The following is a 56,632-nucleotide window of genomic DNA, read 5'->3' on the forward strand; positions in this document are numbered from 1 at the left end:
GGGTCTGCTTACGTTTGCCGGCGTACTCAGCATCGGCGAAGGACATCTGTTTCATCGGGACTCAACCGTTCGATTCCTGTGAGGCGGGTATTTCACCAATTCTGGAAGCCTTTTTCAGAGTTTCCCTAACGGTATTGCTGCTCGGTCAGAGTACGCCGTTCTGCTTGGCGACGTGAGTTGCCAAGGCATCCATCAGTGCTGGAGACAGGCAATCATAGGTCGGCAGGCCGATGTCGCTGAAACGAGCCCGGATACCGTCCATCTCGGCCGGCGGGGTGCCTGTTTCAATGACAGACGACACGAATGCAGCAAAGCCAGGCGCGGCCCAACCGGTTTGTGGCGACAGTTCGGTGTGTACGAAATCCAGGCCGTGGAACGCATGGCCAGTGTTTTCGATGCGACCGTACAGGTGCGCGCCGCAGTCTTTGCACGCGTGACGCTGGATGGTGGCGCTTTCATCGACGATGGCCAGTTTGGCTGCGTTTGCAGTCACGCTGACTTTTTCCCGTGGAACGACCGCGATTACCGCGAATTTCGCGCCTTCAGGCTTCCAGCATTTGCTGCAACCGCATGCGTGATTGTGCAGGGTTTGAGCGTCAATCTTGACCTCAACCTTGTTGGTCGCGCACAAACACTGCAAGGTGCCACCAGCGAAATCGGCAGCGGCTGGCTTGATACCAGCGTCCAGCGAAGGATGCAGTTTTACATTGCTCATGTGTATCTCCGGAATTGCTCAGGGTTGATACGAAAAGCTCCCCGGGGCTCGCGCCCCGGGCAACCTGTCAGTATTTGATGACCGTACGGATGGATTTGCCTTCGTGCATCAGGTCGAACGCTTCGTTGATGCGTTCCAGCGGCATAGTATGGGTCACGAACGGAGCGAGTTCGATTTCGCCTTTCATCGAGTCTTCAACCATCTTCGGCAACTGGCTGCGGCCTTTGACGCCACCGAATGCCGAGCCTTTCCAGGTACGACCGGTAACCAGCTGGAATGGCCGAGTGGAGATTTCCTGACCGGCACCGGCGACGCCGATGACGATGGATTGCCCCCAGCCACGGTGTGCGCATTCGAGCGCCGCACGCATGACATGAACGTTACCGATGCATTCGAAGGAGTGGTCGACGCCCCAGCCGGTCATTTCAATGATCACTTGCTGAATCGGCTGCTCGTGATCTTTTGGGTTGATGCAATCGGTAGCGCCGAACTGGCGTGCCAGGTCAAACTTGGTCGGATTGGTGTCGATGGCGATGATGCGACCGGCCTTGGCCTGACGAGCACCTTGAATGGCAGCCAGACCGATGCCGCCCAGACCGAAAATGGCCACGGTGTCGCCCGGCTGGACTTTAGCGGTGTTATGCACTGCGCCGATGCCGGTGGTTACGCCACAGCCCAACAGGCAGACGTGTTCAGGGTTGGCGTCGGGGTTGATCTTGGCGACCGAAACTTCTGCGACCACGGTGTATTCGCTGAAGGTCGAGCAGCCCATGTAGTGATACAGCGGTTGGCCGTTGTAAGAAAAGCGGCTGGTGCCGTCGGGCATCACGCCTTTGCCCTGGGTCGCGCGCACGGCGGTACACAGGTTGGTTTTACCCGACTTGCAGAACAGGCACTCGCCGCATTCCGCGGTATACAGGGGGATGACGTGATCGCCAGGCTTGAGGCTGGTCACGCCTTCGCCGACTTCAACCACGATACCGGCGCCTTCATGGCCGAGTACGACAGGAAACAGGCCTTCAGGATCATCACCGGACAGAGTGAAGGCGTCTGTGTGGCATACCCCGGTATCGGTGATCTTGATCAGCACTTCACCTGCACGAGGGGGTGCTACGTCGATCTCAACAATCTGAAGCGGCTTACCCGCTTCAAAGGCAACGGCTGCACGAGATTTCATAAGGTCTTCTCCAAAGGGTAGTGCTCATTGAGATGGGTACCGCCATCGGCATGGGCCAATGACGGCTACTTCAGGTACGTGCGCACCAGAGAAATCACTTCATCGATCGAAGCCCGCTGGGCGTCTGTTGTGTTGACTAAGGTCGTGAACTCTTCCCTAAGATGGCTTTCCAGTACCCCGGCCATCAGTCCGTTTACGGCGCCTCTCATGGCGGCGATCTGCTGCAGCACCGGACCGCACCCGGCTCCTGCCTGGAGTGCTGATTCAAGAGCATCCAATTGCCCCCGAACTCGCCGGACTCTGGCCAGGACGCGTTTTTTCTCTTCAGGTGAATGTGGCATCGGAGTAATCCTAGTCAAGCCTCACAAGCTGTCTATGCGGGTACTGGTAGGGAGTATGTCTGGTACTGGTAGGGAGTATATCTAGGTACTGGCGGGGAGTATACCGGGTAGGGTGCTTCAATCTGCCACACCATGAGCTCGGCTAGTCAACGTCGAATGACTGTAGCCCCATGACAGCGCAAGCATCGGCAAGATTTTGTTACAGAACTTGTGCACTCGCACATTAAAAAACCCGGTTGAGGAAAGGGGAGCGGAGCGTTCAACCGGGTAGTAATGTGATGGGCTGGACGCGCTTTGGCGACCAGCGATTGCCTTTCCAGATTTAGGCTTTGCGGGCAGCCTTCAGAGCCAATGGCCCGTCACCAAGCAGTGCTACAACCAACGCAGTCACGCTGAGGTAAATGGGATATTCCCATCCGCCGTTCGCGTTGGTGAAGCTCCAGCCATTGCTGAAGTGCACGGTCGAAGCGACGAAGAGCTGTACGACCGCAATTGCGGCGACCCACCGGGCGTAAACACCTAATACCAACATCAGGCCACCTACCACTTCAAATGCCATGACTGGATAGGCAAGGAAACCCGGAAACCCTATGGACTCAAAAAATCCGGCGGTGCCAGCAGGGTTGAATACCAGGACCTTTGTCACGCCATGGGCAATAAACATAATGCCAAGTGCCAGGCGCATGACCAGTGCGGCGTAGGGGGCGGTGCGTGAGTCGATCATAGTGTTGTTTCCTTCTGTTTAATAAGCGTACTGGGTTGGGATGTGGCTATCTTATAGATCCTGAATTGGAGATAAATAAGCCTGAATGTGATTAATAGTTCCTATAATCGGGACAATCGCCGATTTTGCTTCAGTACCGGCGGTGATATCTGTAGTGCAAACCACGGCGAGACGTTGGGCCAGCCAAAACGCGAAGAGGGGCTGCAATCGTGGATTGCAGCCCCTCTTTTGATGTAAGTGCGGCGTTTCCTTTGGACCGCTCCCGGCCGGCGTGCCTGGCTTAGGTTCAATCCTTTTAGATCGCTATTGGATCGTGGAGGTTGATCCCGCTACGTTCCGACATTCGCACTCGATAAGCTTCTACAGCAGGCGGATAAATGATGCCCTGCACGATCGACATGCTCCGCAGAGTAGCAAACAGATGAATGTCGTCTTCTGACAGCTCGCCGTTAACGGCGTCGGGGGACTGGATCAGCGGCTCAAGCTCCAGCAAATGGCGGTTCAGCGACGCAATGTAATCGGGACTGGCTGCCAGATGAGCTTCGAAGCTACCGAGCATGCGCTCTTTGTTCCGGGTGAAATAAGCTCGCGCTGCAGGCGCAGAAAACTCCTCGAAATCCGACGTCGCCCAGCGTGGAATTGCCAGCGAATAAAGTGGGGCCGTCACGTCTTGGTTCCACTTTGCCAACCTCGAATTGCTCGGGCCGAACAGGCTCCGCGCGCCAGACATGCCATCGATATGCGCAACGATGTCCATGCTCTCGGCCAAGTATTGGTCACCGTCTTGGAGGATCGGCGCCATCTTCTTGCCAATCATACGGATGGGGGTGGCCTCATCGTCGTTCGCAAGAATGACGAGTTCGACAGCGATTTGCTTGAGCCCGAAAATCATGCGGGCTTTCACGCAGAAGGGGCAGTGATCGTAAACGAAGAGTTTCATGATTGTTGAGTTCCAAAGTTTGAGTGTGGCGGCCGAGCTTGGTGTTCGGCGTCCGCTTGAGTGGGCACCAAAAAAGGTGATCTCCGGTTTGCCGTCCATTAGGTGTTGGGCGTCGAGCTCGAAAGTACGAAAGTACGAAAGTACGAAAGTGTGGCTGGGTAAGAGGGTGGTCAAACGCCGCGCGGTCGCGATAGATTTCCATATTCCAAACAGAGGCGCCACTTTAGGCATCTCAGCGTTGAAAGAGAATGCCCGCTAGTGAGATCATTGCTTTCATAAATGAGAGGGTTGTCAATGGATCTCAACGCAGTTCAGATGCTGGTGGCGATCGTACAAGCGGGGAGTATGACGGCGGGCGCGGAGCGTTCAGGAGTGCCGCTGCCCACTATCAGTCGCAGAATTCGTGCGCTCGAGCGAGAACTTGAAGTCGAATTGCTCGAGCGATCAGCCAGGGGAGTGAAGCTGACCGAGGCTGGCGCGCGCCTCTTTGAGCACGCTAGCCGGGGTTTGGATATCGTGCAAGAAGGGCGAGACGCACTCGTCAGCGACCAGGCCCACGTCAAAGGCAAGTTGCGGCTTTCAGTGCCTCCATCGTTCTCCCCCTGGTGGCAGCTGATTTCGGACTTTCAGAAAGATCATCCCGACATCCGCGTGCATCTGCTTTCAACGGAGCGCCGCGTTCACACCGTTGAGGATGGGATAGACGTGGCACTTCGCGTCGGTCGGGTAGAGCACGAGGCTATGATCGCAAGGCATTTGCTCGATTATCGGCACGTTGTAGTCGCCAGCCCGCAGTTCGTTGCAACGTATGGGCGGCCGAACAGCCCGGAGGATCTGGGCAGGTTTCCTTGTGCGACTTGGAGCCTCGGCACGAATACAAGCGCGACTTGGCGTTTCCCAGGCCTGACGGTGGAGCCAAACGCGGTGCTCTCAACGAATGACAGCATGCATCTGCTCCACAGCGCGATGGCAGGCGAGGTCATCACCGAACTGCCCCCTTTTATCGTCAAGGAGGCTATTGAACGTGGACAACTGGTGCCACTGCTTTCAGCGTATCCATTACCAGAGTCCTCGTTGAACCTTCTCTATCCTGCGCATCGTCATCCTTCTGCCGTTGTTCGCACCTACTTGGAATACTGTCTCAATCGTATTCCCTGGCTAGAACATGCATGCTGCACGAGAACATAGTTCGGGAAAGTACTGTTCTGGGCTTGCAGGGTTGCTTCGTGCTTTGGCGTCTTGAGCGTGGTGTGCAAAACTGGACGGCGATACCTTTGGCTTTGGCAACGAGGGTATCCCGACTGAATGTGCGCGGTTACGCGACTCAATGGTTTTGGAGATGCCAGCGCTCCGACAGTTCCAAGCGCCTGTGAGGGTGCCAGATAGCGGTCAATAGAAGTTTTTTAGCGTGCGTGTTGACAACCCTTCGAAACCAGTCCAGAATTGCGTCCATTCCTGAGGCAGGAATGAGAAAAACTCTAAGTTAATCAAATGGTTAGCGATCGGATGTTGGTCTCGTTTCCCGCTCCAAATTTAAGCGGTGTTGCCCTCGGGTGGCACTGAGTGAAACCAGGGCATGATCTTCGGATCTAATCTCTGGACACTGAAATACACACCATGTATTTCAGTTGTGTGTCCCCTTCGTCTAGTGGCCTAGGACACCGCCCTTTCACGGCGGTAACAGGGGTTCGAGTCCCCTAGGGGACGCCATTTTGCGGGAATAGCTCAGTTGGTAGAGCACGACCTTGCCAAGGTCGGGGTCGCGAGTTCGAGTCTCGTTTCCCGCTCCAATTTAAGCAGTGTTGCCTTCGGGCGGCACTGAGTGAAACCAGGGCATGATCTTCGGATCTAACCTCTGGGCACTGGAATACACACCATGTGTTCCAGTAGCGTGTCCCCTTCGTCTAGTGGCCTAGGACACCGCCCTTTCACGGCGGTAACAGGGGTTCGAGTCCCCTAGGGGACGCCATTTGCGGGAATAGCTCAGTTGGTAGAGCACGACCTTGCCAAGGTCGGGGTCGCGAGTTCGAGTCTCGTTTCCCGCTCCATATTCAACAAAAACGCCGATCAGAGATGATCGGCGTTTTTGTTTGTGCGCGATTGATCGTTCCCACGCTCTGCGTGGGAGCGCCTCTTGGGACGCTCCGCGTCCCGCGTGACGCAGAGCGTCACCAGGAGCATTCCCACGCAGAGCGTGGGAACGATCTAGCCCATCAGGCTCAGAGCTTCGGCAACTGCCCCACGCGCCCCATCATTTCAGTGACGATCTGCAGGTCCAGCAGGAACTGGTCCACTGTCTTGAACTCGTTATCGGTGTGCCCGGTGTACTTCACTTCGGGCCGCGCCAGGCCGAATTGCACGCCATTGGGCAGTTCATGCACGGACGTCGCCCCGGCCGACGTACCGAATTTGTGCTCCATGCCCAGGTTTTCGCTGGCCACCGCCAACAGCGCCTTGACCCATTCGCCTTCCGGGTTGCGGTACATCGGCTCGGCCACCGAGTAGGTGAAGCCCACCTTGACCTTGGTTTGCTTGTCCCACGCACTCAGCTTGTCGGCAATTTCCTTTTTCAGTGTCTCTGGGGATTTGCCCTTCGGCACGCGCAGGTTCACAGCCAGCTTGAACGCCTTGTCATCCAGGCCGACAAAAGTCAGCGAGGTGGTCAGCGGGCCCATGAAGTCGTCAGCGAACCCTACGCCCAACTTGCCGCCCAGGTAATCCAGGCCCCAGTTGTCGGACGCATACCGTGCGGCGTCGGTGATGTGGTTGTGCTTGAGGGCGATCTTGCCATCGACGCTATGGATCAGCTCCAACATGCGCGCCACCGGGTTGATGCCGGACTCAGGCTCGGACGAGTGCGCCGAAACCCCGGTTACCGTCAGCTTGACCTCTTTGCCGACCACCTTGGCCGTCACCTCGAAGTCGCCGCCGTTGTTCTTGGCATACTCGGCACCGGCTTTTTGCAGGCTGGCTGCGAGTTCGGCGGGTTTGTCGCTGACCAGGGTCGCCACCGAGGCCGACGGAATCTGGTTGGTGGCCATGCCGCCGGTCATTGCGATGATTTCCGCGCCTTTGCCTTCGCCTTTGCGGCGCGGGAACGTGGCCATCACGGTGCCGTAGCCCTTCTCGGCGATCACCACCGGGTAGCCGCCGTCCAGCGCCAGGTTGTACTGCGGTGTCGGGTTGTGTTCGAAGTAATAGGGAATCGCGTCGCCGGACGTTTCCTCGGTGGTGTCCACCAACAGCTTGAACGTGCGCGCCAGCGGTAGTTTCTCTTCCTTGATCACCTTCATCGCGTACATGGCCACGACGATGCCGTTCTTGTCATCCTCGGTGCCGCGGCCGTACATGCGGTCGCCGATCAGCGTGACCTTGAACGGATCGAGCTTGGTGCCATCCTTGAGCACCCAGTTTTCCGGCGTGACCGGCACCACGTCGGCGTGGGCATGAATGCCGACCACTTCATCGCTGGCGCCTTCCAGGGAAATTTCATACACACGGTTGTCGACGTTGCGGAAGTTCAGGTTGAAGGCTTTGGCCAGGTCCTGGATCTTCGCGGCGATCTTGAGGAATTCCGGGTTTTTGTACTGCGGCAGGCCGTCGATATTGAAGGTGGGGATTTCCACCAGCTCGCGCAGGGTCTCGGTGGCGGCCTTGCCGTATTTCACTCGTGTGTAGATGCCCAGCAGTCGATTGATTTCGTTCTGCTGGTCGGCGCTCAGGGTTTTATTGTCGAGAAAGGCGCTGATCGCCGGGCCCACATCGGCGGTTTTGCCCAGGTCGCCCTTGGCCAGGGTGCCGAGGAAACCACGGAAATCAGTGACGGAGGTTTCGTTGAAACTCTTCAGAATCGCCGTGCTTTGCTCGACGGTGATGTTGGCGAAGGCGGGGGTGGCGATGGCCGCGAGGCTGGCTGCGAACAGGGTTGCAGCCGCCAGTTGCTTGAGTGGGAAGTGCATTGTTGGAGCATTCCTTGGCAGGTAGTGAGTAAGAGGTTTCTGACCAGAGTGTCAGAAACATTTCCACACACTACCACTGCAAAGGAGAGGGCGGGAGACCCGGGCCAGGGAAATTTCCTGCTTCGGTATGCAACCACTATGCGTTTAGACGCGACGACTTTTACGGTAGATGGCTAACCAAATGCAGGGTTTGGGTGAATGTTCCATCAGGGTTGGGCTCGGAGGTCATTTCGCCGGTAAAACCGGCATATTTTCCCGTGCTGCCGATGACGGCGACTGTGGATTTACCCGCTTCAAGCTCCTGCCCGCCTACGACAATGGTGCCTGTGACGGTTTTATCGGGGCCGACGAACAGCAGTGTCCATTGGCATTGGCTGTGTACCCCCGGTAGGGTGGTGACGCAGTAGCCACTGTTGCTGCCGATGTCTTTGCGGTCCTGGTCCATCAAGGGTTGATCGAATACAAAAAGGTCGCCTTGGGAGGGGCCCGCAGGGCCGATATCGACTCCATTTTTGAGGCCGCGCGTACCGTCGGCGAGGGTGACGAGGGTCAGTGTTTGCACGTTGTTAACGCAGGCGCTCAGAGGGATAAGCAACAGCAGTATGCAAGAAAGGCGAAAGGAGGCGGTTTTCATGGTGGTGCTCTCATGTGAGTGACCTGAACGCGCAGCACCGCTAAAGCTGCGCCCAGAGAGTGGAAGGCTAGCAAGCGAACGACATTTTACAAGGTGCCTGGGTGCGGGGCTGGATAGTCGGCTGTCACCTCCAGCGCTTTGGCGTAAGGCCCATCCCACAACTGCTCATGCAGTTGCCCTACACGCTTGGCCATCGCTTCATTGCGCATCACCACCTCCAGGTTGCGCGAATTATCCAGGTAGCCGCCCAGCCAATTGCTGGTGCCAATCCAGGCCACTTGCCCGTCGATCTCCATGGTTTTGCTGTGGATCACCCGCGCGTAGGGAATAAAACCTCGCTTGGCTTGCGGCAGGGTGACGATCTTGACTTGTACGTTGGGCAGCACTGCCAGGCTCTTGAGGTAGGGCAGTTCCAACTTGTCGGTGTTCCAGTTGGACACCATCAGCTTGATCGACACACCCCGTGCAGCTGCTGCACGGATGGCGTTGTCGATGACCGCGTAGTACGGACGGGTGCGGTCGGGTCCGTAGGACAGCGGTGCGTAGTCCAGCAGTTGTACGCGCACTTCGTGTTTCGCTTCGCCCAGCAGGCGCGGCAGTTCCAGCTGTGAATCGCCGACGCCGGGCGGGTTGTAGCGTTGCGGGCTGGCTACCAGGTAATTACCGGTGCGCGGCGGCTCTTTACCTGCGACGGGCAGCGGCGCTGGTTGGTTGTCGGCCAGCGCCGCCTGGGCTTGCCAGTCCTGGTCGAAGATCGCCTGCACTTGGCCCACCACCGCGGTATCGCTGATGCGCAGCCCGGTTTCGTGGATATGTTCGAGGGAGCGCCAGTCGAAATTCTGGCTACCGACAAACGCCTGCTTGCCGTCCACCACCAGGTATTTGGCGTGGATGATTCCGCCGCTCAATTGGCCGTAGGCCAGCACGCGGAAGGACAGGTTGGGTATCGCGCGCAAGCGTTCCAGCGTGGAAGCCTCCGACAACTTCAGGCCTTTTTCTTCGAGCAGGAAGCGAATCTTCACACCGCGTTTGCCGGCCGCTTCCAAGTGTTCGATGACAGTGTCCATCACCGACCCGGGATGGTCGGCGGCGTAGAACTGGCCGATATCAATGCTGCTCTTGGCGCCGTCGAACAGTTCGATCCACACCGGGCCGGGCTGGCGCAAATCGTCGGTGCCGAGGGCGGTGTCCACCGGCACGGTGTGCACCAGTTCAAACCCCGCAATTGAAAAGTCCGCCTGGGCCAGCGGACTGAGGAGCAAGCCGGCGAGGCCTGCGATGCGCAATTTCAAGGAGATGGGCATAGGTCTTCCTACCAGGAAAAAAGCGGGCGCATTGCGCGCCCGCTCAAACGATCATGCAGTGCGGCTGTGCAGCGGCGTAGGCACCAGGTGCGGTACTTCGTTCTGCACGCGGGCACCGGTGGCGGCGCGGATCAGCAGGATTTTCAGCTGGTCGTTGATGCGCTCCAGGCTGTCCTGGAAGAAGTTGTGGAACACCACGCAGAACAGCGCGATGGCGATCCCCAGACCGGTCGCAAACAGCGCCGTCCCGATACCACCGGAAATCTGCCCTGGGTCGGACACACCGGCCGAAGCCAGCGCCTTGAACGTGTCGATAATGCCGAGGATGGTCCCCAGCAGGCCCAACAGCGGCGCGGCGGTGGTGATGGTCTCGATGATCCACAGGCTGCGGGCCAATGGCGCGCGTGTCGTCAGGTACTGGGTTTCAATGACGTCATCCAGGTCCTTGCGTGAGCCGTGGCTGGCCTTTTGTGCCAGTACCGGCAGCACCATGCTCAACGGCAGGCTGTCGCGACGGGTCAGGCTTTCCGGCAAGTCGCGCTCGCTGTGCACGTTGGCGCCGAGCACCTCGGTCAACGCGCGGGCCTGGCGGCGCACATAGGCGAAGTAAAGACCACGCTCGATGGCGATAAAGATGGCAATGGCCATCGCGGCGTACATCACATAGAAGGTGATGTCGTGGAGCACATTCATGTCCATGTTCCGTTACCTCGCTGTTAGAAATTGGCTTCCAGGGAAACCGTCACGGTGCGTTCCAGGCCAACGATGTAGGCCGGGTCGCCGTCGCGGAAACCGCTGTAGCTGGCGGCGTTGGTCTTGGTGGTGTACACGCCATCCAGGTACTTCTTGTCGAACAGGTTGTCGACGTTCAGGCGCAGGGTCGCGTCCTTGACCACCTTCTTGTCCACCGGCAGGTAGATACCGGCGCCGGCGTTGAACACGGTGCGCCCGGAGATGGCTTCGTCGTTGGTCAGGTCGCCGTAGAGCTTGCTGGTGTACTTGCCGCCGAAGGTGCCGTAGAAGCGCCCGTCGTCGTAGCCGATGTTGGCGGCCAGCATGTTTTTCGGCACGTTGGCGAACTGCTTGCCGCTAGTGGGCAACACGATGGCCTTGCCGGCGTTGTAGACGGTCAGGTCATCCTGCTGCTCGGCCTTGGTGTAGGTGTAGGAGGTGTAGTAGTTGAAGTGATTGGGCAGCAGGCCGCTCCACTCCAGTTCCAGGCCGCTGTTGTTGACGGAGCCGGCGTTGATGTCGGCGAAGTCGCCGTTGATGTCTTTGGACGAGACCTGGCGATCCTTGAACTGCATGTAGAACAAGGTGGCGGCCACGGTCATGTCATCACCGGTGAAGCGCCAGCCCAACTCGTGGTTCCAGCTGGTTTCCGGCTTGGAGTTGATCGAGTCCAGGCCCTTGTCGTACAGCACGTAGTTCTGTGGGATACGCATGTTGCGCGACAGGCTGTAGAACAATTGGTCCTGCTCATCCAACTGGTACTTGAGGCCGACGTTGGGCAGCAGTTTGTTGTAGGTCTGGTTACGTTTTTCCGCCTGCTCGGTGAGGCTGCCGTGGTTGGTGCCGTCACGCTTGACGTTCATGTAGGCGAGGCCTGCGACCAGGGTCCAGTCCGGGTTGATGTACCAGGTGTCCTGGGCCCAGACCTTCTGCGCCGGGGTCACGGTGAAGCGGTCGCGACCTTGCACGGTGTTGCCGTTGGCATCGACCACCGAATCGGCGTCGGGCCAGGTGTCGGTGGGCTTGCCGCTGTTTTTCAGGGCAATGAACGGCTGGGTCTGGCTTTGGCGTGCGCGCTCATACCAGTAGCCGAATTGCAGGCTGTGTTCGCCCAGGTCCCAGTTCAGCTTGGTGGTGATACCCGGGCGCCAGGTCTGGGTGCGCGAAGGGCGGTAGTACACGCCGGTGGTGGAGGAACCGTCGGCGTTGTATTGCGCGGCGGTCGGCAGGTTGCTCAGGTCGAACACGCCGCCGGCATTGGAGCCACGGTTGAGCGCATAGCTGGAGGAACCGACGCCGCTGCCGTTGCCCCAGTAGTAATACGGGATCACCGACAGGGCCAGGTTGTCGGCCAGCTTGAACTGGGTGTTGAGCACGCCGGTAAAGGTCTGGAACGGGTTCTGCGCCAGTGCGTAATAGCTGTTGAGCTTACCGTTGCTGCCCACGGTCGGCGTGGCCGGGTAGGGGTCGTACTTGCGGCCGTTCTGCTGGTACTGGGCCTTGGTCAGCTGGCTGTAACTGTTGTTGTCCTGCTCGTGGTACTTGAGGATCAGGTTGGCGGTGTTGCCGTTACCGGCGTCGAAGAAGCTGTTCCACTCCACCTTGTCGGCGCGCACCGCGCCCGAACCGCGCCACATCTGGCCTTCGGTGTGGGACGCCGACAGCCAGTTGCTCAGGCCGTTGATCTCGCCGGTGTTGAGCCGGGCGAAGGTCTTGCGCGTGGCGTTGCTGCCCATGACCTGTTTGACGAACGCCCCGGTTTCCTTGGTCGGGCGTATGGTCACGATGCCGATGTTGCCGCCGCTGGAACCGATATGCGGGCCGTCGGCTTCTGCCGAGCCCTGGGTGACGAAGATCTGGTCGATGTTTTCCGGGTCGCCCAGCAGGTTGGAATACAGCGCGTAGTTGCCCGAGTCGTTGATCGGCATGCCGTCCACCGACATGCCCACCTGGTCGGAGTTGAGCCCGCGCATGGTGAAGCGGAAACCGGACAGGCCGGTGTTGTCTTCGCTGGAGATATTCAAACCCGGGGTGTACTTGAGCTTGTCCACGGCGTTACCGGTGGCGCTCTGTTTATCCAGCGCCTCCTTGGTCACCGTGGAGCGGCCCTTGATGCTTTCTTCCTGCACCATATAGCCGCCACCTGCCGTGGCCTTGCCCTGTACGCCGATAGTGCCGACGTCGCTGCCGCTGGTGTCGGCCATGGCCATGCCGTGGCCCATGCTTGCGGCAACGAGTGCCAGATGAATCCGTGTGAACCTCATCAGTGTCGTCCTGGTGTCGGGTGCTTATTGCACGCTGTAGTTGAAGGTGGCGGTGAAGCGATGCTCATTGCTCCCCCCGAACGCTTGCTCGGGGAACGGTTTGACTTGCTTGATGCGACGCAAGCTGTTGGCGGCGGCCCGGTTGAGCAACATGCTCGAGGCCTGGGTCTGCACACCGGAGTCGAGAACCCGACCCTGGCGATCAACCAGCAGCCACACCACCACCTCGCCGGTCGGGCGTTCGAGGGACGCCTGGCGACCGGTGGGGTACTGCTTGTAGCTGTCCAACTCGTTGCGCAAACCCTTGAGGTAACCGCCTTCCAGGGCCTGGCCATCGACCTTCGGCGGCGCGGGTGGAGCCGGTGTCGGCGCGACCTGGGCCACGGCGGCGGGTGCCGGTTTGGTGGCCACCGGTGGCGGGGTTGGGGTCGGCGTGGGTGTTGGCTTGGCGACCACGGGCTTGGGCACCGGCTTGGGCTTGGGCTCAGGTTTTGGCAGCGGTTTGGGCGGTGGCGGTGGCGGGGCCGGTGCGGCCTCTTCGTCCTCGATCACCGGCGGTGGCGGCTCTTGTTCCACCACTGGCTCCGGGACCACTTCCGGCTCCGGCTCGACCAAGGCCAGCTCGACCGCCGACTCGTCATACACCGGCTCGACCTTCAAGGTTTGCGACTGGATACCCATCGCAATCAGCACCAGGGCGATCACGGCCGGGACACTGCCCAGCAACTGACGTGCACGAAACAGGACGTACATGATCAGGACTTACGCGTGGCAATGGACACGGAGGTAAAGCCACCCAGGCGCAGGGTGTCCATCACTTCCACCAGGCGTGAAACCTCCACGCCTTTGTCGCTGTTGACGATGATCGTCGACTTGGTATCGGGCTTTTCTGCGGCCTTCAACGCCGGCACCAAGGCCTCGACGGTGAGGTCCTTGCCGTCCAGTTGCAGTTGGCCCGCCAAACCCAACGTCAGGATGAATTTGTTCTGTGGCTTGAGCTGCTGCGAACTGCTGGCGCTGGGCAATTGGGTCTTCATGCCGAGGGCCGGAATCACGTTCAGGCTCACGAGTACGAAAAACACCAGGAGGAACATCATCACGTCGATCATCGGGATCAATTCGATGTGCGCCTTGCGTTTTTTCGGTTCGTCCCAGGTTCTCATTCCGCTACCCCGTTATTGAATTAGGGGCGACACGCTAACAACCAAAAATGACCGATTGGTTAACTTTAATTGACGTTTTGAGGGCTCTAGGACAGGTCTTACGGACGACTCTGTAGTCATTTTTACGACGTAACAGAATTGAAATCCAGCAGGGGCATTCTCAGAAACTTTACATCGAGGGCCCTGAGGAATGAGTAGCGAATTGCCACACCTGTCCACCCCGCGCCTGCTATTGCGCGGCCTGGAAACACACCAGGCCGAGACCCTGTCGACGCTCGCCAACGGGCCGAAAATCGCCGACAACACGGCCAATATTCCGTCGCCCTATACCCTGGAAACGGCACACACCTTTATCGACAACATGGCCGCGAAATATCGTGCGGGCGATTTACTCAGCCTGGGCATGCATGTAGTCGAAACGGGTGAATTGGTCGGCATCGTCAGCTTGCGACTCAACGCGCGACACCGTTACGGGCACCTCGGCGGTTGGGTGGCGGCGCACTGTCGCAACATGGGCTATGGCGCCGAGGCGGCGCGGGCGGTGATGGATTTTGGCTTCGCTGAATTGGGTTTGCAGCGGGTCGGCAGCCAATGCTTTGGCCGCAACAAAGAGTCGGCGCGGGTGATGGAGAAAATCGGCCTGCGCTTTGAGGGTTGCATGCGCGACGCGTTTCTCAAGAACGGAGTGTTCGAGGACTTGCTCGGCTTTGCCGTGGTGCGTGAGGACTGGGAGCGTCCCTCGTGAGCGGTGCCGTGGACCATGACCGCCGCCGGATATTGACCGGGCTGGCGGTGGGCTCGGCGTTTGCGATCCTCAGCCCGTTTGCGCGCAGTGCCGGGGTGGATTATCCGTTCACCCTCGGCGTTGCCAGCGGCGATCCACTGCCGGATGGCTTTGTGATCTGGACGCGGCTGGCGCCGTTATTCAACGCTGCCGATGGCCGTGGTGGCTTGAGCCGTGCGGTGCCGGTGCGTTGGCGGGTGGCCAGCGATGCGGCGATGACACGCATCGTACGCCAGGGCGAGGTGATGGCCGGCCCACGGTTTGCCCACTCGGTACATGTTGAAGTCGCGGGGCTGGAGGCGGGGCGACCGTATTGGTATCAGTTCGATGGCCTTGGCGCGCAGAGCCCGGTGGGGCAGGCCCGTACGGCGCCGCCGTTGCATGCCAGTGTGGCGGCGCGGGTGGGGTTTGTGTCGTGCTCGCATTGGGAGCGCGGATATTTCAGCGCCTATCGCCACCTTGCCGCCGAGCAGCCGGACCTGGTGTTTTTTCTCGGTGACTATATCTACGACAGTTCCTACGCGCCGTCGTCGGGCAAAGTCATTCGCTCCCATGGCAGTGGCAACGCGGTAAGCCTCAGCGATTACCGTAACCGCTATGCCCTGTACAAGACTGACCCAGACTTGCAGGCCTTGCACGCTGCGGCCCCCAGCGTCGCGACCTGGGATGATCATGAAGTGCAGAATGACTACGCCAACCAATGGTCCCAGGACCCGAAGATCCCGGTGGCGCAGTTTCTCCTCCAGCGCGCAGCGGCTTATCAGGCCTATTACGAACATATGCCGCTACGGGCCAGCAGCCTGCCTAAAGGTCCGGACATGCGCATCTACCGGCGCCTGGACTACGGCCAACTGGCGCGTTTCCATGTGCTTGACGGCCGCCAGTACCGTTCCGAGCAACCGTGCATTCCGGCCAATGGCAGCCATCAAGGGCACATTGCGACCAATCTCTGCCATGACTTGCGCGACCCCGGTCGCACCATGCTCGGCTGGCAGCAAGAGGCCTGGCTGGATCAGGGTTTTGCGCAGTCGCAGGCGCAGTGGAACGTGATCGCCCAGGATTTGCTGGTAGCGCCGCTGATCCAGCGTGACCTGACTGACCATAAACCCGGACGTTGGACCGATGGCTGGGACGGCTACATGGCCAACCGGGCGCGGATGCTCACGTCCATCCAGCGTAATCGGGTCAAGAACCCGGTGTTCTGGGGCGGGGATATTCATTCGTTCTGGGTCACGGACCTGCACGCAGATGGCAACAACCCTGACTCGCCGATTGTCGCGACGGAGTTTGTCGGCACGTCGGTGACCTCGGATGGGCCGCCCTTTGATGCGTTCAGCAAACTGCTGCCGCTCAACCCTCATGTGAAGTTTTTCGACAGCCGCCAACGTGGGTATGTGTCGGTGCAGATCGCGCCGGACAAGATGCTGACGAACTTGCGCGTGATCACCGATCCGCGCGACCCGACGGCCACGGTGGCGACGCTCAAGTCGTTTGTGGTGGAGTCGGGGCGGGCGGGGGCGATTGCCATGTAAAAAGAATAGAACCCAACTGTGGCGAGGGAGCTTGCTCCCGTTGGGCCGCGAAGCGGCCCCAGCTCTTTGGTTAAACGGCTGGGACTGCTGCGCAGTCCAACGGGAGCAAGCTCCCTCGCCACAGGGTTGGTGCTTTGTCGCAGGATTAGTGTTTACCTTGGGCGCTACGCAATCTCGTAGCGCACCGACAACGTGCCCTTTTTCTCCGACAGGGCCAGGATTGTCACCTGGCCCAGCTCGCCCAAGACCTGGACGTGTGTGCCACCGCAGGCGTAGGCCGGCAACTCGCCGAAGCCGACTTCGCGGGTGCCGTCTTCCAGGTTCATGTGACGTGGGTAGTCCGCTGCGATCCATTGGTTGATCTGCTGTTGGATCGCGTCGGCGTCCATGTCTTGCGCCGCTTCGCCACGGATAAAACTGATCTTGCCTTCGCCCGGCCAGTGATGGGCCTTGATCGGCATCCAACCCAGTTGTTCGCCGGCGTTGCCGATCAAGTGGCCGGCGGAATGCAGGCGGGTGTGCAGGGCGCGGCGTTGCGCGTCGACGCGCGCGGTAATCGGGCCCAATGCTACGGGTCGATCGACGTAGTGGACTACGCGGTCGGGCTCCTGGGTGACGCGCACTACTTGGCTTTCGCCGAGCCAGCCGGTGTCGAAAGGCTGGCCGCCGCCCTGGGGGTGGAAAATTGTCGATTGCAAGGTCACCGCGAACTGCTCTTCGTGGGGCGTGCAGGCCAGCACTTCGAGTTCAGCGGTCAGGTGGTCATGGGTGAAAAACAGGCGCTCGGTCATTCTCTACATCCGCATCAGGGTTCTGCGCTCAGTATAAATAGTGCGCGGATGGGTGATAATCCGCTCAATTATCAATGGACCTGTGCGTCATGAGCATCAATCTTCCTTTGCCTCTGCTGGGCGAAATGGCGATTTTCGTCAAAGTGGTGGAAACCGGCAGCTTCTCCGAAGCCGCGCGGCAGATGGGCGTTTCACCGTCGTCGGTGAGCCGCAGCATTTCCCATCTGGAAAAGGCCCTGGCCACCCGTTTGCTGCAACGCACGACGCGCAAGTTGCGCTTGAGCGAAGGCGGCGAAGAGGTGTTCAAGCGTTGCCAGGACATGGTCAACTCGGCGCGTGCGGTGATGGAGATCAGCGGCCAATTCACCCATGAAGCCGAAGGCCGGGTGCGCGTCAGCGTGCCCAAGGCGGTGGGGCGGTTTGTGATACACCCGCATATGCCGGAGTTCTTGCGGCGCTATCCCAAGGTGGATGTGCAGTTGATCCTGGAGGATCGGCCGGTGGACTTGATCGACGACAACCTCGACCTGATCCTGCGCATCTCCGAAAGCCCGCCATCGGGGTTGGTGGGGCGGCCGTTGTTTCCCATCGAGCACCTGTTGTGCGCCACGCCGCAGTACCTGGCCGAACACGGCACGCCGCAACACCCCCATGATTTGCTCGAACACAGTTGCATCTATCTGGGGGAAACACCGGCGGATGCACGCTGGAAGTTTCGCCAGGCCGGCAAGACGGTGACGGTCGGGGTGCGCGGGCGTTATGCGGCGAACCATACCGGGGTGCGTTTGGACGCGGTGTTGCAGCATGTGGGGATTGGCAGCCTGCCGTACTTTACGGCGCGCCATGATCTGGAGGCGGGGAGGGTGGTGCAGGTGTTGGCGCAGTGGGATTTTATTGCGTCGTATCACGGTGAGGTGTGGTTGCTGCATTCACCGACGCGGTATCTGCCGCCGAAGGTGCGGGTGTTTATTGATTATCTGGTGGAGTGCATGGCGCGAGAGCCAACACTACGCCAGCGGTAGTACTGGGCGCTGGCTTCTGTGGGAGCAGGACTTACTGTGGGAGCTGGCTTTTCTGTGGGAGCTGGCTTGCCTGCGATGCAGACAACTCGGTCTGTCAGTAGTACCGAGGTGATGCTATCGCAGGCAAGCCAGCTCCCACAGGAAAGCAGGTTTTGCGGTGTGCTGGGGATCAGTGCTTGCTCTGGTCCACCGGCATGGCCAGCAGCTGCTTTTCCTGGTTCCAGTCGAACGGTTCGTCGTTCTGCTCGGCTTCGAAGCGACGCTCTTCCAGGGCCTGGTACATGTCCAGTTCTTCATCGGGCATGAAGTGCAGGCAGTCACCGCCGAAGAACCACAGCAGGTCGCGCGGCACCAGGTGGGCAATTTGTGGGTAGCGCAGGATGACCTGGCTCATCAGGTCCTGGCCCAGGTACTGGCTTTCGATCGGGTCGATGGGCAGCAGGGCGCGCAGTTCGTCGAAGCGCTCCAGGAACAAGGTATGGCTTTCCTCGGGCACCTGTTCGGCTTCGCCGACGGCAACCAGGATGCTGCGCAGGTGGTCGAGCAAGACGAGATGATCGGCAACGACGTTGGACACGAGATAAGTCCTCTAAAGCAAAAACGGGCGCGAGAGTATATAGCTCTCGCGCCCGTTTTTATATGACCGCCGAGATCAGCGGACTTTACCCTCAGCCTGCGTCAGCTCTTCCTTGCTGAAATCATCCACGTCGATCACCTTGCGCCGCGCCGCTTCGGCGTCACGCAGGGTTTGCGCTTCGACCGGTTGAAGCACGCCAGCCTCCAGCGCCGCGTCGATGGCATGCTCGCCAGCGGCCGGTTTGACCTGGCCACTCTTGAGCGCGGTGTGCAGTTTTTTCTGCAATGGATGGCTGGCGCCGAGCAGGTCGTAGGCCTGTTGCAGGGCGCCTACCGGATCGTCCGCCGATTGTGGGCGGTAGCAGCCGGCGAGCAGTTCCTCCAGGGTCGGGTCGCCTTTGGCCCGGCCAAGCACTGCCGCGACTTCGGCATCCAGCGCATCCGATGGCCCGGTGTGGCGGCGGCCAAACGGAAACACGATCACCCGCAGCAGGCAACCAAGCACCTTGTTCGGGAAGTTGCTCAACAGTTCATCCAAGGCGCGCTCCGATTCACCCAGGCTTTCTTCCATGGCCCAGGTGAACAGCGGTTCCAGATGGTCCGGTGAATCCAGGTCGTGGTAACGCTTGAGCGCCGCCGAGGCGAGGTACAGGTGGCTGAGTACATCACCGAGGCGCGCCGACAGGCGTTCGCGGCGTTTCAATTCGCCACCGAGCAACATCATGCTCAGGTCGGCGAGCAGGGCAAAGGCAGCGGCCTGGCGGTTCAGCGCGCGGAAGTAACCCTGGCTCAAGCGGTTGCCCGGAGCCTTCTCGAAGTGGCCCACGCCGAGGTTCAGCACCAGGGTGCTGGCGGCGTTGCTCACGGCAAAACCGATGTGTTGCATCAGCAGGCCGTCGAACTCCTTGAGTGCCTGGTCGTGGTCTTCACGGCCGGCCAGGGCCATTTCCTTGAGGACGAACGGGTGGCAGCGGATCGCGCCCTGGCCAAAGATCATCAGGTTGCGCGAGAGGATGTTCGCGCCTTCGACGGTGATGAAGATCGGCGCACCCTGCCAGCTGCGGCCCAGGTAGTTGTTCGGGCCCATGATGATGCCCTTGCCGCCGTGCACGTCCATGGCGTGGCTGATGCACTCGCGGCCGCGTTCGGTGAGGTGGTACTTGAGGATCGCCGACAACACCGAGGGTTTTTCCCCGAGGTCTACCGCGTTGGCGGTGAGCATGCGCGCGCTGTCCATCAGCCAGGCGTTGCCGCCGATACGCGCGAGGGCTTCCTGGATACCTTCGAAGGCGGACAGCGGGACGTTGAATTGTTCGCGCACCTGGGCGTATTGGCCGGTCACCAGGCTGGTGAACTTGGCCGCACCAGTGCCCACCGCAGGCAGGGAGATCGAACGGCCTACGGACAGGCAGTTCATCAACATCATCCAGCCCTTGCCGAGCATTTCCTGGCCGCCAATCAGGAATTCCAGGGGGATGAACACATCCTTGCCGGAGTTGGGGCCGTTCATGAAGGCGGCGCCGAGGGGCAGATGGCGACGGCCGATGTCCACGCCAGGCGTATCCGTAGGAATCAGCGCCAGGCTGATGCCCAGGTCTTCCTCGTCACCCAGCAGATGGTCCGGGTCGTGGGCCTTGAAGGCCAGGCCCAACAGGGTCGCGACCGGGCCAAGGGTGATGTAGCGTTTTTCCCAGTTCAGGCGCAGGCCGAGGGTTTCCTTGCCTTCCCATTCACCTTTGCAAATGATCCCGGTGTCGGGCATCGCGCCGGCGTCGGAGCCGGCCAGCGGGCCGGTGAGGGCGAAGCAGGGGATGTCATCGCCGCGGGCCAGGCGTGGCAGGTAATGGTTGCGTTGTTCATCGGTGCCGTAGTGCAGCAGCAATTCGGCCGGGCCGAGGGAGTTGGGCACCATCACGGTGGACGCCAGGTCGCCGCTGCGTGTGGCGAGTTTCATCGCGACCTGGGAGTGGGCATAGGCGGAAAACCCCTTGCCGCCGTATTCCTTGGGAATGATCAGGGCGAAGAAACCGTGGGTCTTGATGTGTTCCCAGGCGGCGGGCGGCAGGTCCATGGCCTGGCCGATATCCCAGTCGCTGACCATGGCGCAGAGTTCTTCGGTGGGGCCATCGATGAACGCCTGTTCCTCTGCGGTCAGTTGGACCTTGGGGTAGGCCAGCAACTTGTCCCAGTCGGGGCGGCCGCTGAACAGTTCGCCGTCCCACCACACCGTGCCGGCATCAATGGCATCGCGCTCGGTCTCGGACATCGGCGGCAGGACTTTCTGGAACCAGCTGAACAGCGGTTTGGTGAAGTATTGGCGGCGCAGGTCGGGCAGCAGCAAGGGCGCCGCGACGGCGGCCAGCAACACCCAGAAGATCAGCAGCAACCATCCTGGCGCGTGACTCCACACCCCCATCGCCAGCAGGTAGACGGCAACGACGCCCAGGGCAGGCAAGGGCGCGGTGCGACGGTGTGCCAGGTAGGCAATGCCAGCGACCAGAACCAGTATCCACAACAACAGCATATTCAATCCTCCGTGAAACCAGGGGCGAAACCACCCTGGAGCTTAGTCGGCATCCGAACAAGCGGGGTGATAGGGGTGTTACGAGATTTGGCCGATTCGTCGTTATCGCTCGGGCAGGCCTGTCGTTAGACTCCAGGCTTCCTTCGGAGATAACGCTCATGGATACGTACCTGAGTCCCAGCCGCTTCATCGATAGTGACCACCCTGCGGTGGTGGAGTTCGCCGAAAAACATCGCGGTACCCGTGCGGATTTAAATGACCAGGCAGTCAGTCTTTATTACGCCGTGCGTGAGGCGATTCGCTACAACCCCTACACCTTCAGCCGTGACCCCGACACCCTGAGCGCCAGCTTCGCCCTGGCCGCCGGCGAAAGCTATTGCGTGCCCAAGGCCACCTTGCTCGCCGCTTGCGCCCGCCACTGCGGCATCCCAGCGCGCATCGGCCTGGCGGATGTGCGCAATCACCTGTCCACGCCACGCCTGCTCGCACTGCTTAAAAGCGATGTGTTCGCCATGCATGGCTACACCGAGCTGTTCCTGCATGGGCGTTGGGTCAAGGCCACCCCGGCGTTCAATCAACAGCTGTGTGATGTGTTCGATGTGCCAGCGCTGGATTTCGATGGGGTCAACGACAGCGTCTTCCACGCGTTCAATCGTCAGGGGCAGCGCTCGATGGAGTACGTGGTGGATCACGGGCAATTTCCTGACGTGCCCGAGGCATTTTTCTTTGAGCATATCCGCACCTGTTACCCGCACCTGTTCAGCGAAGACAGTCCGCCCTTGCTCGGTGATATGCAGACCGATTTAAGCCGTGCGTGAACCGGCGTATGCTGCTGCGCTCACCACACAATAAGGCACGGTCATGCTGAAGATCTGGGGTCGTAAAAACTCATCAAACGTCAGGAAAGCACTGTGGTGCGCCGAAGAACTCGGCCTGGACTACGAGGCCATCGACGCGGGCGGCGCGTTTGGTGTGGTCGATACGCCGCAGTACCGCGCGTTGAACCCCAACGGTCGGGTGCCGATGATTGAAGACGGCGACTTTGTGTTGTGGGAATCCAACACCATCGTGCGTTATCTCTGCGCCAAGCAGGCGTCCAGTTGGTACCCGACTGACCTGAAAGCCCGGGCCAGCGCGGAAAAATGGATGGACTGGACCACTTCCACCCTCGCCGAACCGTTCAAGGCCGTGTTCTGGGGCATCCTGCGCACCCCTGCGGAAAAACAGAACTGGGACAGCATCCACGCCGGGCGCCAAGCCTGCATCGATGCACTCGCCACTGTGGACAAAGCCCTCGCCGAACAGCCGTATCTGTCGGGCAACGAGATCGGCATGGGCGATATCCCCCTGGGCTGTTTTGCCTACGCCTGGTTCGAAATGCCCATCGAACGCCCTGCAATGCCCCATCTAGAGGCCTGGTACCAACGCCTGCAACAACGCCCGGCCTACCGCAAAGCGGTCATGACCGCGTTGACTTAATACTGACTATTAATACAGGTGACTGTACTTGTGCGGCGCGGGCAGCCACCATGGCTGTCATGCGCCGTCGTTGAACTTCGTGGCGTGCGCCTTCATCTATTCTTCCTATTTCCTTCTTTGGTGCGTATTCCGATATGAGTTCCGCTCTGTCCATCCGGCAGCTAACCAAAACCTACGGCAACGGTTTCCAGGCCCTGAGTGGTATCGATCTGGACGTTGCCGAAGGTGACTTCTTCGCCTTGCTCGGCCCCAACGGTGCCGGCAAATCCACCACCATCGGTATCCTCTCGACCCTGGTCAACAAGACCAGCGGCACGGTGAATATCTTCGGGCATGATCTGGACAAATCCCCGGCAGCGCTCAAGCGCTCCATCGGCGTGGTGCCCCAGGAATTCAACTTCAACCAGTTCGAAAAGACCTTCGATATTGTCGTGACCCAGGCCGGTTACTACGGCATCCCGGCGAAGATCGCCAAGGAACGCGCCGAGCAATACCTGACCCAACTGGGCCTGTGGGACAAGCGCGATGTGCCGTCCCGTTCGCTGTCCGGTGGCATGAAGCGGCGCTTGATGATCGCCCGCGCGCTGGTGCACGAGCCGCGCCTGCTGATCCTCGATGAGCCCACCGCAGGCGTGGATATCGAACTGCGTCGCTCGATGTGGACCTTCCTCACCGAGCTGAACGAGAAGGGCATCACCATCATCCTCACCACCCATTACCTGGAAGAGGCTGAGCAACTGTGTCGCAATATCGGCATCATCGACCACGGCACCATCGTCGAGAACACCAGCATGCGTAACCTGCTGGGCCAGTTGCATGTGGAAACCTTCCTGCTCGACTTGAAGAACAATCTGTCGGCGCCGCCGCAATTGCTCGGCTACCCGAGCCGCCTGGTGGACAGCCACACGCTGGAAGTACAAGTGGACAAAGCCATGGGCATCACCGCGCTGTTCACCCAGTTGGCGACGCAGAACATCGAAGTGCTGAGCCTGCGTAATAAAACCAATCGCCTTGAGGAGTTGTTCGTGTCCCTGGTGGAGAAAAATCTGGCGAAGGTGGCGGTATGAGTTCCGAACTGCAACCCAACCTCGTCGCGCTGCAAACCATCATCTATCGCGAAGTGAAGCGTTTTACCCGGATCTGGCCGCAAACCCTGCTGCCGCCGGCGATCACCATGGTCTTGTACTTCGTGATCTTCGGTAACCTGATCGGCCGGCAGATCGGCGACATGGGTGGCTTCACCTACATGGAGTACATCGTGCCGGGCCTGATCATGATGTCGGTGATCACCAACGCGTACGGCAACGTGGTGTCGAGTTTCTTCGGCAGCAAGTTCCAGCGTTCGATTGAAGAACTGATGGTCTCGCCGGTATCGCCGCACACCATCCTGATCGGCTACACCGTGGGCGGCGTGCTGCGCGGCTTGATGGTCGGGGTGATCGTGACGTTGCTGTCGCTGTTCTTCACCCACCTGCAGGTGCATCACCTCGGGGTCACCATTCTGGTGGTGGTGCTGACGGCGACGATCTTCTCGCTGCTGGGGTTTATCAACGCCGTGTTTGCACGCAACTTCGATGACATCTCGATCATCCCGACCTTCGTGCTGACGCCGCTGACCTACCTGGGCGGGGTGTTCTACTCCATCACGCTGTTGCCGCCGTTCTGGCAGACCGTGTCGCTGGCCAACCCGGTGTTGCACATGGTCAACGCGTTCCGCTACGGCATTTTGGGTGTGTCGGATATCAAGATCAGCGTGGCGATTACCTTCATGCTGGTGGCGACGGTGGTGCTGTATATCGGTTGCGCGAAGCTGCTGGTGAGTGGGCGTGGGATGCGTACCTGATCCACTGACCGGATGGGGTTAAAAAATGTGGGAGCGGGCTTGCTCGCGAAGACGGTGTATCAGTCAAGGTATCTGGTGACTGACACGGCGCATTCGCGAGCAAGCCCGCTCCCACATTTTGTTTTGTGCAAGAGCTTACGACTTCAGCGCCAGTTCGATCAGCGCATGCAATTCTTCCACCTGCAACGGCGCATTCGCAAAAAGAATCCTGAACACCGTCGGCGCCGCCAGCAGGTTGATCAGCCGTTCCACACTGGGCGCCGGGCTGTCGGGATAACGATCCACAATCACCTGCAACTGCCCACCAATCAGCGCCACGCAATACCCCGGCGTCTGGCTGCATTGCACGTCGCGCATCATGTTGCGTCCCGGCTCTGAGCTCATCTCATCCAGATACTGCTCGGCCCAGGCTTGCAGGTCGCCGCGCAGGCTGCCGGTATCGGCCGGCTCGCTGTCGGGGCGCATACGCGCGAGGGCTACGTCGGCCAGCAGTGCGGACAGGTCGCCCCAGCGCCGGTAAATGGTGGACGGCGTGACGCCTGCGCGCGCGGCAATCATGGGCACGGTCACGCTGGAGCGCTCGTGGGCTTCCAGCAGTTCGCGCACCGCCGAATGGACGGATTCCTGGACCCGGGCACTACGGCCCCCCGGGCGGAGGCCTTCTTTTATCGCCATGTTTGCGACCTTAACACAAAGAATTTGCTTTAAGCGCTGGCCAGTAGCACACTCCGCAAAAGCAAAATATTAGCTTTAGCGGAGCGTGCCCATGTCCAGCCACACTACTCATCGTTCCAGCCTGGTGTTCCTGGCGTTCACCTTGCTGACGTTTCTCGCCGCTTCCAGCGCGCCGACGCCGTTGTATCACCTGTATCAGGAAGGCCTGCATTTTTCCGCAGGCATGCTCACGCTGATCTTCGGTGTCTACGCCATCAGCCTGCTGGCAGCGCTGTTGACCGTGGGTTCGCTGTCGGACCACCTGGGGCGCAAGCCGGTGATTTTTGCCGCGCTGGTCCTGGATATGCTGGCGATGTTGCTGTTTATCAATGAAGGCAGCGTGGCCTGGCTGATCGCTGCGCGCACCTTGCAAGGCTTCGCCACCGGCATGGCCACTGCGGTCCTCGGCGCGGCATTGCTCGACACCGACCGCCAGCAGGGTCCGCTGGTCAACAGCGTGGCGCCTTTGCTGGGCATGGCGTGTGGGGCGATGGGCAGCAGCCTGCTGGTGGAGTTCGCACCGCTGCCGACGCAGTTGATCTACTGGACGCTGTTCGCGTTGATGTTGGTACAGGCGATATACGTGTGGCGTTTGCCGGAAACCGTCAGCCGCATTCCCGGCGCGCTGGCTTCGTTGCGCCCGACCTTGCATGTGCCGCCTCAAGCGCGGCGGGCGTTATGGCTATCGTTGCCGGTGGACGTGGCGGTGTGGGCCATGGGCGGGTTCTATCTGTCGCTGGCGCCGTCGCTGGTGCGGGCGGCGACGGGTTCCACGTCCAATCTGATCGGTGGCGGGCTGGTGGCGGTGCTGACGTTGAGTGGCGCGCTGATGATTTTCAGCCTGCGCAATCGCCCGGCCGACAAGGTCTTGCGCTTAGGTGCAGGCCTGCTGGCTGTCGGCGTGGCGTTGATCCTCACGGCGGTGCACAGCGCCAGCCTGCCGTTGTTTTTCATCGCCACGTTGATTGCGGGCAGTGGATTTGGCGCAGGCTTCCTCGGCGCCTTGCGCAGCGTGGTGCCCCTGGCGCTGCCCCATGAACGGGCCGGTTTGATGTCGGCGTTTTATGTGTTGAGTTACCTGGCGTTCTGCCTGCCGTCGCTGCTGGCGGGCAATCTGATCCGCAGTTTCGGCCTGATCGCCACCACCGACGGCTACGGCGTTGTGCTGATCTTGCTGGCCCTGAGTGCCCTGGTCGGTTTGCTGATGCAGGGATCGCGTGGTTCGCTTATAGGTAAAACAGATAACAGTTAGAGAAATTACCCGTTATATAGATATTCGATTCGGTTCTACCATGGCCTCAACCTCATGCGAGGAGGAGGATTGCCATCATGACTTGCTCGAATACCATCAGTTACAAACCCTTCAGTCACCTGACCCGGCCCCGGGAAGTGATTCGCCAGTTCACCCCCAACTGGTTTGCCGCGACCATGGGCACCGGCGTGCTGGCGCTGGCCCTGGCGCAATTGCCGGTCAATCTGCCGGGTGTGCAGGCCATCGCTGAAGCGCTGTGGTTTTTCACCATTGGCCTGTTTGTACTGTTCAGCGTGTTGTACGCCGCCCGTTGGGTGATGTTCTTCCACGAGGCGCGGCGGATTTTCGGGCACTCCACGGTGTCGATGTTCTTCGGCACCATCCCCATGGGGCTGGCGACCATCCTCAATGGCTTGTTGCTGTTCGGCTTGCCGCGCTGGGGCAGCGATGTGATCCCGCTGGCTGAAGCCCTGTGGTGGCTCGACGTGGCGATGGCCCTGGCCTGCGGCGTGCTGATCCCGTTCATGATGTTTACCCGCCAGGAACACAGCATCGACCAGATGACCGCCGTGTGGCTGTTGCCGGTGGTGGCCGCCGAAGTCGCCGCTGCCAGTGGCGGCTTGCTGGCGCCGCATCTGGCGGATGCCCACGCGCAATTGATCATGCTGGTGACCAGCTACGTGCTGTGGGCGTTTTCCCTGCCGGTGGCGTTCAGCATCCTGACCATCCTGATGCTGCGCATGGCCTTGCATAAACTGCCCCACGCCAATATGGCCGCGTCGAGCTGGCTGGCCCTTGGCCCCATCGGCACCGGTGCCCTGGGCATGTTGCTGCTCGGCGGCGATGCACCCGCAATCTTTGCCGCCAATGGCCTGCCCGGCGTCGGCGAAATGGCCAACGGCCTGGGCCTGGTGGCCGGCATTACCCTGTGGGGCTTCGGCTTGTGGTGGATGCTGATCGCGGTGCTGATCACCCTGCGTTACCTGCGTGCCGGAATCCCGTTCAACCTTGGCTGGTGGGGGTTTACCTTTCCGCTGGGGGTGTATGCCCTGGCCACGTTGAAGCTGGCGAGCCTGTTGCACCTGGGGTTCTTCAGTGTGTTTGGCAGCGTGCTGGTGCTGGCATTGGCGCTGATGTGGGTGATCGTCGCCAAGCGCACCGTGCAGGGGGCCTATAAAGGTGAGCTTTTTGTTTCGCCGTGTATTGCAGGACTAGCGAATAAGTAAGCCGGATTAGGTAAAGTCGTGGCCTGAATGCTTTTACAAAAAAACAGGCCACGCAGGAACACGGACGATGAGCCACCCCTCGCAATTCACCTTGCTGCGCACACGGCGCTTCCTGCCGTTTTTCATTACCCAGTTGCTGGGCGCCTTCAACGACAACATCTTCAAGCAATCGCTGATCCTTGCCATTCTCTATAAGTTGACCATCGACGGTGACCGCTCGATCTGGGTCAACCTGTGCGCATTGCTGTTTATCCTGCCGTTCTTCCTGTTCTCGGCGCTGGCCGGGCAGTTTGGCGAGAAATTCAACAAGGACGCGCTGATCCGCGCGATCAAGATCGGCGAGATCGTGATCATGGCCGTGGGCGCCACGGGTTTCCTCACCAACCACCTGGAGCTGATGCTGCTGGCACTGTTTGCCATGGGCACCCACTCGGCGCTGTTCGGCCCGGTGAAGTACTCGATCATGCCCCAGGCCTTGCACGAAGATGAGCTGGTGGGCGGCAACGGCCTGGTGGAAATGGGCACGTTCCTGGCGATCCTCGCCGGTACGATTGGCGCTGGGATCATGATGTCGTCGACCCATTACGCGCCGGTGGTGGCGGTGGCGATTGTCGGCGTGGCCGTGCTGGGTTACCTCGCCAGCCGCAGTATTCCGCGGGCGGCGGCGTCTACCCCGGGGCTGCGTTTGAACTGGAATATCTTCAGCGAATCCTGGGCCACCTTGCGCCTGGGCCTGGGGCAGACGCCAGCCGTTTCGCGTTCCATTGTCGGCAACTCGTGGTTCTGGTTTGTGGGTGCGATTTATCTGACGCAGATCCCGGCCTACGCCAAGGAGTGGTTGTACGGCGACGAAACCGTGGTGACGCTGATTCTCACCGTATTTTCGGTGGGCATCGCCCTTGGCTCGATGCTCTGCGAGAAACTCTCCGGGCGTAAGGTGGAAATCGGCTTGGTGCCGTTCGGTTCATTCGGCCTGACGGTGTTTGGCCTGCTGCTGTGGTGGCACTCCGGTGGTTTCCCGCAGAACGTGCAGGCCAACGATTGGCTGGCCGTGCTCAGCTACGGCCAGGCCTGGTGGGTGTTGTTCGATATCCTCGGGCTGGGGGTGTTCGGCGGCTTCTATATCGTGCCGCTGTATGCGCTGATCCAGTCGCGTACCGCCGAGAACGAGCGCGCGCGGGTAATCGCGGCCAATAACATCCTCAACGCGCTGTTCATGGTGGTGTCGGCCGTCGTCTCGATCCTGCTGCTCAGCGTGGCCAAGCTGTCGATCCCCGAGTTGTTCCTGGTGGTGTCGCTGCTCAATATCGCGGTGAATACCTACATCTTCAGGATCGTCCCCGAGTTCACCATGCGCTTCATGATCTGGCTGCTCAGCCATTCCATGTACCGCGTGGAGCATCGCAACCTGGAAGCGATTCCTGATGAAGGCGCGGCGTTGCTGGTGTGCAACCACGTGTCGTTTGTCGATGCACTGCTGATTGGCGGTGCGGTGCGTCGGCCGATTCGCTTTGTCATGTACTACAAGATCTACCGCTTGCCGGTGCTGAATTTTATCTTCCGCACAGCCGGGGCTATTCCGATTGCCGGGCGTCATGAAGATATTCAGATCTACGAAAAGGCCTTCACCCGTATTGCGCAGTATCTGAAGGACGGCGAACTGGTGTGCATCTTTCCGGAGGGCAAGTTGACGGCCGATGGCGAGATGAACGAGTTTCGCGGTGGGGTGACGCGGATTCTGGAAGAGACACCGGTGCCGGTGATTCCCATGGCGTTGCAGGGGTTGTGGGGGAGTTTTTTCAGTCGCGATCCGAAGAAAGGGTTGTTTCACCGGATCTGGTCGCGGGTGGTGTTGGTGGCGGGGGAAGCGGTACCCTTCGAGACGGCGACGCCCCAGTTGTTGCAAGGGGTTGTTGGTCGTTTGCGCGGAAGCATTCGTTAATCTGCGCGGGAAGTGAGAGTAGGGGCGGCGTTTAACTCATCCTGTGTTGTGGGATAGTTCTCGGTAGCACTCACTTCCTGTAGGTTTTCATTCAGCCTGCGGAACCAAATTCTTGCAGCCTCCACACACTCATCGCGGTTATCTCTTTCTTAAGGATTTCTCGGATGAACAGGCAAATATCAAATAGCCAGCTTCAGGCGTCCTCGTCGACGCCGTTGGCACCTTTTTCCAATGATCCCAAAACGTCAGTCGTAAATGGCGGCGCCCCAATCAAGATTTCTGCCAATCAGCCATTCAAGGATGGACAGGTTGAAATAGAACTTCAGGTCACGGGTGGAGGCCCGAGATCGCAGCAGCCGCGGGAGGAAGTGCTCTTTATCAAGACGGGCAACGGTGCGGACAAAGTCGACTTGAAGCGGTCAGCTGACGGAGGGCTAAGTGTCGAGATCAACGGTAAATGCTATGACGTTCCGATCTCCAGTGATGGCGGGGCTGGGAAAAAGTTAGTGATGGAGACCCAGGAAGGTGCCGACACTGTGGTTGTCGCAGATAACGTCAAGCTGGAAACAATTGTCGATTTGGGGAATGGCAACAATTTCTTCCGCGCGGGGAGTGGCAGCTCCCGTGTATTTTCTGGCACAGGCAATGACGATATCCAACTGGGCTCTGGCGTAGGTTACGTGGAGGATCATGGCGGCAATAACAAATTCAAGGGCGGCAGCGGCTACAGCGTCATGTACGGGATAGGCAAAGAGAGCAATGATTTTCAAGCCGGTGATGGCGGTAGTTATATGCTCGGGGCGGGTGACCGAAACCGGTTTCGTGGCGGAAATGGCCATAACACTATGGTTGCCTTGCGTGGGGAGAGTGCCATGGAGGGTGGAAGCGGGCCCAATGTGTTTTACACGGGCAAGAGCCAGGCTACTGTCACCTCGAAAAGCGATCTGGATATCACATACGGGAAAAAGGAAGACCATATAACCCGTACCGAAAAATCCACGTATGTTGAGGTTAAGCCCAGTGATGCGGGGCGCAAGGGCTTTGTCATTGACGGTACGCCGCAGTTCAAGGCGCGTGTCGAAGCCGATCTGGAAATGCTTAGAGGCTCTCCGGTAGGCCAGCAGATGCTAGAGGAAATGGACAAGGCGGCCGCACCGGTCACGATTATCGAAGGCCACCAGGGTAACTTTTATGAGTACCGGCGCCGGGAATTGGAGTTCGAGAGCCCTGAATCCCGCGAGCGCCAGGATGCTGCTCATGGCTTTGTGACGGATAACCAGCCTGGGAAGCCGGCTGAAAACTCGGTGCTGACTTACGATCGCTCGTTCATTCAGGAAGACTACAAACGTCCCCCGATCAACACGCTCTACCACGAGATGGCGCATGCCTACAATGGTGCCAGTGGTACGTTTATTCCGGGCAAGACCTACGTTGGTCCGGACCCCAGCGATCCTGACCGACCTCACTACGAAGACAATCTGGAGCGGCAGGCTGTCGGCTTGCCCACCGACGGTAAGCCATATGATTTCGACGGTGACCCCAAGACTCCGCCGACTAGCACCAACCCTTCACCGGTCAACGAAAACGCGCTGCACAAGGAGATGGGGCGGCCATTACGTACGCGGTATTTCGACGTGGACCAGCGCTGAAAACAGCACGGCATCGAGTTGATGCCGTGCTCGCGGGGAAGGTGGTTGCTTTCAATTGACCTTCCCGCGTTATTCGGTTGGGCGCTAGGTGCTGACCTTAAGCCCAACCAGCCCGCAGATGATCAGGGCCACACTGGCCAACCGAAACAGCGCCATGGATTCCCCAAACAGGATAATCCCGGCAATCACCGTGCCCACGGCACCCACTCCAGTCCAGATCGCATAGGCAGTGCCCAGCGGCAGTTCCTTCATGGCCAGCCCCAGCAGGCCCAGGCTGACCGCCATGGCGGCAATCGTCAGCGCGGTGGGCAGCGGCTTGCTGAACCCGTCGGTGTATTTCAGGCCGACGGCCCAGCCTACTTCAAACAATCCGGCAAAAAACAGAATGATCCAGGACATGCTGACCCTCTCTATAGACGTGGGGTCGTCCCCGGATTAGGCGCTTGAGAGCGTCGCGGGGTCGTCCCCGCGAAGCTCGCTAGAGTGCCGAACAATCATCCGGCGATCAAGTTTGCGGGGTATTTTCCAATAGGCGACGGTCTTCCTTTTCGCTCATGCGGCGGAAGTAAGTCGACAGCAACGCCCCGGAAATGTTGTGCCACACGCTGAACAGCGCACTCGGCACCGCCGCCAACGGCGAGAAGTGCGCACTGGCCAATGCGGCGCCCAGGCCGGAGTTCTGCATGCCGACTTCCAGCGCCAGCGACTTGCGCTGTGCCAATGGCAGCTTGAACACGCGGCCGGTGAAGTAGCCCAGCAGGTAGCCGAAGCTATTGTGCAACATGACCACGGCCATGATCAGCAGGCCCGACTCGGCGATTTTCGCCTGGCTCGCGGCAACCACCGCCGCGACGATGATCACGATGCTGACCACCGACACCAGCGGCAGCACGTCCACCGCATGGCGTACGCGCTCGCCGAGCACACGCTGGGCCACTACGCCGAGCACGATCGGCAGCAGCACCACTTGCAGGATCGACCAGAACAGCTCCATGAACGATACCGGCAACCAGGCCGAGGCCAGCAGCCAGATCAGCGCCGGCGTGAGCAGAGGGGCGAGGAGGGTGGTGACGGCGGCGATGGCCACCGACAGCGCCAGGTCGCCACGGGCCAGCCAGGTCATGACGTTGGACGAAGTGCCGCTTGGGCAGCAACCGACCAGGATCACGCCGACGGCAATTTCCGGCGGCAGGTGGAAGGCCTGGCACAGCAACCAGGCCACGCCGGGCATGATCACGAAGTGCGCGACCACGCCCAATGCCACGCGCCACGGATGGCGGGCGACTTCGGCGAAGTCATCAATCTTGAGGGTCAGCCCCATGCCGAACATCACCAGGCCCAGCAGCGGCACGATGGCGGTTTTCAGGCCGATGAACCAGCTGGGTTCTAAGAAGGCGAGCACCGCGAAAATCAGCACCCAGTAGGCGAAAGTGTTGCCGACGAAGCGGCTCAGGGCGGCGAGTGCGCGCATGGGGTGTCCTTGTTATTAGTTAAAGTCGGTAGTGCTGATGTTGCTTGGAAACCCAATCGAATGTGGGAGCGGGCTTGCTCGCGAATGCGGTGGTTCAGTAACAGATTCAGTGACTGACACTCCGCTTTCGCGAGCAAGCCCGCTCCCACACTTTTTAATCTTCACATGGCTTAGATGCCCTGCGGGGTCTCTTCACCGCCCAATGCTTCAACCAGCGCCGGAATGAACTCGCAAAACGTCAGCATCATCAGGGTGAAGCTCGCATCCAGTTGGCCCAGGGCCTCGTCGCCGCCGTCCTGTTCGGCCTGGTCTTGCAGCAGGTCTTCGAACTTCAGGCGCTTGACGGTCATCTTGTCGTCGAGCATGAAGGACAGTTTGTCCTGCCAGGCCAGGGACAGTTGGGTGACGACTTTGCCGGTGGTCAGGTGCAGCTGGATCTCTTCGCCGGTCAGGTCCTGGCGCTTGCAGCGCACGATGCCGCCGTCTTCGTGGGTGTCGCGCAGCTCGCATTCGTCGAGGACGAAGAAGTCATCGGCCGGTTTCTGGGTGGTGACCCAGTCGGTCATGATCGCGGTTGGCGCGGTTTTCACGGTGAGCGGGCGCACCGGCAGGGTGCCGATCACTTCGCGCAGGGTGGAGAGCAGGTCTTCGGCGCGTTTCGGGCTGGCCGAGTTCACCAGGATCAGGCCCTGTTTTGGCGCGATGGCAGCGAAGGTCGACGAGCGACGAATAAAGGCACGTGGCAGGAAGGCCTGGATGATTTCATCCTTGAGCTGGTCGCGTTCCTTCTTGTAGACCTTGCGCATTTGCTCGGCCTCGATCTCTTCGACCTTCTCTTTCAGTGCATCACGCACCACGCTGCCCGGCAGGATGCGTTCTTCCTTGCGCGCGGCGATCAGCAGGAAGTCACCGCTGACATGGACCAGGGGAGCGTCTTCACCTTTACCAAAAGGCGCGACGAAACCGTAAGTGGTCAACTCCTGGCTTGCACAAGGGCGCGCCAGTTTGGTGGCCATTGCAGTTTCCAACGCCTCGGCATCAACAGGCAGATCTTGGGTCAGGCGATAGATAAGCAGGTTCTTGAACCACATGGGGTGAGTCTCTCCTTTATACAAAGGCGGGCATTATTGTCTTGATAGCGTCTGAGGCCAACCCTGCCTAAGCCATTGGAAGGCCTCAAAAAAAAGATTTAAGAAAGTGCTTGCCAGACCTTGGGTCGCTCCGTAGAATGCGCGCCACACCGAGACGAAGGGTGATTAGCTCAGCTGGGAGAGCATCTGCCTTACAAGCAGAGGGTCGGCGGTTCGATCCCGTCATCACCCACCATTCGCCTCATGTGTTACGCGCAGCGGTAGTTCAGTCGGTTAGAATACCGGCCTGTCACGCCGGGGGTCGCGGGTTCGAGTCCCGTCCGCTGCGCCATATTCGGTAACCTGGAACACTGAACGCCAGGTCACCACAGAAAGCCCGCTCATTGAGCGGGTTTTTTTTCGTCTGCGATTTATGATCGTTCCCACGCTCTGCGTGGGAATGCCCCTTGTGACGCTCTGCGTCACCATTGTGCAGGGCTTGCGTGTGGCGCTGTCGGGCGGGACGCGGAGCGTCCATAGATGCGTTCCCACGCAGAGCGTGGGAACGATCAGGCACCGGGGAGCTGTTGGTGTTTAGAAATCCCAGCGGGTGGTGACCATGACGTTGCGTGGCTCACCGTAGGCAGCGGAGTTATAGAAGCCGATATTGGTGTAGTAGCTCTTGTCGAAGATATTGTTGACGTTCAACGTCGCCGACAGGTTCTTGCTGATCTGATATTTGCTCATCAGATCCACCAGCCAATACGCCTCTTGGGAAAACTCTTCATAGCCGCCACGCGGGCTGTTGTAGATGTCCTGCCAACCCACGCTCTGCCAGCGCACGCCGCCGCCGACGGTCAGCTTGTCCAGGTCGCCCTTGAGTTTGTAGGTGGTGTACAGCTTGACCTGGTCTTCCGGCTCGAAGGTGGAGATCTTCACGCCCTTGTCGTCGCGCACAATCTTGTGGGTGTAGCCGGCCTGCAGCTGCCAGCCAGGCGCGATCTCGCCGGACATCTCCACTTCATAACCTTTGGTCACCGCCTTGCTGCTCTTATAGGCATAGTTGTTCGGTGTGGGCTTGAGGTTGTTGTACTCATCGTCTGACAGCGCGCGGTTGGACTCGTGGATCTCAAAGTAGGCGGCGCTGGCATTCACTCGACCGTCGAGATAGTCGGCCTTGACCCCCAGCTCCCAGTTCTGGCCTTCATCCGGTTCCAGCAGCTTGTTGTCGCGGTCGCGGTTGTAGTTTTCCTGCGGCATGAAGATATCGGTGTAGCTGGCGTACAGCGCGTAGGTCTCGTTCAGGTCGTAGACCGCGCCGACATACGGCACCACGCGCCCGGACTCGCGATAGCTGGGGTTGTAGCCGGTGACCTGATAGTTGACCAGGCGCGCGCCGAGCAACACCTTGAGGTCGTCGGCGAGGTTCAGGCGCGTGGTCGCGTACGCGCCGGTCTGGCGCACGGTGTCGTCGATCAGTGATTGCGCCTTGCCCCAGTCCGGCATCGTTGCGTGGCCGTGCCAGTTGTTGAAGTCGACGATATTGGGGGCCAGGTTCCAATAGCCTTTGCCTTTCCATTCCGAAGCGCTGATCGAGCCGCCCAGCACCAGTTCATGTTCACGCCCGCCGAGGCTGAACGGGCCGCTGACATACAGGTCGGCGGAGTCGCTGACGGTTTCCCCGGTGTATTTGCCCGAGGTCAATTGCGCGGTGCCATCCGGCTGCGGCTGGTCGCCCTGGATCGAGCCCATCAAGGCGTGGTAGCCGTTGATCTTGTGGTCCAGTTGCAGCTTGCTTACCCAGCCATTGCCCAGATCATGTTCGAGCATGGCAAACACGGTGCGGGTGTATTGCTCCCAACTGCTCCACTCGGCGGCGTCGTTGAACGAGCGCTTGACGCTGTTGCGATTGCCTTGGGAGTTGATCAGCGGAAAGCTGCCTGACCAGGACGAGCCTTTTGGCAACGTGTCCTGGTAATCGCCGCCTACGGTCAGCAGGGTGTCAGGCGACAGGTCGAACTCCATGATGCCGTAGTACGTCGGGCTCTTGCGTGAGTAGTGGTCCATGAACGAATGCTTGTCCTGGTAGGCCGCTACGGCCCGGCCGCGCACGTTGCCGCTGTCGGTCAGCGGGCCGCTGACGTCCAGTTCACTGCGGTAGTTGTCCCACGAGCCGGCGCCAAGGGTGGCGTGGCCCTGGAAGTCGGCGGTGGGTTTCTTGCGCACCAGGTTGATCGTCGCGCCGAGGGAACCGGCGCCGGTGAGCAGGCCGGTGGCGCCCTTGAGCACTTCGACGCGGTCGTAGATCGCCATGTCGCTCAGGGTGTTGCCCGCCGAATAGGCGACGTTGCGCGCGGTGGAAGGGATGCCGTCGTATTGGAAGTTATTGATCGAAAAGCCGCGTGCATAGTAGTTGCTGCGCTCGGTATCGAAGGCCGATACGGTGATGCCGGGCGTATGGCGCATCACGTCGTCCACATTGGTCAGGCCGAAATCATCCATGTGCTGGCGGGTGACCACGGAGACCGACTGCGGGGTTTCCTTGGGGGTCAGTACCAGGCGGGTGGAGGTCGCGAGCGTGCCAGGGGTGTAGGAACCCGTGCCTTCGGTGATATTGCCCAGTTGGGTGGCGCTGACTTGGGTCGGGCTCAGTTCCATGCTGCCATCGCTGGCGATGGGCGCCGGTTGCAGGGCGTAGACCTGGTCACCCTTTACCGCGCGATACCCGCTGCCCAGCAACAGCCGGTCGAAACCATCCTGGATGCCGTAGCTGCCCTTGAGGCCAGGGCCGTTGAGACCTTCCAGTTCGTGGGACTGGAACACGATGGCTACGCCGGCTTGTTGCGCAAAGCGATTGAGCGAGCTGCCCAGCGGCCCGGCCGGGATGTCGTAGGCCTGGGCGGCGACGTTGACGCTGTCCGCGTACGCCGGGCTGATGCTCAGCGCCGTGGCGGTGAGCATGGCCAGGGACAGTGGCGCGAGTTTCAGTAGGCCAAAGCGCCCACGCGGGTAGGAAGGGGTGTGCATGGTGAAGGCAATCCTTTACGTGTCGAATTACCTCTCTTGACGGGCAACTGCGAGAAAACCGGAAGCAAATGCGAATAATTATTTATTGGCGCTGTCGTCTGGGTCCACGAGGATCAGCCAGGGGGTAAAACTTCTGACCCTGATCGGTAAGGTTTGCGCGAGTAGCTGTAGGGCGTGATCACTGTCGTCCAAGGGAATGACCGCCGATACGCGCAGGCTTTGCAGCGCAGCACGATCGAACTGCACACGACCGCTGCGGTGGCGGGCGATCTCATCCAGCACCTCGGGCAATGGCCGGTTTTCCACCACCAACTGATGGCGGCGCCAGGCTTCGTTGATGCTGGCGGGGTCGATGCTGCCGGCCAGTTGCACGCCATGGGTGCTGACCAGCGCCCGAGAGCCGGCATCGACTTCCAGGGTCTGCTGGGCATTCGCGCTCTGTGCCGCCACGCGCGATTGCAACATGCTCAGCACGGTGACATCGCCTTCACGCTTGACCACAAATCGCGTGCCCAGTGCGCGCAAGGTGCCTTGGGCGGTCTGCACGATAAACGGCCGCGTGCTGTCGTGGGCCACCTCCACCAGGATCTCGCCCTGCAGCAAGTCTATGCGGCGCTGCCTGCTGTCGAAATGCAGGTTTGCCGCGCTGATGCCATTGAGGGTCAATGTCGAGCCGTCCGCCAGTTGCAGGGTTTGCCACTGGCCGGGGCCATTGCGCACATCGGCCATCCATTGTTGCGGATACGGGCTGATGAGCAGCGCCGCGGCTGGAATCGCCAGGCTGCACGCCAGCAGCAGGGCGCGTACGGCGCGCTTGCGACGGTGGGATTTCTGCTGCGAAAACGCGGCATTCAAGGCGGCCCGCGCCGGTGATTTTTTATCGCGCAGGGCCTGCATGCGCGCAATCACTTCTTCCATGCGTGCGGCGGCTGCGGCGTAGTGCGGGCCTTGTTGCTTCCAGCATTCGAACGCCAGGCGCTGGGCTTCGCTCAGCTCACCTTCGTGCAGGCGCAGCAGCCATTCGGCGGCTTGTTCTTCGATCTGTTGGCGGGCGTCGTGCATGTGCGCTCAGGTGTCCAGGCTGTGGCCGCAATGCACAAGCGCCTGGATCAGGTACTTGCGCACGGTGCGTTCCGACAGCTTGAGCTGGCGGGCGATCTGTTGTTGGGTCAGTTCTTCGAGGTAATACAGCACGAAGGCCTGGCGCGAATAGACGTGCATGCCTTCGAGGATAAACGCGATCTGTTCCAGGGCTTCTAGGGTGGTGTGGATCTGCTCCGGCGACTGGAAGCCTTCAAGGGCGTCCACCGTCAGCGCCAACTCTTGCAGGTAGGCATTTTCGATCTGCTTGCGCCGGGCCTGGTCGATGAGCAGGCGCCGCGCCGTGGTGCTCAAGTACGCCCGGGGTTCGCGAATGCTTGCCACCGACTCGCGGGCGTTGAGGATACGGGCGAACGTGTCCTGCGCCAGGTCCGCCGCGTTCTGCCGGCAGCCCAATTTGCGCCGCAGCCACGCCAGCAGCCAGCCGTGATGCTCGCTGTAGAGCGCGGTTATTTCCCGTTGGAAGGGCGGTTCACCCACAGACATAGGCGTGGCTCAAGCGTTATTGAGAATGGTTTTTAATTGTGCGGCCAAGTGTCGGGTAAACGCAATAGACTCGCGTTTGTGGGGTGAAAAGCCCGTATTTACGGGGTTTGCGCCGCCTGCCGAAAAATATTTCAAATAAATTGCATATAAAACAAGACATTGCGGATTTTTGGTGTAAGATGCGCCCACACCGAAACGAAGGGTGATTAGCTCAGCTGGGAGAGCATCTGCCTTACAAGCAGAGGGTCGGCGGTTCGATCCCGTCATCACCCACCATTCGCTTCAAGTGTTACGCGCAGCGGTAGTTCAGTCGGTTAGAATACCGGCCTGTCACGCCGGGGGTCGCGGGTTCGAGTCCCGTCCGCTGCGCCATATTCGGTAACCTGGAACACTGAACGCCAGGTCACCACAAGAAAGCCCGCTCATTGAGCGGGCTTTTTTTCGTCTGCGATTTTTCCTCTTGCTGCCTTGCCGCTGTGCACTGCTTATAGGCCCTGAACTGTGCTGGTGCGTCATGACGTGGGGGAATACCCCCATGCACATTGGTCGATTGCGCCCCTTGCCGCATAAACGGTTATCTATAGCCACGCGAAGACTTCCAGGCGAGCTACCGGCAGCAGGACGCTGCGGTGCCCGCTCTCTAACAATGGCCTTTCAAGGCGATAAAAAAATAGTCTGCAAGGGGAACGGCACTCCATGAAATATCCACTACGTCCGTTGGTGTTCTGGCCAACTTTCCTGATTCTGCTGGCGGCGGTGATCGCTAGCTATATCGACCTGAATGCGTTCCTTGCGGTGAGCAAACAGCTCAATAACCTGATTCTGAAAAACTTCTCCTGGCTGTTCAGCGCCGGCTCGTTTGCCATGGTGGTGCTGACCGCGATCGTCTACTTCTCGGCACTGGGCAAAGTACGCATCGGCGGCGAAGACGCCCAGCCGTTGCTGAGCAAATGGCGCTGGTTCATGGTGGCGCTGTGCACCACGCTGGCAGTCGGTGTGTTGTTCTGGACCACCGCCGAGCCGCTATACCACCTGTACGGTCCGCCCACCAGCCTGCCGATTGAAGCGGGCAGCTCAGCGGCGAAAAGCTTTGCGATGTCGACGATGTTCCTGCACTGGACCATCACCCCGTACGCAATCTACCTAGTGCCGTCCCTGGTATTTGCGCTGGTGTTCTACAACCGCCGCAGCAACTTCTCGATTGGCGCGATGCTCGAACCCTTGCTGGGCGCGGCGCGGGTCAAGCGTTACGCCGGGCTGATCGACACCTTGGCGATGTTCGCCCTGGTTGCCGGCATGGCCTCGTCCCTGGGCACGGGTGCACTGACCCTGGCCGGTGGCCTGAGCCAATACATCGGCGGCGAAACCACGCCGTTCCGTTTGGCGATCATCATCGCAATCATCGTCATCACCTTTGTCGCCTCGGCCGCCAGCGGCCTGCAAAAAGGCATCGTGATGCTGTCCTCGTTCAACACCTGGATCATGCTGGCCCTGGGGCTGTTCGTGCTGTTGTGCGGGCCAACCCTGTACATGTTCAGCCTCGGTGTTGAATCCCTCGGCGTGTACCTCGACACCTTCTTCAGCCGCAGCCTGTTCACCGGCGCCGCCAGTGGCGACACCTGGCCGCAGAGCTGGACGGTGTTCTACTGGTCGGTGTGGTTTGCCTGGGCGCCGGTGAGTGCGCTGTTCCTCGGCAAGATCGGCCGTGGCTACACCGTGCGTGAATTCATCCATATCAACATGCTGTTCCCGGCGCTGTTCACGGCGGTGTGGATCTGCATCTTCTCCGGCACCAGCCTCTACTTCGATGCGCTCGGCGATGGCAGCCTCAACCGCGTGCTCAACGAGCAGGGCGTGGAGCACGTGCTGTACCAGATGTTCCAGCAACTGCCGGCCAGCGGGCTGATGATCGCGTTCCTGCTGTTCGTCGCCTTCATCTCGTTTGTCACCGCTGCGGACTCCAGCACCGACGTGATCGCCAACCTGTGCAGCAAGGGCGTGACCGCCGATTCCGACCTCGACGGCAACCCGATGCTGAAGATTGTCTGGGGTGTGATCATCGGCACGGTGTCGTGGGTGATGGTGTCGTTTATCGGCATCGACGGGGTGAAGATGCTCTCCAATCTCGGCGGTTTGCCGGGGATGATCCTGGTGCTGCTGGCCAGTACCTCGCTGATCTTCTGGCTGAAAAACCCGGCGCTGCTCGATGTGAAAAACCTCAAGCCGGCCACTGATCCCGAGCTGCGCGGCGCCAGCCCCGTCGCCGAGTTCGCCCGCTAAATCCTGAAACCTGTGTGTCTCCTCACGCGCTCCCCAGAGAGCGCGGGGGAGCCGTTTGTTCGCAATAAAAGTTTGGAGTTACCGATGGAAATCGTTACCGAATTTGCCTACAAGGTCCGTGAAATCGAACACTGCCTGATCCCCCTGAAGGACGGCACCCAACTGGCCGCGCGCATCTGGCTGCCGGAAGTCGCCGGCCTGCAAACCTTTCCGGCGATCCTTGAATACCTGCCGTACCGCAAGCGCGACGGCACCGCTGTGCGCGATGCGCTGACCCACCCGTGGATGGCCGGGCAGGGCTATGTGTGTGTGCGCGTAGACATGCGCGGTAACGGCGAATCCCAAGGGCTGATGGCCGACGAGTACCTGTTGCAGGAACAGGACGACGCCCTCGAAGTGATCGACTGGCTGTGCCAGCAGGCCTGGTGCGACGGCAACGTCGGCATGATGGGGATCTCCTGGGGCGGCTTTAACGGCCTGCAAGTCGCGGCGCGCCAGCCCGAGGCGCTGAAGGCGATCATTACCTTGTGCTCCACCGATGACCGCTTCGCCGACGACATCCATTACAAGGGCGGCAACCTGCTGATGGAGAACTTCGGCTGGGCCGCGACCATGCTCAACTTCAGCGCCGCCGTGCCCGATCCCTTGCTGGTCGGCGATGAATGGAAAACCCTCTGGCAGCAACGCCTGGACGCCATGCCGCTGCTCGCCGAAACCTGGTTGCAACACCAGACCCGCGATGATTACTGGCGCCACGGTTCGGTGTGCGAGGACTATTCGCAGATCAAGGCGGCGGTGTATGCGGTGGGCGGTTGGGGCGATGCCTACCGCAACACGGTCTCACGGCTGATGGAACACCTGCCGGGGCCGAAGAAAGCCATGATCGGCCCGTGGATTCACAAATACCCACACTTCGCCGTGCCGAATCCGGCCATCGGCTTCTTGCAAGAGGCCAAGCGCTGGTGGGATCACTGGCTGAAGGGTATCGATAATGGGGTGATGGATGACGCAGCCTGCACCTTTTACCTACAGGATGTTCTACCGCCACGGGGCAGTTACGCTGAGCGCCCCGGTATCTGGGTGCAGACGGCGGGCTGGCCTGATCCGCAGGTGCAGTGGACTGATTACAGCCTGAGTGCTGACGGTCTTAACCCCGGCGCAGCACCCTTGGCCGCCGCGCGCAGCATCTGCTCACCGTTGACCACCGGCCTGCACCAGGGCGAATACTGCGCCATCTGGTTTGGCCCCGACGGCCCTACGGATCAGCGCCGTGATGATGCCAATTCGCTGTGTTTCGACTCCCAGCCCCTGAGCGAACCCCTCGCGTTGCTGGGCGATGCGCGCCTCACATTTCGCCTGGCCAGTGACACCGCCTGCGGGCAACTGGTCGCACGCCTGAATGCCATCGCGCCGGACGGGCAAGTCACCCAGATCAGTTACGGTGTGCTCAATCTCACGCTTCGTGAGGACTTTTCCCACGTATCACCCGTAGTCCCCGGTGCACCGATGGACGTGCAGTTAAACCTCGACCACATCGGCATGCGCCTGCCGGCCGGCTACCGTTTGCGCCTGGCCCTGAGCACCGCGAGTTTTCCGTTGTTATGGCCGAGTCGCGAACTGACCACCCTGACCTTGTTGCCCGGCCTGCAAAGCCTGCAACTGCCGGTGTTTACCGGTGAGGCGGTGGAGTGCCCGTTTGAAGCGCCGCAAGCCGCTACCCCGGTCGCCATGGAAGTGCTGCGCGCCGCTGCGCCGAAGCGCACCTTGATCGAGGACGTGGGCAGTGGCGAGGTCTGCGTGAAGATCGAAGATGACCTGGGTTCCGTGCGTTTTACCGACCATGGCCTGGCGGTCGACCAGCGTTGCACCGAGCAATACCGCACCTTGCCCTGGGACCCGTTGTCCACCCGCGCCGATATCGAGTGGCACTACCGGGTTGGCCGCGATGAATGGGCTGTGGACGTGGAAAGCCGTCTGAGCGTGAGCGCCGACGCCGAGTGGTTCTACGTCGAAGCCGAGCAGGTTGCCTGGGAAAATGGCCAGTTGGAACACCGTCGCCAGTGGAGCAAACGCGTAGCCAGGGTCGCGCTGTGAGTGGGCAACTGGCAGGATGCCTGCCAACGTGATCCCCAACACCAGTCAGTCAAGAACGAACGCTGTACCTGTGGCGAGGGAGCTTGCTCCCGCTGGGTCGCGAAGCGGCCCCGCTCTTTAGCTAAAGAGCTGGGACTGCTGCGCAGTCCAACGGGAGCAAGCTCCCTCGCCACAAGGTACTTTTGTGCTGACTGGCTGGCGTCAAGGGCCTGTCTCTGCCATTGGAATCTTTCATGTCGCGCCGAAACGTCGATCTTCCTCCGCTCAATTGCTTGCAGACCTTCGAAGCGGCCGCCCGGCATTTGAGCTTTACCCAGGCCGCCCATGAACTGAACCTGACCCAAAGCGCGGTCAGTCGCCAGGTCAAGCGCCTGGAAGAAGACCTCGCTCGCCCATTGTTTTACCGACTGGCCCAGGGCCTTAGCCTCACGCCGGCCGGGGTGCGTTACTTCCGCACGATCCAGCGCCTGCTGCGCGAACTCGACCGTGAGTCCGCCGAGTTGCGCCGACGCGGTGCCGACCGCCAGTTGACCCTGGCCAGCACGCCGACCATCAGCTCAATCTGGCTGGCCGGCTTGTTGCCGGAGTTCCAGCGTGAACACCCGGACCTGGACATCCGCATCCTGTGCAGCGAAAGCCCCAGCCACCTGGATGTCAGCGAATATGACCTGGGCCTGTTCTACCACCTCGACGAACTGCCCGCGCCCCACGGCCTGGAGCTGTCGCCGGTGTTCGACAACGAACAGGTCATCACCGTGTGCAGCCCGGCTTATATAGAGCGCCACGGGCCGATTCACGACGTGCAACACCTGCTGCACGGCCACACATTGCTGATCGTGGAAGACCACTACCACGACTGGCTGACCTGGACCGACTGGTTCGCCGACGCCGACGCCCACTATCACACCCCGCGTCATGCGCTGCGTACCAACAGCTATCAACTGTTGATGCAGTCGGCGGTGATGGGCCACGGCGTGGCCCTCGGCTGGAAGAGTTTGCTCGCCGGCGAACTGGACGCGGGGCGCCTGCAAATGGCCTTGCCCCACACCATGCACAGCCGTGGCCGCCTGCACCTGATGCAACCCCATCACCGCAACCCGCCCTCGGCGGCGCGCAGTTTTCGCCAATGGTTGCTGGCCCATGCCAGCCGCCTGAACAACCCTCTCTGAGCCATCATGAACCTGACTTTCCTGACCTTTCCCGCGCTGTACAGCGCGACCATTCTGATGCTCACCGGCAACGGCCTGTTTTTCAGTTTTATCGGCCTGCGCCTGAGCAGCGAGGGCATCAACGAGGTCTGGATCGGTGCGCTGACGGCGGCGTATTACGGCGGCATGGTGTGTGGCGCCAAGTTTGGCCACCGCATGATTGCCGGGGTCGGGCATGTACGTTCGTACGTGGCGTGCGCCGGCGTCGCCACCATCATCGTGTTGCTGCATGTGCTGTTCGAGCAGCTGGAGTTCTGGCTGGCGCTGCGTTTTGTGATGGGCCTGGTGATGATGAACCAGTACATGGTCATCGAAAGCTGGCTTAACGAGCAGGCGGAAAACAACCAGCGCGGCGCGGTGTTCGCCGGTTACATGGTGGCGGTGTCGCTGGGCCTGATGCTGGGGCAGGGCGTGTTGATCTGGCGCCCGGAGCTGGATTTCAAGCCGCTGATCATCGTCGCGATCTGCTTCGCCGCCTGCCTGTTGCCGGTGACCATGACCAAGCGCCTGCACCCGGCCAAGCTGGTGGCGGCGCCGCTGGAAGTGGGGTTTTTCTGGCGGCGGGTACCCCAGGCGCTGACCACGGTATTCGTCACCGGCCTGATGGTCGGCGCGTTCTATGCGCTGGCACCGGTGTTCGCCACGCGCAACGGCTTGAGCACCGCCGAGGCCAGTACCTTTGTTGCGGTGTCGATTTTTGCCGGGCTGTGCGGCCAGTGGCCCATCGGCTGGCTGTCGGATCGCATTGATCGCTCGCGCTTGATTCGCGCCTGCGCCCTGGCCTTGGGGCTGGTGGTGATTCCGCTGTGGGGCCTGGTGCAACTGCCCTATGCACTGCTGCTGGTGTTCGGTTTTCTCAGCGGCTTGCTGCTGTTCACCCTCTACCCGCTGGCGGTGGCGCTGGCCAATGACAACGTTGAACAACCGCGACGTGTGCCGTTGAGCGCGATGATGCTCGCCACCCACGGTATCGGTGCCAGCCTGGGGCCGATGCTCAGCGGTGCGTTGATGAACAGCTACGGCCATGGCGCGTTCTACATGCTGTTCTCGGCCTGCGCGCTGCTGCTGATCTGGCGGGTGCAGCCGAAAAAAGTCACCGGCGAATACCTTGTCGAAGGCGCGCCGTTGCATCACGTGGCCATGCCTGAACACCCGATGGGCGCGGTGCTGGACCCACGGGTGGATGAGATCCCCGAGGAACTGGTGATCAGCGAACCGACGCCCGATACCAAAGCCTGACGGCTACTTGGCTTTTTTCTTGCGCGGCTGGCGCGTGGCCAGGTGCTCGAAGCAAAAGGCGGCGGTGCCGAACACGGCGATCAGGGTCAGTACGAGCATGCCGAGGGTTGAACTTTCCACGGTGAATTCCTACGTGATGGAGTAGGTGTTCACCGTAGAGGTGCGGTGAAAGCGCCTCAATAGAGGCGACGCAATCCTTACGGCGCCGGGTTCATTGTTACGCAGTCTTTACGCGGTTCAGGCTGTTGGCGTCCGAGGAAGAGATAGACGATCACTGCCGTCAGCGCGGTGAACACTGCCAGCACTTGCAGCAAGGTATTGAACCCGGCGGTGTAGGCTGCACGCAGTGTCGCTGTGGGAATTTGACCCGTCTGTTGCACATCACCCATGACCAGGTGTTGCGCCACCCGTGACAGCGCTTCCGGCGCCAGGCGGCTGTCGAGGCTCAAGTGATGGGCCACCAGTGTGCTCAATACCGCCACGGTAATCGCCAGCGCCACGCCTTCGCCGGCCACGCGGGTGGTGTTGAAAATCCCTGCCGCCATGCCCGCTTGTTCCTTGGGTACCACGCTGATCGACAGGCCATCCATCAAGCCCCACGGCACCGCCGTGCCCAAGCCGATCAGCAGCAGGGCGGCGATCAGTTGACCGTGTGCGTCGGCGGGGAGGGTGCTCAACCGATAAAGGCCAGCGGCGGCGAGCAAAAATCCTACGGTGCACAGGCGCCCGGCCGACACCCAGCGGGTCAACGACGCCGCCAGCATTGGTACCAGCAGCATGGGGGCTGACAGGGCAAGCATGCGCAGCCCGGCGTCGAATGCACTGAGGCCTTCGACGCCGATAAAGCGGATCGGCAGCAGCACCACCAACACGATAAAGCAGTAGCAGGTGCCGATTGGCAGGATCTGCACGCCGACAAAGCGCGGAAAACGCAACAGCCGCAGCTCCAGCATCGGCTGTTTGGCGCGTGTTTCTACCCAGGCAAACACCCCGGCGAGCGCCACCGACACAACGAGCAATGCCTGGATCAACGGCGCGTTCCAGCCGTGCCCCGGGGCGAGGATCACGGCGCTGGTGAAGGCGATCAACAAAGCCGAGAACGCCAGTACACCGGGTATATCCAGATGCTGGGCGTGCGGATTGCGGCTTTCGCGCAGGTTCGGCACGGCAAACACCAGGGACACCAGCGCCAGCAGCGCGGTAAACAGAAAGATCCCGCGCCAGCCCATCCATTCGATCAACACGCCCGACAGCAGCGGCCCGAACGCCAGGCCGACGCCAAACGTGGTGCCCAGCAGGCTGAACGCCCGCGTGCGCGCATGGCCGTCGAACTCCTGCGCCAGCGCGGCCGTGCCGCCGGCCAAGGCGGCAGCAGCGGCGATGCCTTGGGCGCCGCGCAGCAGATCCAGCCAGAACACGCTGGGCGCTACCGCCAGCAACAGGGAGACGCCGGCAAACAAGCCTATGCCTCCAATGAACAAACGCTTGCGCCCATAGCGGTCGGCGAGGGTGCCTGCGGCCATCAGCAAGCTGCCGAAACTGAGCATGAACGCATTGGTGATCCACGTCAGTTCAGTGGGTGTGGCGTCAAAGGCCCGGCCAATGAACGGCGTGGCCACGGCGCCGCCGGTAAAACTCATCGGCAAGACCAGTGCGGCCAGGCAAATCGCCGCGAGGATGGTGTAGCGATGGGGGTGCATGGCATCCGTCCTTTATCGTTCCGTTGAAGTCCTGATTAATCTATTCAGGATGCAATTGCAGATAAACAGGCTTACCTTCCACTGATAGCGGACAAAAAGGATGTAATGGCGCGATGGACAGTCTGGGTGGTGTGATTTCCTTCGTTAAAACGGCAGAGGCCCTCAGTTTTGTCGCAGCCGCGCGGAGCCTGGGGATTTCCGCGTCGGCAGTGGGCAAGAATGTCGCCAAGCTGGAAGCGTCGCTGAACGTACGGTTGTTGCAGCGCAGCACGCGCAAGGTCAGCCTGACGGCGGAGGGGCAATTGTTTTACGAGCGCTGTCGCAAAATCCTCGACGACTTGCAGGATGCGCAGGCCATGCTCTCCCACGTGGCCCAGCAACCCCGTGGCAAGTTGCGGGTGAGTTTGCCCACCATCGGTTATCGCTTCCTGATGCCGCACATGGCGGCGTTCCGCAGCGCCTACCCGGAGGTTGAGCTGGAGCTGGATTTCAACGACCTGCTGGTGGATGTGATCGAGGAGGGCATCGATGTGGCGATCCGCAGCGGCGGCCTGGCGGATTCGAAATTGATGGCGCGTCGGCTGGGGCCGTTCAGGTTTCTGCTGTGTGCGTCGCCGGAATATTTCCAGCGCCATGCTCGGCCGCTGGCGGTGAAGGATCTGGAACACCACGCCTGCCTGCGTTACCGGTTTGCCACCACCGGCAAAATCATGGACTGGACCTTGGCCGCCGATCCCGCATTCACCGCGTTGCGCCTGCCCACCGCAATGACCCTGAACAATATGGAAGCCATGCTCATGGCCGCCGTCGATGGGCACGGGATTGCCTTTGTCCCGGACTTTCTCGCCCGCGAGGCCTTGGCCCAGGGGCGGCTGCACAGCGTGTTGGATGAGCTGTGCAGCGATCAGGGACAGTTCTGGGCGTTGTGGCCGTCCAGCCGTCACCTGTCGCCGAAAATCCGCGTGTTCGTGGACTTTATTGCCGAGCGCCTGTTCCCCTCAAGCTAAGGCGCGTTGCGGCTGTGGCGGTAATCGCTGACGGCCTCGTACACCGCTTTGCGCAACCGGTTGATACCGCCGATGGGGCGGTGCTGCGCAATGCCGAACCACGGGTTGAAGGACTGGTTGTCACACGCCAGGTTCTGCTCGGGGGTGTCGAAATCCTGCGCCGGGATGCGGATTTTCGCCACGGTTTCGTAGGGCGCATCGCTCTCTTTCCATTCGATGCTGGTGTCTTCGATCGGCATGAATTTCTGCGGGTTCTGCCGCTGGATCTGCAACACGAAACAGGCCGCGACGCGGTCAGTGGACAGTTGCTGATTCAACGCGCTGCGTAGGAAGTTCGGCAGGTCCTGGTTCTGTTTCGGCAGGACATATTCCGGGCAGCTTTGCGGATCGGGTGCGACGCGGAACTTGGCATTTGCCGTGCCGAACTTGTAGGGCGAGACGGAAAAGTACGTGGTCTGCGTCGGGCTGGCCGGTGCGGGCGCCAGGGTGGCCAGGGCGATAAACAGGTGCCGCACTTGCCAGCTGCGCGGGTCGACCTTGGGGAAGAACGCCAGCACCTTTTTGCCATCCGCCTGGGCGCCGATGTTCTGCGCGTATTCCGCCACATCGCTGACAAAAAAGTTCGGGTGGCTGAACATCACGAAGTCTTGTTCGCTGCGGCTTTGCTGGTCGGCCAGCAGTTGTTTGCCCGGCACATCCAGCAGCTTCAGGGCCATGCCACGCGCATCGCGGATGCTGTCGAATTGCGGGTAGGCGTTGCCGTTGGACAAGCGCATCGTCGCCTGCCAGGTCTTGCCCGGCTCGGCGAACACGCCTTGGCGCAACGCCGGGTCGAGGTCCGTCAGCACGCTGACTTCGGCCTTTACGCAGCCATGGGCCTTGGCGTGGGCATCGCGCAGGTAGCGCGTGCCTTCACGGTGCTGGTCGACGATGCGCACGGCGGTCTGGATGATGCCTTGGGTCATGGCGGCTTCGCCTGCCGGAATCTGCTCATCCGGCGACACCGGGCCACTGTGTTGCCAGGCGTACCAGGCGCTGGCGCCGAGCCAGCCGAGCAGGCCGAGGCCCACCAGCCACAGCAAGGTCTTGCCGAGAAACGCGCCGATGCGCAGCCACAGGCGCGCGAGCAGGGAAGGGCGGTCGTAGGGGGATCGAATCATCATGGCAGTTGTTGCTCCAGCGGGCCGCCCAGCACTTTGAGGTATTCCAGCAGCGCCCAGCGTTCCTGTGGCTGCAAGCCACGGCCGATGACGCCATTGCCACGCTGGCCGGCACGGAATTCGTGGCCGCTGTTGTGGTTGCCGGTGATTTTGGTATCGAACAGGAAGGCGTTCTTGAACGCGCCGGTCTGAAAGCCCAGGTGGCGCGGGTCGTAGTCGAAGGTGCCTTTATAGAAGGTGGTGCTGCGTTCGTCCTGGGGCGATAGCAACTGGTAGATCGTCGGCACCGAACCGTTGTGCAGGAACGGCGGCGTCGCCCACACACCGGCCAGTGGCCGCGCCTTGTAGGCGCGCAGTTCGCGTACGCCGATGGGCAGGCCGTAGCCGTCCAGGCGCGGACGCTCGGCCGGGGTGACGCCGGCGGCGCGGTAGGCGTGCTCTTCGACGAAGGCGGTGACGTAGGCCAGGCCCTTGGCCACGGACATTTTTTTCAGGTCCAGGGGTTCGCTCGGCGTGGGGTGCAGTTGCACATTCAACTGGGCCAGTTCGGCCGGGTCCCATTGCAGGGCGCTGAGGTCGTAGCGTTGGTCGGCGATGTTGTTGGCGGTGCCGGGGTCGGTGCCGATGTAGTCCACCGGGAGCATTTTCAGTTGCTGCACCGGGCGGCCGTTTTCCTGGGTGATGGTGGGCACATGGCAGCCGGCGCAGTTTTCGGCGAAGAGTGCGCGGCCCTGGGCGGCGAGGGGCTTGTCCACCGCGCCGAACAGGTCTTCGGGCCAGGCCGGCGGCTTGAGGCGTTGCAGGGTTTCTTCGATCAGGTTGAGGTCACGCACGCGCACGCTGGACGGGTAGCGCGCATCGCCTTGCAGGGGTTGGCCGGCGCTGTCGAAGAAGCTCAGGGTCGCTCCGACGCCGAGGGCTTCGCCGATATTGCGCGCCATCGGTTGTTGGGCCGAGCCGTTCCATTGCACCCAGTCGAAGGTCCAGATATCCCACAACTGTGGGTAGTCCACCGGTGCGTTGGCGATGCGATAGTTATCCGGGGAAATCGCGTCGCCGAAGCTGGCATTGGCGATGCGACCGAACGCGTCGGTACGGCCGGGACCTTCCTGGGTGGGGTAGAGGCCGCGGTGGGTGTCGTTCCAGGCGACTTTGAGGAAGGTGTTCAGCGACTGCTTGAAGTCCTGGCGCAGTTGGCTGTGCTCGGCGTCGTAGCGCTCGCCCAAGACCTGGCGGGCGAAACGCTCGAATTTCCACGGGTTGTAATAGGTGGCGGCGAGGCTGGCGACGAGGGCCTGGCCGAAGCTACCACCGCGCAGGGTCGGTACGCTGGACGGCAGCACATGCTGGGCCGAACCGCCGTCGATGCGCAGGGCCTGGCCTTTGAAATGCAGCTCGCCGGTGTGGCAGGCGGCGCAGGTGATGTCCAGGTATTCGGCACGGTTGCCGGCGTTCTGGTGACGGGCGAAACCCACCGGCAGGTTGCCGGGGTTCTGCGCGGTGGCGACTTGCTTGGGGTCCACCAGGAAACCGAAGCGCGCCAGGTACTCGGGCGTGGCGAAACGCTGTTTGGAAAACGGCAGTTCGAGGGCGGTGAACCAGTCGTAGTGCAGGCCTTTGACCTGGGTGCCCTGGGGGGTGAAGTAATAGGTCTGGCGGTCGGCGGCACTCCATTGATCGCCATAGTGCACCTGCTGCACGGCCACGTAGTCCGGCAGCTTGGGGTTGACGATGTAATAGAGCACCACGGCCAGGACCAGCCCCAGTGCCGCGAGAATCAGCAGTAAAACACGGGAAAAAATGCGCAAGATAACTATCCTTGTCGAGTTGTCGCGTTGTTATGCCACTACGCCACAGGTGCGGCAAGTGGCCATGAGCCCGGAACAGGCGGTCCCGCGATCCTTCGCGGGCCCTCATCATGAATGAAAATGCTTTTAAACACGTGAACTTATCGAAAATTTATGGCTCACATGCCGGTAGCCATTGGTCGTGGCCGCCTGATAAGCTCGCGACTTTATTCGAATGCCCTTTAGGCGCATGAACAAGGAAATAGCATGAAACAGCATCGGTTGGCGGCGGCGGTGGCCCTGGTTAGCCTGGTACTTGCGGGTTGTGATTCGCAGACCAGCGTAGAGCTGAAAACCCCGGCGCAGAAAGCTTCCTACGGCATCGGCCTGAACATGGGCAAGAGCCTTGCCCAAGAAGGCATGGATGACCTGGACTCCAAAGCAGTAGCCCAAGGCATCGAAGACGCCGTCGGCAAGAAAGAGCAGAAGCTCAAAGACGACGAACTGGTTGAAGCGTTTGCCGCACTGCAAAAGCGTGCTGAAGAACGCATGACCAAGATGAGCCAGGAGTCGGCAACCGCCGGCAAGAAGTTCCTCGAAGACAACGCCAAGAAAGACGGCGTCGTCACCACCGCTTCCGGTCTGCAGTACAAGATCACCAAGAAAGCCGACGGCGCACAGCCTAAGCCGACTGACGTGGTGACTGTTCACTACACCGGCAAGCTCACCAACGGCACCACCTTTGACAGCTCCGTGGATCGCGGTAGCCCGATCGACCTGCCGGTCAGCGGTGTGATCCCGGGTTGGGTCGAAGGCCTGCAACTGATGCACGTGGGCGAGAAGGTCGAGCTGTACATTCCTTCCGATCTGGCCTACGGCGAGCAGAGCCCGAGCCCGGCGATTCCAGCCAACTCCGTGCTGGTATTCGACCTGGAACTGCTGGCCATCAAGGACCCAGCCAAGGCTGAAGCCCCTGAGGCACCTGCTGCACCAGCCGCCAAGAAGTAATCGGCGCCTGAACACACAACGCCCCGTCTCGACGGGGCGTTGTTGTTTCTGGGAGGTGCATATTTATCCCTGTGGGAGCTGGCTTGCCCGCGATAGCGGTTTATCAGCCAACCCTTCAGTGACTGACCTGCCGCTATCGCAGGCAAGCCAGCTCCCACACCAAAGCCACCGACAGATCCGAGCGAACGTCTGTAGCAGGCAACAGTCTGATATAACGTCCCGGTGTGGGTAGTCGCACAGCAACATCAAGTCAATGAAATATTGGGTTTTTTTTATGTGCGCAAAAAATGCCCGATCTGACTGAAAGCCTTGTAGTACGGGCGTTTCAGCCTGCAAAACAGGCTCTGTTCACAAGGTTATCCACAATTTGTGTGGATAACATTTCTGTTTGCCTGGAACTGGAGTGACGTATGAAACCACCCTTCAATTTCACCCGTTTCCTGCCCATGGCGGCACGTCTGCTGGGCCGTGGGCGTTTGCCTACGCTGCTCTTCGCGGTCGCCGCCAAGGGCTCAAGCCAGGGCAACCGCCTGGGCAAGCTCAAGGATGATCTCAAGTTGCTCCAGGCCCTGTGCCTGGCTTACTGGCGCGGCGAATACCGGGCCATCAGCCCGAAGGCGCTGATCTCGGTGGTGGCGGGGCTGATGTATTTTCTCAGCCCGATCGATGCGATCCCGGACTTTATCCCGATGTTTGGCATGCTCGACGACATTGCCGTGCTGGCATGGGTCATGAAGACCCTGGACGGTGAACTGAGCGCCTTTCGTGCCTGGCGTGAGGCGCAGCGCCCGGAAAAGCTCGCGGTGGTTGAGCGACTGCCTGCGACGCCTGCGCTGCTGGCCAGGGAAAACCCGCAAAAAAACCAATGATGGTTATATCCCCCTACGACCTTTGTGACTGTTAGGATTACACTCCTAAGGAAAGAACTTACTAAGTAAGTGCAGTTATCCTACGGGGCAGTCATGGATATTCAGATAATTTCACGCGATGGCGCACCCGAGTACGCGGTGTTGCCATGGGATCAGTACCAGGCGCTGCTAAAAGCTGCCGGTCAGCAACAACCCGCAACACCTCCTCCTGTTTCCACTGCCCAAGCCGCACCGGCCCAGGACCTGCGCCCGCTCGCAGACCTGCGCGGCTTGCGCGAAGCCAAGGGCCTGGCGATTGAGACGCTGGCCCGCACCGTGGGCATCAGCCCGTCGTATCTTGGATTGATCGAAAGTGGTGAACGCCAGCCGGATGCCGCGATCCGCCGCAGCCTGGCCTGGGAATTGGGCGTTGCAGGTTGGAGGGATGAATCTTGAGCCTACGTATCAGCCGTCAACACTGGGATGGGTTACTCAACGAACTGGACCAGGCGCGCCGCCAGCGCCATTTGCTGACGTACCGCGCGTTGCTGGAGCGCTTGCAGTTCCCCACGCCGGCCATGCAAACCCTGGCCGCCGCGCTGGAACACCTGGCGGCGCTGGACGCCAAGGCCGAGCAGCCGTTGCGCAGTTCGCTGGTGATCAGCCAGGGCGCGAGCCGCCTGCCGCGCACCGGTTTTTTTGAATGCGTGGAGCGCCTGGGGCGCTTCAGCGGGCCGTCTGACGGCGTGGCCGCCGCGTCCTGGCACGCGTCGGAAGTGGTGCGGGTGTTCGAGTACGAATACCCGGAATCGGCCGAGGCCTAAACCTGCGGCACTGCCTCCATGCTGTCGATCACGTGGATGCTGTAGCCGGCCACGTCCTTGGCATGGTGCTTGGCCTGCGACGCCAACTCTGCCAACTGGCTGGCATCGAGTTGTCCACAGGCCTGTGGATACAAATGCACGACGCCGATGGAGAGTGACAGCAACGCAAACTCCTGGCGCACGCCCTGGCGGTTCAATGCCACGAAGCAGCCAGCGTCAAGGTGCTCGGCGCGGTAGAAACGCCGACATTGGGTGTGGAAGTCATCCAGCAGTTGATTGAGGCGCTTGCGCCAATCCTGCGGCCCCAACACCAGCAAAAAATCATCGCCACCGATATGTCCTACAAAATCACGGCTGGGATCGACCCGGTCGTTCAGGCACTGCGCCAGGCACAACAACACCTCGTCCCCACGCCCGTAGCCGTAGATATCGTTGAACGGCTTGAAGCTGTCGATATCCACGTAGCAGATCACCGATTCCCGCTGTTGTTGCAGCAGCCGTGTCAGGCACTGCTGGATCGGCACGTTGCCGGGTAGCAAGGTTAGCGGGTTGGCGTAGCGCGCCTGCTGGATTTTCAGCTCGGTAATCAGCTTGAGTACGTCGATCACCCGGCCCAGGCCCAGGTAATCGCCATTGAGGGTGATGATGAAATCTTCTTCGATACGTTGCCGCGCACGGCTGGTCAGCAGGCGGCTGACTTGTTGCAGCGACTGGCTCAGTTCCACCGCGAGAAAATCGGTGCTCATCAAGCGGCTGATGGGCTTGCGCGCAAACAGGTCGGTGGCGAACGGCTTGAGCAGCGCATCCGACAGCGAATGCCGGTGGACGATGCCCACCGGGTGGCCGCGCCCGTCCAGCACCGCCAGGGAGTTGAGGTTGGCCTGGCGGCGGAACGCTTCCAGGACCTGGGCGGTGGCGGTGTCCTGGTCTACCGCCGGTTGTTCGTTGAGCAGGGCGCTGAGGTCGCTGCCTTCGTCGCTCAGGGCCGCATTGGTACTGTCGGGCTTGGGCAGCATCAGGCGCGCTTCCTGCGGCGGATGTTCCTGGGGACGACAGAGCAGATAGCCTTGCACCAGGTCCACGCCCATCTCGGTCAACACCGCCAGCTCTTCCGGCAACTCGATACCTTCGGCGATCACCTGGGCGCGCGACGCCTTGGCGATTTGCAGGATCGAGCCGACAAACTCGCGCTTGAGCGCATCCTGGTGAATGCCATCGATAAAGTGCCGGTCGATCTTCACGTAATCCGGGCGCAGTTCCGACCACAAGCGCAGGCTGGAATAGCCGGCCCCGAGGTCATCCAGGGCAATCGAAAAACCCATGTTGCGGTAGTGATGCAACGCGGTTTGCAACAGGTCGAAATCGTCGGTGGGGGTCTGCTCGGTGAGTTCGATCACCACCTGGCTTGGTGCAATGCCATAGTCGCGCAGCAGTTGCAGGGTGCGCCCTGGCTGGTGCGCGGTCTCCATCAAGGATTCCGGCGAGACATTGAGGAACAGCATGCCCGGCAGCTTCTGTTCGCTGAAGCGCCGGCACGCGCTTTCGCGACAGGCCATTTCCAATTCACTGAGGCGCCCCGCCTGGCTGGCCACCGAGAACAATGCGACGGGGGAGTGCAGCGGGCTGTTGGACGGGCCGCGGCTGAGGGCTTCATAGCCGAGGATGCGCCGTTCGGACAGGCAGATGATCGGTTGGAACAGGCTGTGCAAACTGCCTTGAGCCAGGATTGAGCCCAATGCATTCAGCTGTTCGGTCATGGTCATGGCGATCTCGATCGAAAAAAAAGGACCGCGGGCGGTAAGCCAGCGGTCCTTTATTTCACGACAGAATGATGTCTATATGATGACAGCTCGGGGAGCGGTCACATTAAATTGCCATCATTTACTGCTTGGCCACCTGTTTGGTGATTTTCAGGTAGTCCAGCAGGATCCGGCCTGTCTCAGCCATGTAGGCGTCGTCTTCCGGCTTGGTTTTGTCCGCCTCGGTTGGCAGCGCATCTTCATCTTCTTTCTTCAGCTCTTTGAGCGGGTCTTCGCCCTTGGCCTTGCGGCGAGCGTTTTCCAGCACCAGCTGTTGATTTTCGATGTCGGCATGCTGCTTGCGACGATCCACTTCGTTGAGGCTCACGGATTTTTCTTCCATCAGCTTCTTGGCCAGGGCCAGCTTGTCGCGGATAAACACGAACTCGGCATCCTTGGCGGAGCGGGTTTCGTGGTCAGCTTTCAATTGCGCCAGGAACGGCTTGAACGGGTCCGACGCTGGCTTGATCGCCGGGCGGATGGTGTCCCACGGCATGGCTTCCGGCAGGGCGCTTTCGCCGATTTCCTTGGTGTCGATGATCGATGGGAAATCGATGTCCGGCAGGACGCCCTGGTGCTGGGTGCTCTGCCCGGAAACCCGGTAGAACTTGGCCAGCGTCAGCTTCAGTTCGCCATGGTTCAGCGGCTGGATGGTCTGCACGGTGCCTTTGCCGAAGGTCTGGCCGCCGATGATCAGTGCGCGGTGATAGTCCTGCATGGCACCGGCGAAAATCTCCGAAGCCGACGCCGAGAGGCGGTTGACCAGCAACGCCATCGGCCCCTTGTAGAAGGCGCCTGGGTTCTCGTCTTCCAGCACGTCGACACGGCCGTCAGCGTTGCGTACCAACACGGTCGGACCCTTGTCGATAAACAGGCTGGTCAGCTCGGTGGCTTCCTGCAGGGAACCGCCGCCGTTGTTGCGCAGGTCGATGACCACGCCGTCGACTTTTTCCTTCTGCAGTTCTGTGAGGATTTTCTTCACGTCGCGGGTGGTGGACTTGTAGTCCGGGTCGCCAGCGCGGAAGGCCTTGAAGTCCAGGTAGAAGGCCGGGATCTCAATCACGCCCAGCTTGTAGTCCTTGCCATCCTGCTTGAGGTTGAGGACTTTCTTCTGCACGGCCTGGTCTTCGAGCTTCACCGCTTCACGGGTGATGGACACGATCTTGCTGGTCTGGTCGTTGGGCGCATTGGTGTGCGGAATCACTTCCAGGCGCACCACGCTGCCTTTCGGCCCAC

General features: G+C 60.6%; 48 protein-coding genes and 8 tRNA genes (1 of these 56 cut by a window edge). 29 read left to right on the forward strand and 27 right to left on the reverse strand.

The features are described 5' to 3' along the window. Positions 1–145: 145 nt before the first annotated feature. The 5 genes from gfa to grxB form a co-directional block, all read right to left on the reverse strand. Positions 146–715 (reverse strand): S-(hydroxymethyl)glutathione synthase, encoded by a 570-nt coding sequence (gfa, locus tag ACZRMO_RS26920; RefSeq protein WP_200656218.1) that lies wholly within the window; start codon positions 713–715, stop codon positions 146–148. 67 nt (positions 716–782) lie between these two features. Then, complete coding sequence (locus ACZRMO_RS26925) at positions 783–1,892, reverse strand: S-(hydroxymethyl)glutathione dehydrogenase/class III alcohol dehydrogenase (RefSeq protein ID WP_200656217.1); 1,110 nt, start codon at positions 1,890–1,892, stop codon at positions 783–785. A gap of 65 nt (positions 1,893–1,957) precedes the next feature. Beyond that, positions 1,958–2,233: a formaldehyde-responsive transcriptional repressor FrmR gene (frmR, locus tag ACZRMO_RS26930; protein ID WP_200656216.1), complete on the reverse strand. Its 276-nt coding sequence runs from the start codon at positions 2,231–2,233 to the stop codon at positions 1,958–1,960. A gap of 322 nt (positions 2,234–2,555) precedes the next feature. Beyond that, positions 2,556–2,957 (reverse strand): DoxX family protein, encoded by a 402-nt coding sequence (locus ACZRMO_RS26935; RefSeq protein ID WP_308936172.1) that lies wholly within the window; start codon positions 2,955–2,957, stop codon positions 2,556–2,558. 295 nt (positions 2,958–3,252) lie between these two features. Continuing rightward, positions 3,253–3,897 (reverse strand): glutaredoxin 2, encoded by a 645-nt coding sequence (gene grxB / locus ACZRMO_RS26940; protein ID WP_200656214.1) that lies wholly within the window; start codon positions 3,895–3,897, stop codon positions 3,253–3,255. Between the two features lie 294 nt (positions 3,898–4,191). Between grxB and ACZRMO_RS26945 the strand changes: the two genes are divergently transcribed. The 5 genes from ACZRMO_RS26945 (at position 4,192) to ACZRMO_RS26965 (ending at position 5,945) form a co-directional block, all read left to right on the forward strand. Beyond that, the gene (locus tag ACZRMO_RS26945; RefSeq protein WP_308936171.1) at positions 4,192–5,085 is read left to right on the forward strand and encodes a LysR family transcriptional regulator; all 894 of its coding nucleotides are present in this window, start codon (positions 4,192–4,194) and stop codon (positions 5,083–5,085) included. Positions 5,086–5,531: 446 nt separating this feature from the next. Next, a tRNA-Glu gene (locus tag ACZRMO_RS26950) sits at positions 5,532–5,607 on the forward strand. A gap of 4 nt (positions 5,608–5,611) precedes the next feature. Continuing rightward, positions 5,612–5,687 (forward strand) — tRNA-Gly (locus tag ACZRMO_RS26955). Positions 5,688–5,790: 103 nt separating this feature from the next. Beyond that, a tRNA-Glu gene (locus ACZRMO_RS26960) sits at positions 5,791–5,866 on the forward strand. A 3-nt stretch (positions 5,867–5,869) separates the two neighbouring features. Continuing rightward, positions 5,870–5,945, forward strand: a tRNA-Gly gene (locus ACZRMO_RS26965). A 171-nt stretch (positions 5,946–6,116) separates the two neighbouring features. Here the strand turns inward: ACZRMO_RS26965 and ACZRMO_RS26970 are convergent. From ACZRMO_RS26970 to ACZRMO_RS27000, 7 genes are all read right to left on the reverse strand, one after another. Beyond that, entirely contained in the window at positions 6,117–7,856 is a 1,740-nt protein-coding gene (locus ACZRMO_RS26970) for a dipeptidase (RefSeq protein WP_463974864.1), read from the reverse strand. 160 nt (positions 7,857–8,016) lie between these two features. Continuing rightward, positions 8,017–8,490, reverse strand: coding sequence for a hypothetical protein (locus ACZRMO_RS26975; protein ID WP_463974865.1), 474 nt, complete (start codon positions 8,488–8,490; stop codon positions 8,017–8,019). 86 nt (positions 8,491–8,576) lie between these two features. Continuing rightward, a complete protein-coding gene (locus tag ACZRMO_RS26980) occupies positions 8,577–9,794 on the reverse strand; it encodes a phospholipase D-like domain-containing protein (protein WP_463974866.1) in 1,218 nt (405 codons plus the stop codon). Positions 9,795–9,845: 51 nt separating this feature from the next. Further along, positions 9,846–10,493, reverse strand: coding sequence for a MotA/TolQ/ExbB proton channel family protein (locus ACZRMO_RS26985; protein ID WP_463974867.1), 648 nt, complete (start codon positions 10,491–10,493; stop codon positions 9,846–9,848). A 17-nt stretch (positions 10,494–10,510) separates the two neighbouring features. Continuing rightward, positions 10,511–12,790, reverse strand: a complete 2,280-nt coding sequence (locus ACZRMO_RS26990; protein WP_463974868.1) for a TonB-dependent receptor — start codon at positions 12,788–12,790, stop codon at positions 10,511–10,513. Positions 12,791–12,814: 24 nt separating this feature from the next. Beyond that, a complete protein-coding gene (locus ACZRMO_RS26995) occupies positions 12,815–13,543 on the reverse strand; it encodes an energy transducer TonB family protein (protein WP_463974869.1) in 729 nt (242 codons plus the stop codon). 2 nt (positions 13,544–13,545) lie between these two features. After that, on the reverse strand, positions 13,546–13,953 hold the full coding sequence (locus tag ACZRMO_RS27000; RefSeq protein ID WP_017737210.1) for an ExbD/TolR family protein: 408 nt from the start codon (positions 13,951–13,953) through the stop codon (positions 13,546–13,548). Between the two features lie 190 nt (positions 13,954–14,143). Between ACZRMO_RS27000 and ACZRMO_RS27005 the strand changes: the two genes are divergently transcribed. Together ACZRMO_RS27005 and ACZRMO_RS27010 are read left to right on the forward strand one after the other, a co-directional pair. Continuing rightward, positions 14,144–14,698 carry a GNAT family N-acetyltransferase gene (locus tag ACZRMO_RS27005; RefSeq protein ID WP_463974870.1) on the forward strand — a complete coding sequence of 185 codons (555 nt, stop codon included), beginning with the start codon at positions 14,144–14,146 and terminating at the stop codon, positions 14,696–14,698. Then, positions 14,695–16,269, forward strand: a complete 1,575-nt coding sequence (locus tag ACZRMO_RS27010; protein ID WP_463974871.1) for an alkaline phosphatase D family protein — start codon at positions 14,695–14,697, stop codon at positions 16,267–16,269. Before ACZRMO_RS27005 ends, ACZRMO_RS27010 begins: the two co-directional genes overlap by 4 nt. Before the next feature lie 164 nt (positions 16,270–16,433). Here the strand turns inward: ACZRMO_RS27010 and ACZRMO_RS27015 are convergent, their stop codons facing one another. Continuing rightward, entirely contained in the window at positions 16,434–17,060 is a 627-nt protein-coding gene (locus ACZRMO_RS27015; RefSeq protein ID WP_463974872.1) for an alanyl-tRNA editing protein, read from the reverse strand. A gap of 89 nt (positions 17,061–17,149) precedes the next feature. Between ACZRMO_RS27015 and ACZRMO_RS27020 the strand changes: the two genes are divergently transcribed. After that, positions 17,150–18,082: a LysR family transcriptional regulator gene (locus ACZRMO_RS27020; protein WP_463974873.1), complete on the forward strand. Its 933-nt coding sequence runs from the start codon at positions 17,150–17,152 to the stop codon at positions 18,080–18,082. Positions 18,083–18,251: 169 nt separating this feature from the next. Here the strand turns inward: ACZRMO_RS27020 and ACZRMO_RS27025 are convergent, their stop codons facing one another. Then, complete coding sequence (locus ACZRMO_RS27025) at positions 18,252–18,659, reverse strand: PA2817 family protein (RefSeq protein ID WP_017737215.1); 408 nt, start codon at positions 18,657–18,659, stop codon at positions 18,252–18,254. Positions 18,660–18,734: 75 nt separating this feature from the next. After that, positions 18,735–21,182, reverse strand: coding sequence for an acyl-CoA dehydrogenase (locus ACZRMO_RS27030; RefSeq protein ID WP_463974874.1), 2,448 nt, complete (start codon positions 21,180–21,182; stop codon positions 18,735–18,737). Positions 21,183–21,340: 158 nt separating this feature from the next. Here ACZRMO_RS27030 and ACZRMO_RS27035 point away from each other — a divergent pair, with 158 nt between their 5' ends. From ACZRMO_RS27035 to ACZRMO_RS27050, 4 genes are all read left to right on the forward strand, one after another. After that, positions 21,341–22,000 (forward strand): transglutaminase-like domain-containing protein, encoded by a 660-nt coding sequence (locus tag ACZRMO_RS27035; RefSeq protein ID WP_463974875.1) that lies wholly within the window; start codon positions 21,341–21,343, stop codon positions 21,998–22,000. A 43-nt stretch (positions 22,001–22,043) separates the two neighbouring features. After that, entirely contained in the window at positions 22,044–22,661 is a 618-nt protein-coding gene (locus ACZRMO_RS27040; RefSeq protein WP_017737218.1) for a glutathione S-transferase family protein, read from the forward strand. A gap of 134 nt (positions 22,662–22,795) precedes the next feature. Further along, complete coding sequence (locus ACZRMO_RS27045; RefSeq protein WP_017737219.1) at positions 22,796–23,728, forward strand: ABC transporter ATP-binding protein; 933 nt, start codon at positions 22,796–22,798, stop codon at positions 23,726–23,728. Beyond that, positions 23,725–24,504, forward strand: coding sequence for an ABC transporter permease (locus ACZRMO_RS27050; protein WP_017737220.1), 780 nt, complete (start codon positions 23,725–23,727; stop codon positions 24,502–24,504). The genes ACZRMO_RS27045 and ACZRMO_RS27050 overlap by 4 nt, the downstream gene beginning before the upstream one ends. A gap of 135 nt (positions 24,505–24,639) precedes the next feature. Here ACZRMO_RS27050 and ACZRMO_RS27055 read toward each other — a convergent pair whose 3' ends face one another. After that, on the reverse strand, positions 24,640–25,179 hold the full coding sequence (locus ACZRMO_RS27055; protein ID WP_463974876.1) for a TetR/AcrR family transcriptional regulator: 540 nt from the start codon (positions 25,177–25,179) through the stop codon (positions 24,640–24,642). A gap of 91 nt (positions 25,180–25,270) precedes the next feature. Between ACZRMO_RS27055 and ACZRMO_RS27060 the strand changes: the two genes are divergently transcribed. The 4 genes from ACZRMO_RS27060 (at position 25,271) to ACZRMO_RS27075 (ending at position 31,287) form a co-directional block, all read left to right on the forward strand. Beyond that, a complete protein-coding gene (locus tag ACZRMO_RS27060; RefSeq protein ID WP_463974877.1) occupies positions 25,271–26,470 on the forward strand; it encodes an MFS transporter in 1,200 nt (399 codons plus the stop codon). 77 nt (positions 26,471–26,547) lie between these two features. After that, positions 26,548–27,696 (forward strand): TDT family transporter, encoded by a 1,149-nt coding sequence (locus tag ACZRMO_RS27065; RefSeq protein ID WP_463974878.1) that lies wholly within the window; start codon positions 26,548–26,550, stop codon positions 27,694–27,696. Positions 27,697–27,763: 67 nt separating this feature from the next. Then, positions 27,764–29,638, forward strand: coding sequence for an MFS transporter (locus tag ACZRMO_RS27070; RefSeq protein ID WP_463974879.1), 1,875 nt, complete (start codon positions 27,764–27,766; stop codon positions 29,636–29,638). A 164-nt stretch (positions 29,639–29,802) separates the two neighbouring features. Beyond that, positions 29,803–31,287, forward strand: a complete 1,485-nt coding sequence (locus tag ACZRMO_RS27075) for a type III secretion system effector protein (protein ID WP_463974880.1) — start codon at positions 29,803–29,805, stop codon at positions 31,285–31,287. Between the two features lie 84 nt (positions 31,288–31,371). Here the strand turns inward: ACZRMO_RS27075 and sugE are convergent, their stop codons facing one another. The 3 genes from sugE to rdgC all read right to left on the reverse strand — a co-directional run bounded on the left by sugE (position 31,372) and on the right by rdgC (position 33,849). Next, entirely contained in the window at positions 31,372–31,686 is a 315-nt protein-coding gene (sugE, locus tag ACZRMO_RS27080; protein WP_463974881.1) for a quaternary ammonium compound efflux SMR transporter SugE, read from the reverse strand. Between the two features lie 106 nt (positions 31,687–31,792). Further along, positions 31,793–32,758, reverse strand: a complete 966-nt coding sequence (locus ACZRMO_RS27085; RefSeq protein ID WP_463974882.1) for a bile acid:sodium symporter family protein — start codon at positions 32,756–32,758, stop codon at positions 31,793–31,795. Positions 32,759–32,928: 170 nt separating this feature from the next. Further along, the gene (gene rdgC / locus ACZRMO_RS27090; protein ID WP_463974883.1) at positions 32,929–33,849 is read right to left on the reverse strand and encodes a recombination-associated protein RdgC; all 921 of its coding nucleotides are present in this window, start codon (positions 33,847–33,849) and stop codon (positions 32,929–32,931) included. Between the two features lie 159 nt (positions 33,850–34,008). On the opposite strand from rdgC, the gene ACZRMO_RS27095 reads away from it, so the two are divergent. Further along, positions 34,009–34,084, forward strand: a tRNA-Val gene (locus ACZRMO_RS27095). Between the two features lie 19 nt (positions 34,085–34,103). After that, a tRNA-Asp gene (locus ACZRMO_RS27100) sits at positions 34,104–34,180 on the forward strand. A 242-nt stretch (positions 34,181–34,422) separates the two neighbouring features. On the opposite strand, the gene ACZRMO_RS27105 is transcribed toward ACZRMO_RS27100, so the two are convergent. From ACZRMO_RS27105 to ACZRMO_RS27115, 3 genes are all read right to left on the reverse strand, one after another. Further along, positions 34,423–36,855 (reverse strand): TonB-dependent siderophore receptor, encoded by a 2,433-nt coding sequence (locus ACZRMO_RS27105; protein WP_463974884.1) that lies wholly within the window; start codon positions 36,853–36,855, stop codon positions 34,423–34,425. Between the two features lie 78 nt (positions 36,856–36,933). Beyond that, positions 36,934–37,917 carry a FecR family protein gene (locus ACZRMO_RS27110; RefSeq protein WP_463974885.1) on the reverse strand — a complete coding sequence of 328 codons (984 nt, stop codon included), beginning with the start codon at positions 37,915–37,917 and terminating at the stop codon, positions 36,934–36,936. 6 nt (positions 37,918–37,923) lie between these two features. Next, positions 37,924–38,442, reverse strand: coding sequence for a sigma-70 family RNA polymerase sigma factor (locus tag ACZRMO_RS27115; protein ID WP_463974886.1), 519 nt, complete (start codon positions 38,440–38,442; stop codon positions 37,924–37,926). A 200-nt stretch (positions 38,443–38,642) separates the two neighbouring features. Here ACZRMO_RS27115 and ACZRMO_RS27120 point away from each other — a divergent pair. The 6 genes from ACZRMO_RS27120 to ACZRMO_RS27145 all read left to right on the forward strand — a co-directional run bounded on the left by ACZRMO_RS27120 (position 38,643) and on the right by ACZRMO_RS27145 (position 45,263). Continuing rightward, positions 38,643–38,718 (forward strand) — tRNA-Val (locus tag ACZRMO_RS27120). Positions 38,719–38,737: 19 nt separating this feature from the next. Further along, positions 38,738–38,814: transfer RNA gene (locus tag ACZRMO_RS27125), tRNA-Asp, on the forward strand. 324 nt (positions 38,815–39,138) lie between these two features. Then, on the forward strand, positions 39,139–40,722 hold the full coding sequence (locus ACZRMO_RS27130) for a BCCT family transporter (RefSeq protein ID WP_207041543.1): 1,584 nt from the start codon (positions 39,139–39,141) through the stop codon (positions 40,720–40,722). Between the two features lie 84 nt (positions 40,723–40,806). Continuing rightward, on the forward strand, positions 40,807–42,816 hold the full coding sequence (locus ACZRMO_RS27135; RefSeq protein WP_463974887.1) for a CocE/NonD family hydrolase: 2,010 nt from the start codon (positions 40,807–40,809) through the stop codon (positions 42,814–42,816). Between the two features lie 233 nt (positions 42,817–43,049). Next, positions 43,050–43,985, forward strand: a complete 936-nt coding sequence (locus tag ACZRMO_RS27140) for a LysR substrate-binding domain-containing protein (RefSeq protein WP_463974888.1) — start codon at positions 43,050–43,052, stop codon at positions 43,983–43,985. A 6-nt stretch (positions 43,986–43,991) separates the two neighbouring features. After that, a complete protein-coding gene (locus tag ACZRMO_RS27145; protein WP_207041549.1) occupies positions 43,992–45,263 on the forward strand; it encodes an MFS transporter in 1,272 nt (423 codons plus the stop codon). Between the two features lie 197 nt (positions 45,264–45,460). Here ACZRMO_RS27145 and ACZRMO_RS27150 read toward each other — a convergent pair whose 3' ends face one another. Then, the gene (locus ACZRMO_RS27150) at positions 45,461–46,963 is read right to left on the reverse strand and encodes an MFS transporter (protein WP_463974889.1); all 1,503 of its coding nucleotides are present in this window, start codon (positions 46,961–46,963) and stop codon (positions 45,461–45,463) included. Between the two features lie 113 nt (positions 46,964–47,076). Between ACZRMO_RS27150 and ACZRMO_RS27155 the strand changes: the two genes are divergently transcribed. After that, positions 47,077–47,970, forward strand: coding sequence for a LysR family transcriptional regulator (locus tag ACZRMO_RS27155; RefSeq protein WP_463974890.1), 894 nt, complete (start codon positions 47,077–47,079; stop codon positions 47,968–47,970). On the opposite strand, the gene ACZRMO_RS27160 is transcribed toward ACZRMO_RS27155, so the two are convergent. Next, positions 47,967–49,133 (reverse strand): catalase family protein, encoded by a 1,167-nt coding sequence (locus ACZRMO_RS27160; protein WP_463974891.1) that lies wholly within the window; start codon positions 49,131–49,133, stop codon positions 47,967–47,969. The genes ACZRMO_RS27155 and ACZRMO_RS27160 overlap by 4 nt on opposite strands. Further along, positions 49,130–50,938 carry a di-heme-cytochrome C peroxidase gene (locus tag ACZRMO_RS27165; protein WP_463974892.1) on the reverse strand — a complete coding sequence of 603 codons (1,809 nt, stop codon included), beginning with the start codon at positions 50,936–50,938 and terminating at the stop codon, positions 49,130–49,132. The genes ACZRMO_RS27160 and ACZRMO_RS27165 overlap by 4 nt, the downstream gene beginning before the upstream one ends. 246 nt (positions 50,939–51,184) lie before the next feature. On the opposite strand from ACZRMO_RS27165, the gene ACZRMO_RS27170 reads away from it, so the two are divergent. The 4 genes from ACZRMO_RS27170 to ACZRMO_RS27185 all read left to right on the forward strand — a co-directional run bounded on the left by ACZRMO_RS27170 (position 51,185) and on the right by ACZRMO_RS27185 (position 53,597). Then, a complete protein-coding gene (locus ACZRMO_RS27170) occupies positions 51,185–51,925 on the forward strand; it encodes an FKBP-type peptidyl-prolyl cis-trans isomerase (protein WP_207041557.1) in 741 nt (246 codons plus the stop codon). A 410-nt stretch (positions 51,926–52,335) separates the two neighbouring features. Continuing rightward, positions 52,336–52,794, forward strand: coding sequence for a YkvA family protein (locus ACZRMO_RS27175; protein WP_017734808.1), 459 nt, complete (start codon positions 52,336–52,338; stop codon positions 52,792–52,794). A 93-nt stretch (positions 52,795–52,887) separates the two neighbouring features. Then, a complete protein-coding gene (locus ACZRMO_RS27180) occupies positions 52,888–53,229 on the forward strand; it encodes a helix-turn-helix domain-containing protein (RefSeq protein WP_463974893.1) in 342 nt (113 codons plus the stop codon). Further along, complete coding sequence (locus tag ACZRMO_RS27185; protein WP_005786715.1) at positions 53,226–53,597, forward strand: hypothetical protein; 372 nt, start codon at positions 53,226–53,228, stop codon at positions 53,595–53,597. The genes ACZRMO_RS27180 and ACZRMO_RS27185 overlap by 4 nt, the downstream gene beginning before the upstream one ends. Here the strand turns inward: ACZRMO_RS27185 and ACZRMO_RS27190 are convergent. Then, a complete protein-coding gene (locus ACZRMO_RS27190) occupies positions 53,594–55,360 on the reverse strand; it encodes a bifunctional diguanylate cyclase/phosphodiesterase (protein ID WP_463974894.1) in 1,767 nt (588 codons plus the stop codon). The two genes, ACZRMO_RS27185 and ACZRMO_RS27190, sit on opposite strands and share 4 nt — an antisense overlap. Before the next feature lie 118 nt (positions 55,361–55,478). Continuing rightward, positions 55,479–56,632, reverse strand: the 3' portion of a protein-coding gene (locus tag ACZRMO_RS27195) for a carboxy terminal-processing peptidase (RefSeq protein WP_177414000.1). 928 nt of this gene lie beyond the right edge of the window; only the last 1,154 of its 2,082 coding nucleotides appear in the window; its start codon lies beyond the right edge, outside the window; the stop codon is at positions 55,479–55,481.

Source organism: Pseudomonas sp. B611 (assembly GCF_055407965.1).

What these genes read in the sequence shown, in the direction of transcription:
- ACZRMO_RS27065 (WP_463974878.1), top strand. Translation starts at nt 26,548, where the DNA reads ATGACTTGCTCGAATACCATCAGTTACAAACCCTTCAGTCACCTGACC.
- ACZRMO_RS27135 (WP_463974887.1), top strand. Translation starts at nt 40,807, where the DNA reads ATGGAAATCGTTACCGAATTTGCCTACAAGGTCCGTGAAATCGAACAC.
- ACZRMO_RS27070 (WP_463974879.1), top strand. Translation starts at nt 27,764, where the DNA reads ATGAGCCACCCCTCGCAATTCACCTTGCTGCGCACACGGCGCTTCCTG.
- grxB (WP_200656214.1), bottom strand. Translation starts at nt 3,897, where the DNA reads ATGAAACTCTTCGTTTACGATCACTGCCCCTTCTGCGTGAAAGCCCGC.
- ACZRMO_RS27030 (WP_463974874.1), bottom strand. Translation starts at nt 21,182, where the DNA reads ATGCTGTTGTTGTGGATACTGGTTCTGGTCGCTGGCATTGCCTACCTG.
- ACZRMO_RS27085 (WP_463974882.1), bottom strand. Translation starts at nt 32,758, where the DNA reads ATGCGCGCACTCGCCGCCCTGAGCCGCTTCGTCGGCAACACTTTCGCC.
- ACZRMO_RS27035 (WP_463974875.1), top strand. Translation starts at nt 21,341, where the DNA reads ATGGATACGTACCTGAGTCCCAGCCGCTTCATCGATAGTGACCACCCT.
- rdgC (WP_463974883.1), bottom strand. Translation starts at nt 33,849, where the DNA reads ATGTGGTTCAAGAACCTGCTTATCTATCGCCTGACCCAAGATCTGCCT.
- ACZRMO_RS27115 (WP_463974886.1), bottom strand. Translation starts at nt 38,442, where the DNA reads ATGTCTGTGGGTGAACCGCCCTTCCAACGGGAAATAACCGCGCTCTAC.
- ACZRMO_RS27180 (WP_463974893.1), top strand. Translation starts at nt 52,888, where the DNA reads ATGGATATTCAGATAATTTCACGCGATGGCGCACCCGAGTACGCGGTG.
- ACZRMO_RS27105 (WP_463974884.1), bottom strand. Translation starts at nt 36,855, where the DNA reads ATGCACACCCCTTCCTACCCGCGTGGGCGCTTTGGCCTACTGAAACTC.
- ACZRMO_RS27050 (WP_017737220.1), top strand. Translation starts at nt 23,725, where the DNA reads ATGAGTTCCGAACTGCAACCCAACCTCGTCGCGCTGCAAACCATCATC.
- gfa (WP_200656218.1), bottom strand. Translation starts at nt 715, where the DNA reads ATGAGCAATGTAAAACTGCATCCTTCGCTGGACGCTGGTATCAAGCCA.
- ACZRMO_RS27160 (WP_463974891.1), bottom strand. Translation starts at nt 49,133, where the DNA reads ATGATGATTCGATCCCCCTACGACCGCCCTTCCCTGCTCGCGCGCCTG.
- ACZRMO_RS26990 (WP_463974868.1), bottom strand. Translation starts at nt 12,790, where the DNA reads ATGAGGTTCACACGGATTCATCTGGCACTCGTTGCCGCAAGCATGGGC.
- sugE (WP_463974881.1), bottom strand. Translation starts at nt 31,686, where the DNA reads ATGTCCTGGATCATTCTGTTTTTTGCCGGATTGTTTGAAGTAGGCTGG.
- ACZRMO_RS27020 (WP_463974873.1), top strand. Translation starts at nt 17,150, where the DNA reads ATGAGCATCAATCTTCCTTTGCCTCTGCTGGGCGAAATGGCGATTTTC.
- ACZRMO_RS27060 (WP_463974877.1), top strand. Translation starts at nt 25,271, where the DNA reads ATGTCCAGCCACACTACTCATCGTTCCAGCCTGGTGTTCCTGGCGTTC.
- ACZRMO_RS26985 (WP_463974867.1), bottom strand. Translation starts at nt 10,493, where the DNA reads ATGGACATGAATGTGCTCCACGACATCACCTTCTATGTGATGTACGCC.
- ACZRMO_RS27075 (WP_463974880.1), top strand. Translation starts at nt 29,803, where the DNA reads ATGAACAGGCAAATATCAAATAGCCAGCTTCAGGCGTCCTCGTCGACG.
- frmR (WP_200656216.1), bottom strand. Translation starts at nt 2,233, where the DNA reads ATGCCACATTCACCTGAAGAGAAAAAACGCGTCCTGGCCAGAGTCCGG.
- ACZRMO_RS26935 (WP_308936172.1), bottom strand. Translation starts at nt 2,957, where the DNA reads ATGATCGACTCACGCACCGCCCCCTACGCCGCACTGGTCATGCGCCTG.
- ACZRMO_RS27045 (WP_017737219.1), top strand. Translation starts at nt 22,796, where the DNA reads ATGAGTTCCGCTCTGTCCATCCGGCAGCTAACCAAAACCTACGGCAAC.
- ACZRMO_RS27005 (WP_463974870.1), top strand. Translation starts at nt 14,144, where the DNA reads ATGAGTAGCGAATTGCCACACCTGTCCACCCCGCGCCTGCTATTGCGC.
- ACZRMO_RS27000 (WP_017737210.1), bottom strand. Translation starts at nt 13,953, where the DNA reads ATGAGAACCTGGGACGAACCGAAAAAACGCAAGGCGCACATCGAATTG.
- ACZRMO_RS27055 (WP_463974876.1), bottom strand. Translation starts at nt 25,179, where the DNA reads ATGGCGATAAAAGAAGGCCTCCGCCCGGGGGGCCGTAGTGCCCGGGTC.
- ACZRMO_RS27015 (WP_463974872.1), bottom strand. Translation starts at nt 17,060, where the DNA reads ATGACCGAGCGCCTGTTTTTCACCCATGACCACCTGACCGCTGAACTC.
- ACZRMO_RS27130 (WP_207041543.1), top strand. Translation starts at nt 39,139, where the DNA reads ATGAAATATCCACTACGTCCGTTGGTGTTCTGGCCAACTTTCCTGATT.
- ACZRMO_RS26970 (WP_463974864.1), bottom strand. Translation starts at nt 7,856, where the DNA reads ATGCACTTCCCACTCAAGCAACTGGCGGCTGCAACCCTGTTCGCAGCC.
- ACZRMO_RS27145 (WP_207041549.1), top strand. Translation starts at nt 43,992, where the DNA reads ATGAACCTGACTTTCCTGACCTTTCCCGCGCTGTACAGCGCGACCATT.
- ACZRMO_RS27040 (WP_017737218.1), top strand. Translation starts at nt 22,044, where the DNA reads ATGCTGAAGATCTGGGGTCGTAAAAACTCATCAAACGTCAGGAAAGCA.
- ACZRMO_RS27155 (WP_463974890.1), top strand. Translation starts at nt 47,077, where the DNA reads ATGGACAGTCTGGGTGGTGTGATTTCCTTCGTTAAAACGGCAGAGGCC.
- ACZRMO_RS27175 (WP_017734808.1), top strand. Translation starts at nt 52,336, where the DNA reads ATGAAACCACCCTTCAATTTCACCCGTTTCCTGCCCATGGCGGCACGT.
- ACZRMO_RS26975 (WP_463974865.1), bottom strand. Translation starts at nt 8,490, where the DNA reads ATGAAAACCGCCTCCTTTCGCCTTTCTTGCATACTGCTGTTGCTTATC.
- ACZRMO_RS27140 (WP_463974888.1), top strand. Translation starts at nt 43,050, where the DNA reads ATGTCGCGCCGAAACGTCGATCTTCCTCCGCTCAATTGCTTGCAGACC.
- ACZRMO_RS26980 (WP_463974866.1), bottom strand. Translation starts at nt 9,794, where the DNA reads ATGCCCATCTCCTTGAAATTGCGCATCGCAGGCCTCGCCGGCTTGCTC.
- ACZRMO_RS27170 (WP_207041557.1), top strand. Translation starts at nt 51,185, where the DNA reads ATGAAACAGCATCGGTTGGCGGCGGCGGTGGCCCTGGTTAGCCTGGTA.
- ACZRMO_RS26995 (WP_463974869.1), bottom strand. Translation starts at nt 13,543, where the DNA reads ATGTACGTCCTGTTTCGTGCACGTCAGTTGCTGGGCAGTGTCCCGGCC.
- ACZRMO_RS27150 (WP_463974889.1), bottom strand. Translation starts at nt 46,963, where the DNA reads ATGCACCCCCATCGCTACACCATCCTCGCGGCGATTTGCCTGGCCGCA.
- ACZRMO_RS26925 (WP_200656217.1), bottom strand. Translation starts at nt 1,892, where the DNA reads ATGAAATCTCGTGCAGCCGTTGCCTTTGAAGCGGGTAAGCCGCTTCAG.
- ACZRMO_RS27190 (WP_463974894.1), bottom strand. Translation starts at nt 55,360, where the DNA reads ATGACCATGACCGAACAGCTGAATGCATTGGGCTCAATCCTGGCTCAA.
- ACZRMO_RS26945 (WP_308936171.1), top strand. Translation starts at nt 4,192, where the DNA reads ATGGATCTCAACGCAGTTCAGATGCTGGTGGCGATCGTACAAGCGGGG.
- ACZRMO_RS27110 (WP_463974885.1), bottom strand. Translation starts at nt 37,917, where the DNA reads ATGCACGACGCCCGCCAACAGATCGAAGAACAAGCCGCCGAATGGCTG.